Origin of the sequence: Clostridium sp. AM34-11AC (assembly GCF_003435375.1) — a bacterium.
In the GTDB taxonomy this organism is placed as follows: Bacteria; Bacillota; Clostridia; order Lachnospirales; family Lachnospiraceae; genus Pilosibacter; species Pilosibacter fragilis.
Genome location: NZ_QWGL01000001.1, coordinates 403,701 through 461,371 on the forward strand (window position 1 = coordinate 403,701; position 57,671 = coordinate 461,371).

The 57,671-nt window shown below is 49.7% G+C and carries 52 protein-coding genes and 1 riboswitch (2 of these 53 cut by a window edge); of the genes, 16 read left to right on the plus strand and 36 right to left on the minus strand.

Features of this window, described 5'->3' with window-relative positions; translation table 11 throughout:
- Positions 1 to 457, minus strand: the beginning of a protein-coding gene (gene glgD / locus DW826_RS01850; protein WP_117551849.1) for a glucose-1-phosphate adenylyltransferase subunit GlgD. Its footprint begins 665 nt before the window's first position; only the first 457 of its 1,122 coding nucleotides appear in the window; it begins with the start codon at positions 455 to 457; its stop codon lies off the left edge, out of view.
- On the minus strand, positions 454 to 1,728 hold the full coding sequence (locus tag DW826_RS01855) for a glucose-1-phosphate adenylyltransferase (RefSeq protein WP_117551850.1): 1,275 nt from the start codon (positions 1,726 to 1,728) through the stop codon (positions 454 to 456). Before DW826_RS01855 ends, glgD begins: the two co-directional genes overlap by 4 nt.
- Before the next feature lie 489 nt (positions 1,729 to 2,217).
- Here DW826_RS01855 and yfcC point away from each other — a divergent pair, with 489 nt between their 5' ends.
- From yfcC to fucO, 3 genes are all read left to right on the plus strand, one after another.
- Positions 2,218 to 3,729, plus strand: coding sequence for a putative basic amino acid antiporter YfcC (gene yfcC / locus DW826_RS01860; RefSeq protein WP_117551851.1), 1,512 nt, complete (start codon positions 2,218 to 2,220; stop codon positions 3,727 to 3,729).
- Positions 3,730 to 3,960: 231 nt separating this feature from the next.
- On the plus strand, positions 3,961 to 4,542 hold the full coding sequence (locus DW826_RS01865; protein ID WP_117551852.1) for a TetR/AcrR family transcriptional regulator C-terminal domain-containing protein: 582 nt from the start codon (positions 3,961 to 3,963) through the stop codon (positions 4,540 to 4,542).
- 177 nt (positions 4,543 to 4,719) lie between these two features.
- Entirely contained in the window at positions 4,720 to 5,868 is a 1,149-nt protein-coding gene (fucO, locus tag DW826_RS01875) for a lactaldehyde reductase (protein ID WP_117551854.1), read from the plus strand.
- 90 nt (positions 5,869 to 5,958) lie between these two features.
- Here fucO and DW826_RS01880 read toward each other — a convergent pair whose 3' ends face one another.
- Positions 5,959 to 7,269, minus strand: a complete 1,311-nt coding sequence (locus DW826_RS01880; RefSeq protein WP_117551855.1) for an amidohydrolase — start codon at positions 7,267 to 7,269, stop codon at positions 5,959 to 5,961.
- 264 nt (positions 7,270 to 7,533) lie between these two features.
- Here DW826_RS01880 and asnS point away from each other — a divergent pair, with 264 nt between their 5' ends.
- The 3 genes from asnS (at position 7,534) to DW826_RS01895 (ending at position 12,049) form a co-directional block, all read left to right on the plus strand.
- On the plus strand, positions 7,534 to 8,925 hold the full coding sequence (asnS, locus tag DW826_RS01885) for an asparagine--tRNA ligase (RefSeq protein ID WP_117514469.1): 1,392 nt from the start codon (positions 7,534 to 7,536) through the stop codon (positions 8,923 to 8,925).
- A gap of 215 nt (positions 8,926 to 9,140) precedes the next feature.
- On the plus strand, positions 9,141 to 10,217 hold the full coding sequence (locus tag DW826_RS01890) for a DNA repair exonuclease (RefSeq protein ID WP_117551856.1): 1,077 nt from the start codon (positions 9,141 to 9,143) through the stop codon (positions 10,215 to 10,217).
- Positions 10,214 to 12,049: an AAA family ATPase gene (locus DW826_RS01895; protein WP_117551857.1), complete on the plus strand. Its 1,836-nt coding sequence runs from the start codon at positions 10,214 to 10,216 to the stop codon at positions 12,047 to 12,049. The genes DW826_RS01890 and DW826_RS01895 overlap by 4 nt, the downstream gene beginning before the upstream one ends.
- Before the next feature lie 370 nt (positions 12,050 to 12,419).
- On the opposite strand, the gene DW826_RS01900 is transcribed toward DW826_RS01895, so the two are convergent.
- The 13 genes from DW826_RS01900 to DW826_RS01960 form a co-directional block, all read right to left on the minus strand.
- Entirely contained in the window at positions 12,420 to 13,958 is a 1,539-nt protein-coding gene (locus DW826_RS01900; RefSeq protein ID WP_117551858.1) for a nitrite/sulfite reductase, read from the minus strand.
- 136 nt (positions 13,959 to 14,094) lie between these two features.
- A complete protein-coding gene (gene trmL / locus DW826_RS01905) occupies positions 14,095 to 14,589 on the minus strand; it encodes a tRNA (uridine(34)/cytosine(34)/5-carboxymethylaminomethyluridine(34)-2'-O)-methyltransferase TrmL (protein WP_117514463.1) in 495 nt (164 codons plus the stop codon).
- Between the two features lie 194 nt (positions 14,590 to 14,783).
- On the minus strand, positions 14,784 to 15,956 hold the full coding sequence (locus tag DW826_RS01910; protein ID WP_117551859.1) for an aminotransferase class I/II-fold pyridoxal phosphate-dependent enzyme: 1,173 nt from the start codon (positions 15,954 to 15,956) through the stop codon (positions 14,784 to 14,786).
- Positions 15,953 to 16,435 (minus strand): Lrp/AsnC family transcriptional regulator, encoded by a 483-nt coding sequence (locus DW826_RS01915; RefSeq protein WP_015553011.1) that lies wholly within the window; start codon positions 16,433 to 16,435, stop codon positions 15,953 to 15,955. The genes DW826_RS01910 and DW826_RS01915 overlap by 4 nt, the downstream gene beginning before the upstream one ends.
- A gap of 24 nt (positions 16,436 to 16,459) precedes the next feature.
- Positions 16,460 to 17,050: an AIR synthase-related protein gene (locus DW826_RS01920; protein ID WP_117551860.1), complete on the minus strand. Its 591-nt coding sequence runs from the start codon at positions 17,048 to 17,050 to the stop codon at positions 16,460 to 16,462.
- A 25-nt stretch (positions 17,051 to 17,075) separates the two neighbouring features.
- Positions 17,076 to 18,602, minus strand: a complete 1,527-nt coding sequence (locus DW826_RS01925; protein ID WP_117551861.1) for a VanW family protein — start codon at positions 18,600 to 18,602, stop codon at positions 17,076 to 17,078.
- Positions 18,603 to 18,952: 350 nt separating this feature from the next.
- Entirely contained in the window at positions 18,953 to 19,696 is a 744-nt protein-coding gene (locus DW826_RS01930; protein WP_347472266.1) for a 3'-5' exonuclease, read from the minus strand.
- A 54-nt stretch (positions 19,697 to 19,750) separates the two neighbouring features.
- Positions 19,751 to 21,604: a B12-binding domain-containing radical SAM protein gene (locus DW826_RS01935; RefSeq protein WP_117551862.1), complete on the minus strand. Its 1,854-nt coding sequence runs from the start codon at positions 21,602 to 21,604 to the stop codon at positions 19,751 to 19,753.
- A gap of 11 nt (positions 21,605 to 21,615) precedes the next feature.
- Positions 21,616 to 22,104: a dCMP deaminase family protein gene (locus DW826_RS01940; protein WP_015553005.1), complete on the minus strand. Its 489-nt coding sequence runs from the start codon at positions 22,102 to 22,104 to the stop codon at positions 21,616 to 21,618.
- A 134-nt stretch (positions 22,105 to 22,238) separates the two neighbouring features.
- The gene (locus tag DW826_RS01945) at positions 22,239 to 23,309 is read right to left on the minus strand and encodes an L-threonylcarbamoyladenylate synthase (protein WP_015553004.1); all 1,071 of its coding nucleotides are present in this window, start codon (positions 23,307 to 23,309) and stop codon (positions 22,239 to 22,241) included.
- A 331-nt stretch (positions 23,310 to 23,640) separates the two neighbouring features.
- On the minus strand, positions 23,641 to 24,435 hold the full coding sequence (locus tag DW826_RS01950; protein ID WP_117469008.1) for a creatininase family protein: 795 nt from the start codon (positions 24,433 to 24,435) through the stop codon (positions 23,641 to 23,643).
- 199 nt (positions 24,436 to 24,634) lie between these two features.
- Complete coding sequence (locus tag DW826_RS01955; protein ID WP_117551863.1) at positions 24,635 to 25,273, minus strand: ECF transporter S component; 639 nt, start codon at positions 25,271 to 25,273, stop codon at positions 24,635 to 24,637.
- A 158-nt stretch (positions 25,274 to 25,431) separates the two neighbouring features.
- Positions 25,432 to 25,549, minus strand: a riboswitch (FMN riboswitch).
- Between the two features lie 59 nt (positions 25,550 to 25,608).
- Positions 25,609 to 26,772 (minus strand): polysaccharide deacetylase family protein, encoded by a 1,164-nt coding sequence (locus DW826_RS01960; protein WP_015553001.1) that lies wholly within the window; start codon positions 26,770 to 26,772, stop codon positions 25,609 to 25,611.
- Between the two features lie 280 nt (positions 26,773 to 27,052).
- Here DW826_RS01960 and DW826_RS01965 point away from each other — a divergent pair, with 280 nt between their 5' ends.
- Complete coding sequence (locus tag DW826_RS01965; protein ID WP_015553000.1) at positions 27,053 to 28,363, plus strand: M18 family aminopeptidase; 1,311 nt, start codon at positions 27,053 to 27,055, stop codon at positions 28,361 to 28,363.
- A gap of 47 nt (positions 28,364 to 28,410) precedes the next feature.
- Here the strand turns inward: DW826_RS01965 and DW826_RS01970 are convergent, their stop codons facing one another.
- From DW826_RS01970 to DW826_RS01975, 3 genes are read right to left on the minus strand one after another with little or no spacing between them, the layout of a single operon-like run.
- Entirely contained in the window at positions 28,411 to 28,857 is a 447-nt protein-coding gene (locus tag DW826_RS01970; RefSeq protein WP_117514451.1) for a hypothetical protein, read from the minus strand.
- Positions 28,814 to 28,990 (minus strand): hypothetical protein, encoded by a 177-nt coding sequence (locus tag DW826_RS18160; RefSeq protein WP_181967955.1) that lies wholly within the window; start codon positions 28,988 to 28,990, stop codon positions 28,814 to 28,816. Before DW826_RS18160 ends, DW826_RS01970 begins: the two co-directional genes overlap by 44 nt.
- Before the next feature lie 17 nt (positions 28,991 to 29,007).
- Positions 29,008 to 29,706, minus strand: a complete 699-nt coding sequence (locus DW826_RS01975; RefSeq protein WP_117483594.1) for an N-acetylmuramoyl-L-alanine amidase — start codon at positions 29,704 to 29,706, stop codon at positions 29,008 to 29,010.
- Between the two features lie 253 nt (positions 29,707 to 29,959).
- Here DW826_RS01975 and DW826_RS01980 point away from each other — a divergent pair, with 253 nt between their 5' ends.
- The 4 genes from DW826_RS01980 (at position 29,960) to DW826_RS01995 (ending at position 34,451) form a co-directional block, all read left to right on the plus strand.
- Entirely contained in the window at positions 29,960 to 31,012 is a 1,053-nt protein-coding gene (locus DW826_RS01980) for a beta-eliminating lyase-related protein (protein ID WP_117551864.1), read from the plus strand.
- Between the two features lie 61 nt (positions 31,013 to 31,073).
- Entirely contained in the window at positions 31,074 to 32,459 is a 1,386-nt protein-coding gene (locus DW826_RS01985) for an amidohydrolase (protein WP_181967956.1), read from the plus strand.
- 239 nt (positions 32,460 to 32,698) lie between these two features.
- The gene (locus DW826_RS01990) at positions 32,699 to 33,553 is read left to right on the plus strand and encodes a tyrosine-type recombinase/integrase (protein ID WP_117551866.1); all 855 of its coding nucleotides are present in this window, start codon (positions 32,699 to 32,701) and stop codon (positions 33,551 to 33,553) included.
- A 37-nt stretch (positions 33,554 to 33,590) separates the two neighbouring features.
- On the plus strand, positions 33,591 to 34,451 hold the full coding sequence (locus DW826_RS01995) for a tyrosine-type recombinase/integrase (protein ID WP_117551867.1): 861 nt from the start codon (positions 33,591 to 33,593) through the stop codon (positions 34,449 to 34,451).
- Positions 34,452 to 34,484: 33 nt separating this feature from the next.
- Here DW826_RS01995 and DW826_RS02000 read toward each other — a convergent pair whose 3' ends face one another.
- The 4 genes from DW826_RS02000 to DW826_RS02015 all read right to left on the minus strand — a co-directional run bounded on the left by DW826_RS02000 (position 34,485) and on the right by DW826_RS02015 (position 38,956).
- A complete protein-coding gene (locus tag DW826_RS02000; protein ID WP_117514443.1) occupies positions 34,485 to 36,128 on the minus strand; it encodes a glycosyl hydrolase family 18 protein in 1,644 nt (547 codons plus the stop codon).
- A 347-nt stretch (positions 36,129 to 36,475) separates the two neighbouring features.
- The gene (locus DW826_RS02005; RefSeq protein WP_117469290.1) at positions 36,476 to 36,775 is read right to left on the minus strand and encodes a hypothetical protein; all 300 of its coding nucleotides are present in this window, start codon (positions 36,773 to 36,775) and stop codon (positions 36,476 to 36,478) included.
- 277 nt (positions 36,776 to 37,052) lie between these two features.
- Positions 37,053 to 37,655 (minus strand): hypothetical protein, encoded by a 603-nt coding sequence (locus DW826_RS02010; RefSeq protein ID WP_147327120.1) that lies wholly within the window; start codon positions 37,653 to 37,655, stop codon positions 37,053 to 37,055.
- Complete coding sequence (locus DW826_RS02015) at positions 37,604 to 38,956, minus strand: serine/threonine-protein kinase (protein WP_181967957.1); 1,353 nt, start codon at positions 38,954 to 38,956, stop codon at positions 37,604 to 37,606. Before DW826_RS02015 ends, DW826_RS02010 begins: the two co-directional genes overlap by 52 nt.
- Before the next feature lie 274 nt (positions 38,957 to 39,230).
- On the opposite strand from DW826_RS02015, the gene DW826_RS02020 reads away from it, so the two are divergent.
- Entirely contained in the window at positions 39,231 to 39,995 is a 765-nt protein-coding gene (locus tag DW826_RS02020) for an adaptor protein MecA (protein WP_117483533.1), read from the plus strand.
- A 273-nt stretch (positions 39,996 to 40,268) separates the two neighbouring features.
- On the opposite strand, the gene DW826_RS02025 is transcribed toward DW826_RS02020, so the two are convergent.
- On the minus strand, positions 40,269 to 40,475 hold the full coding sequence (locus DW826_RS02025; RefSeq protein ID WP_015552988.1) for a DUF1858 domain-containing protein: 207 nt from the start codon (positions 40,473 to 40,475) through the stop codon (positions 40,269 to 40,271).
- 591 nt (positions 40,476 to 41,066) lie between these two features.
- Between DW826_RS02025 and DW826_RS02030 the strand changes: the two genes are divergently transcribed.
- Positions 41,067 to 41,237 (plus strand): 4Fe-4S binding protein, encoded by a 171-nt coding sequence (locus tag DW826_RS02030; protein ID WP_117483534.1) that lies wholly within the window; start codon positions 41,067 to 41,069, stop codon positions 41,235 to 41,237.
- A 120-nt stretch (positions 41,238 to 41,357) separates the two neighbouring features.
- On the opposite strand, the gene DW826_RS02035 is transcribed toward DW826_RS02030, so the two are convergent.
- The 4 genes from DW826_RS02035 to DW826_RS02050 all read right to left on the minus strand — a co-directional run bounded on the left by DW826_RS02035 (position 41,358) and on the right by DW826_RS02050 (position 46,265).
- Positions 41,358 to 42,023 carry a helix-turn-helix domain-containing protein gene (locus DW826_RS02035; RefSeq protein WP_117468996.1) on the minus strand — a complete coding sequence of 222 codons (666 nt, stop codon included), beginning with the start codon at positions 42,021 to 42,023 and terminating at the stop codon, positions 41,358 to 41,360.
- Positions 42,024 to 42,264: 241 nt separating this feature from the next.
- On the minus strand, positions 42,265 to 43,605 hold the full coding sequence (gene dnaB / locus DW826_RS02040; RefSeq protein ID WP_015552984.1) for a replicative DNA helicase: 1,341 nt from the start codon (positions 43,603 to 43,605) through the stop codon (positions 42,265 to 42,267).
- A gap of 172 nt (positions 43,606 to 43,777) precedes the next feature.
- Positions 43,778 to 44,224, minus strand: a complete 447-nt coding sequence (gene rplI / locus DW826_RS02045; protein ID WP_117551869.1) for a 50S ribosomal protein L9 — start codon at positions 44,222 to 44,224, stop codon at positions 43,778 to 43,780.
- Between the two features lies 1 nt (position 44,225).
- Complete coding sequence (locus tag DW826_RS02050) at positions 44,226 to 46,265, minus strand: DHH family phosphoesterase (RefSeq protein WP_117551870.1); 2,040 nt, start codon at positions 46,263 to 46,265, stop codon at positions 44,226 to 44,228.
- Positions 46,266 to 47,301: 1,036 nt separating this feature from the next.
- Here DW826_RS02050 and DW826_RS02055 point away from each other — a divergent pair.
- On the plus strand, positions 47,302 to 48,114 hold the full coding sequence (locus DW826_RS02055; protein ID WP_117483536.1) for an MBL fold metallo-hydrolase: 813 nt from the start codon (positions 47,302 to 47,304) through the stop codon (positions 48,112 to 48,114).
- 62 nt (positions 48,115 to 48,176) lie between these two features.
- On the opposite strand, the gene DW826_RS02060 is transcribed toward DW826_RS02055, so the two are convergent.
- The 8 genes from DW826_RS02060 to DW826_RS02095 form a co-directional block, all read right to left on the minus strand.
- Complete coding sequence (locus DW826_RS02060) at positions 48,177 to 49,352, minus strand: DUF819 family protein (protein WP_117551871.1); 1,176 nt, start codon at positions 49,350 to 49,352, stop codon at positions 48,177 to 48,179.
- A gap of 651 nt (positions 49,353 to 50,003) precedes the next feature.
- Entirely contained in the window at positions 50,004 to 50,270 is a 267-nt protein-coding gene (gene rpsR, locus DW826_RS02065; RefSeq protein WP_015552975.1) for a 30S ribosomal protein S18, read from the minus strand.
- 121 nt (positions 50,271 to 50,391) lie between these two features.
- Positions 50,392 to 50,886 carry a single-stranded DNA-binding protein gene (locus tag DW826_RS02070; RefSeq protein ID WP_021905147.1) on the minus strand — a complete coding sequence of 165 codons (495 nt, stop codon included), beginning with the start codon at positions 50,884 to 50,886 and terminating at the stop codon, positions 50,392 to 50,394.
- Positions 50,887 to 50,904: 18 nt separating this feature from the next.
- Positions 50,905 to 51,192 (minus strand): 30S ribosomal protein S6, encoded by a 288-nt coding sequence (rpsF, locus tag DW826_RS02075; protein ID WP_117551872.1) that lies wholly within the window; start codon positions 51,190 to 51,192, stop codon positions 50,905 to 50,907.
- Positions 51,193 to 51,432: 240 nt separating this feature from the next.
- Positions 51,433 to 52,935, minus strand: coding sequence for a tripartite tricarboxylate transporter permease (locus DW826_RS02080; RefSeq protein WP_117468990.1), 1,503 nt, complete (start codon positions 52,933 to 52,935; stop codon positions 51,433 to 51,435).
- 15 nt (positions 52,936 to 52,950) lie between these two features.
- Positions 52,951 to 53,478, minus strand: a complete 528-nt coding sequence (locus DW826_RS02085; RefSeq protein ID WP_021905145.1) for a tripartite tricarboxylate transporter TctB family protein — start codon at positions 53,476 to 53,478, stop codon at positions 52,951 to 52,953.
- A gap of 3 nt (positions 53,479 to 53,481) precedes the next feature.
- Positions 53,482 to 54,612: a tripartite tricarboxylate transporter substrate binding protein gene (locus DW826_RS02090; protein WP_021905144.1), complete on the minus strand. Its 1,131-nt coding sequence runs from the start codon at positions 54,610 to 54,612 to the stop codon at positions 53,482 to 53,484.
- Between the two features lie 173 nt (positions 54,613 to 54,785).
- Complete coding sequence (locus tag DW826_RS02095; protein ID WP_117515026.1) at positions 54,786 to 56,147, minus strand: sodium-dependent transporter; 1,362 nt, start codon at positions 56,145 to 56,147, stop codon at positions 54,786 to 54,788.
- 279 nt (positions 56,148 to 56,426) lie between these two features.
- On the opposite strand from DW826_RS02095, the gene DW826_RS02100 reads away from it, so the two are divergent.
- Together DW826_RS02100 and DW826_RS02105 are read left to right on the plus strand one after the other, a co-directional pair.
- Complete coding sequence (locus tag DW826_RS02100; RefSeq protein WP_117551873.1) at positions 56,427 to 57,332, plus strand: LysR family transcriptional regulator; 906 nt, start codon at positions 56,427 to 56,429, stop codon at positions 57,330 to 57,332.
- Positions 57,333 to 57,479: 147 nt separating this feature from the next.
- On the plus strand, positions 57,480 to 57,671 hold the start of the coding sequence (locus DW826_RS02105; protein ID WP_117551874.1) for a shikimate kinase. 312 nt of this gene lie beyond the right edge of the window; the window shows 192 of its 504 coding nt (coding positions 1–192); it begins with the start codon at positions 57,480 to 57,482; its stop codon lies off the right edge, out of view.

Genomic DNA, 57,671 nt, shown 5'->3' on the forward strand with positions numbered 1-57,671 from the left:
TGTCCTTGCAGACAACCGTGATATCGGCTTTCTTTTCGATATGATATTCCAGGACCTTATTGTAGTCCAGCTTATAGATACCGTCTCCGGCAGCGATCACTGCATATGGTTCGTGGCTTCTCTTTAAGAAATCCAGATTCTGGTAGAGCGCGTCTGCTGTTCCGCGGTACCAGTCGCTGTGCTCCGCCGTGATCGTCGGAGTGAATACATACATTCCGCCCTGTTTTCTTCCGAAATCCCACCATTTGGAAGAGCTTAAATGTTCATTTAAGGAGCGGGAATTATACTGTGTCAGTACGGCAACGCTCTGGATATGAGAGTTGCTCATATTGCTTAACGCAAAATCCACGCTTCGGAAACTGCCCGCGATCGGCATCGCCGCGATCGCTCTCTTATTGGAAAGTTCGCGCATCCGCTTGCTGTTTCCGCCTGCTAAAACAATACCGATTGCTCTCATACGATTCCACCTGCCTTTATAATGTAGCCGCCACTCTCAAGCTCGCCATTCGGATAATCTTCCGCAGCCGTCGCGCCTGAAATTGCTGTATTCTTGCCGATCTTTACGTTCTCCGGGATCACGGAGTGTTCGCCGATCGTCACAAGATCAAACTGGTATACTTTCTGGTCATATTTGCTCTGCGCATATTCACCGACACCAAGATGTGCCCCGGCGCCGACCTTTACGTCCTCGGCCACGATCGCCTTTTCTACCACCGCGCCTTCACCGATCACGCTGTCCTGCATGATGATGGAGTCTTTGACTACAGCGCCTTTCTCGATCGTTACGCCGGATCCGATCACAGAGTTCGTTACCTCTCCGTAGATCTCGGAACCTTCGCCGATGATACACTTTGTGATCTTCGCGTCCGCGGAAATATACTGCGGCGGGATCCGGTCACTCTTTGTATAGATCTTCCAGTATTCCTCATACAGGTTGAATTCCGGGATAATGTCGATGAGCTCCATATTTGCTTCCCAGTAGGAGCCGAGAGTTCCGACATCTTTCCAGTAACCGTTGTACTCATATGCAAAGATCCGTTTGCCCTGCTCGAAGCAATACGGGATCACATGTTTTCCGAAATCACAGCCCGGCTCCTCGGAAAGCTTGATGAGCGCTTCCTTCAGTGCCTTCCAGCTGAAGATGTAGATACCCATGGAAGCGAGGTTGCTTCTCGGGTTCGCCGGTTTTTCCTCAAATTCCGTGATCTTATTGTTGTCATCCGTGATCAGGATTCCGAAACGGCTTGCTTCCTCGATCGGTACCGGCATAGCGGCAATCGTGACATCCGCATTATTCGCTTTGTGATATTCCAGCATGACCTCATAATCCATTTTGTAGATATGGTCGCCGGAAAGGATCAGAACGTATTCCGGATTGTAGGACTCCATGTACTCCAGATTCTGGTAGATCGCATTTGCGGTTCCTGTATACCAGTCGCTGCCTTTACTTCTCTCGTAAGGCGGAAGAACCGTAACGCCGCCGACGTTGCGGTCTAAATCCCACGGAATACCAATTCCAATGTGCGCGTTTAAACGTAAGGGCTGGTACTGGGTCAATACTCCCACCGTATCAACACCAGAGTTGATGCAGTTGCTGAGCGGGAAATCAATAATTCTGTACTTTCCGCCGAAGGAGACGGCCGGTTTTGCCACTTTCTGTGTTAACACACCGAGACGGCTTCCCTGTCCTCCTGCCAACAGCATCGCTATCATCTCTTTTTTTACCATGATATCACCTCTTGCTGCTCTTTTTGTCCCATACACTAGTTTCTTAGATGGTGACTCTATTATAACATACTTTTTAGAAGATGTGAACAAACTTTTCATCCTTTCAATCCCAATTTTGTGTATATTCTGACATTTTTTTCTTTTTGTATGATACGCAATACAATACCTATGTTCCTGATTGGTTACATAAGTACCAAAAATGCTGATTCGAAATTGTATAAACCTATTAATAGTTACTGTTCACGCCTTGCGCAAACAGTAACTGATTTTGCCGATGCTTCGCATTCCGAATCGGCAAAATCCACTGCCACCACTGTATTGTACGGAATTTTCAGTTCAGAAAATTCCTACCCCTGTACAGCAACTATTAATATGTAGGATTAAAGGAAAAGAGTAATGACGTATCACAGAATTTATGTTAATATAGTAGATACACTACCTGTGCGGGAGATTTCACAGGCAGAGAATACAATTATGGGGGGATAAGCCATGGAGAAAAAAAAGGGCTTCCAGATGCCGCACACTTATATCATCATTTTTGGTGTCATTCTGTTCGCGGCTCTGCTCACCGTATTTATCCCGTTGGGTAAATACGACACAAAAGAAATCACGTATATGCAGAACGGCGTGGAAAAAACAAGAACCGTTCTGGATCCGGAAAGCTTCCAGTATATTCTGGATGAAAACGGAAACAAGGTGACCAAAGCAGCTCCGATCTTCGGAACCGAAGACTTTGGCGGCCAGGGAATTTTAAACTATGTATTCGAGGGCATGACCGTCGGCGATAAGAATGGTACCGCTGTCGGAATCATCGCCTTCATTCTGGTCGTAGGCGGTGCCTTCGGTATCGTTCTCCGGACAGGAGCGATAGAAAGCGGCATTATGCGGGTCATCGCTTTGACAAACGGACGCGAGATCCTTCTGATCCCGATCCTTGTAGTCCTGTTCTCCCTCGGAGGCGCAGTCTTCGGTATGGGTGAGGAGGCAATTCCGTTCGTTATGATCCTCGTACCGATGTTTATCGCAATGGGGTATGACGCAGTTGTCGGAATTATGTGCTCCTACGTATCTACACAGATCGGCTTCGGTTCTTCCTGGCAGAATCCGTTCGGTCTTGCTGTCGCCCAGGGTGTTGCCGGTGTTCCGGTCATGTCCGGCGCATGGTTCCGTATCCCGTTATGGATCTTCTTCACAGGACTTACGATCGTCTTCACAATGCGCTACGCAGTAAAGATCAAGAAAGATCCGAAGCTCTCCGTTGCGTATGAGTCTGATGAAGAATACAGAAAAGAATTCGCAAAGAACGGCAAAGAGATGCCGCCGTTCACTCTCGGCCACAAGCTTGTTCTTCTCACGGTCGCTGCCTGCATGGTATGGACGATCTGGGGCGTTGTAAGCGAGGGCTACTATATCCCGGAGATCGCTTCCCAGTTCTTCGTGATGGGTCTTGTTTCCGGTATCATCGGCGTTGTATTCAAGCTGAACGACATGAAAGTAAATGACATCGCAAAATCCTTCGACCACGGTGCTGCCGATCTTTTAGGCGCTGCAATGTGTGTCGGAATGGCACAGGGTATCATCATCATCCTCGGCGGTACAAGTGCAACCGATGGTACGGTCTTAAATACGATCCTTCACAGCATCAGCAACGGAATGCAGAATTTCCCGCCGGTGATCTCCGCATGGTTTATGTATATCTTCCAGTCCGTATTCAACTTCTTCGTTGTATCCGGTTCCGGACAGGCTGCCCTTACCATGCCGATCATGGCTCCTCTCGCCGATCTTGTCGGTGTCGAGAGACAGGTTGCTGTTGTTGCGTACCAGCTTGGTGACGCCTTCACAAACTTCATCGTTCCAACCTCCGGCTGCCTCTTAGGCGCGTTGGCTGCGGCAAAGCTCGACTGGGGCAAATGGGCAAAGTTCCAGATCAAATTCCAGGCTGTCCTGTTTGCATTCGGATCCATCGCTGTGATCCTTGCCGTTGTGATCGGTCTCTCATAAAAACCGGTCTGTCTTCGGTATCAGCCATCTGAAGCTCATTCAGATATAACACAAACTCCGTATCATCCGCGTGACTCGATCGCGGATAATACGGGGTTTTTTTGAACGCTTCCCGATGATATCCGAAGAAGGAGCTAACCGGCTCAAAAAGACTTTCTCCCTTGGGAAAAATATGATAGAATTTACTGAATACGATAGCACCGGTCGCGATACCGGAGAAAGGAGCTTTTAATGATCGAATCCAGCACGCCTGCCATGAAGGGGGAAAAAACAAAATACCGTCTCGCCGCAGCCATGAAGGAATGCATGAAGACAACTCCGGTCGATGCGATCACTGTCCGCCAGATCACAGAGCGCTGCGGCGTCACCCGCCAGACCTTTTACCGGAATTTTCTTGATAAATATGACCTGATCAACTGGTATTTCGACAAGCTCCTCGCCCGCTCCTTTGAACATATGGGGCGCGGGACCACGGTCCTTGACAGCCTGGAGAAAAAATTTACATATATTCAGGAGGAAAAGGCGTTTTTTGCCGCCGCATTCCGCTATGACAGGCAGAATTCCCTGCGGGAGCATGATTTTAAGCTGATCCTCGCCTTTTATGAAAATCTGATCCGGGAAAAAAGCGGCAGACCGGCCAGCCCTGAGATCCATTTTCTTCTGGAAATGTACTGTCAGGGCTCGATCACCATGACCGTAAAGTGGGTTCTCGGCGGCATGGACCTGACCCCGTCCCAGTTTGCCGGGCTTCTCGTCCGCGCGATGCCGGCAGCGCTGCGGGATCTGTTTCTTGAGTTTCATCTGCTATCCTGATCTATTGTTATTTTGCACAATTTTTCCATATCTTTCTTTTGCAATATGTCGATTTTCCTTAAAGTGTTACACTTGGCCTTTTCTGTAACTTTCTTTTTGCCCTTCGGATTTGTTAATATAATAACAAAGGCACAGAAAGCTTTTGAGATCAAGTATTCATGGAAGGAGTTTTTTATCATGGCAAATCGTATTATGTTAAATCAGACATCTTATCACGGAGCAGGCGCGATTCAGGAGATCGCGAACGAGGCGAAAGCCCACGGCTTTAAAAAGGCGTTCGTATGTTCCGACCCGGATCTCGTAAAATTCAAGGTTACCGCCAAAGTAACCGACATTCTGACCGCAAACGGTCTTGACTACGAGCTCTACTCCGATATTAAAGCAAACCCGACGATCCAGAATGTCCAGCACGGTGTTGAAGCATTTAAGGCATCCGGCGCTGACTACCTGATCGCCATCGGCGGCGGCTCCTCCATGGATACCTCCAAAGCGATCGGCATCATCATCGCAAACCCGGAATTTGAGGATGTAAGAAGTCTTGAGGGTGTTGCACCGACGAAAAAACCGTGTGTTCCGATCATCGCCGTTCCGACAACAGCCGGTACTGCTGCCGAGGTTACGATCAACTATGTTATCACCGATATCGAGAGAAAACGTAAATTTGTATGCGTTGACCCGCATGACATGCCGATCATTGCGATCGTTGACCCTGATATGATGTCCTCCATGCCGAAGGGACTTACCGCTTCTACGGGTATGGATGCCCTGACCCATGCCATCGAAGGCTATACAACAAAGGCTGCCTGGGAAATGACCGATATGTTCCATCTGAAAGCCATCGAGATCATCTCAAAATCTCTGCGCGGTGCTGTAGCAAACACAAAGGAAGGCCGCGAGGGAATGGCTCTCGGTCAGTACATTGCCGGTATGGGCTTCTCCAACGTTGGTCTTGGTATCGCCCACTCCATGGCACACACACTCGGTGCTGTCTATGATACCCCGCACGGTGTTGCCTGCGCAATGATGCTTCCGATCGTTATGGAATATAATCAGGAATGCACCGGCGAAAAATATCGTGAGATCGCGCGTGCAATGGGCGTTGCAAATGTTGATTCCATGTCTCAGGACGAATACCGGAAAGCTGCTGTTGACGCTGTCAAGAAGCTCTCCGCGGATGTCGGAATTCCGTCTGTCCTTGAGGCGATCAAAGAGGAAGACCTTCCGTTCCTTGCGGAGTCCGCACACGCAGATGCCTGCGCACCGGGCAATCCGAAGGATGCCAGCGTAGAAGACCTGAAAGACCTGTTCCGTAAGATCATGGCATAAAAATGCCTTCTCGCATTTCTGAAAAGAGCTCCGGCAAAACTGGCCGGAGCTCTTTTTATCTGGCTTTTTATCACATGCACTTCTCACCCATTAGTGCATAATGTCATAAACCACACCGCAGAAGATCTTCACCGCATTCGGAAGAACCTGCTCGTCGATATCGAAGATGCGGCTGTGACCCGGACCGGCTTCGTGGGTGAGGACGCGCATGAAGGTCGCCTGTCCGCCCTGTTCCTGGACGCGGTTCATCATATAGGAGACATCCTCGCTGCCGCCGTTTTTGCTGCTCATTTCCTTCGCAACCGGCAGATGAAGATCTTCCTCGCAGACTCTCTTCACCCGCTCCATCAGCGCCTCACTGCTCGCCAGGGAGTTTGCCGCGCCCATAAGCTTCATCTCACAGGTGCATCCGTGCATTTTTGCCGCGCTCTCGATAATGTTCACTGCGTAATTTTTCATGTACTCGTTGATCTCGGTGGTCTCACCGCGAACCTCGATCTCCATCTTCGCCTCGTCCGCGATAACATTCCGTCCGCTTCCGGCAACAACAGTTCCCACATTTACTCTGGACACGCCGCCGGAGTGACGCGGAATCGCATAAAGGTTTAAGATCGCCGTCCCGACTGCCAGCATGACATTCCGCCCAACCTCCGGTGATCCGCCCGCATGGGCAGATTTTCCGTGGAAGATCACATCATATTTTGTCGTTGCGAGAGAGCCATAGCTTCCCGGAATTACCACTGCCGGATCGTCCTCTTTCTTATTCGTCACATGAGAGCCGATCAGGTAATCCACACCGTCAAGATGTCCGTTATCAACGATGGATTTCGCGCCGCGGACACCCTCTTCCGCCGGCTGGAAGATCAGTTTCACGGTTCCATGGAGCTGATCCTTAATAGACATCAGGACTTTCGCCACACCAAGACCAATGGTAGCATGTCCATCATGTCCGCAGGCATGCATGAAGCCTTCATTTACAGAGTTAAATCTCTCTTTCGCCGGTCTGTGGCTCGGATCATGCTCCTCAAATACGCCGAGGGCATCGATATCAAACCGCATGGCAACCGTCGGACCTTCGCCGCAGCGCAGGATTCCGATCACACCGGTCATTCCTCCCTTTGTGTACTTAACAAACTCCGGATCCGCTCCCTGGGCAACGGCACGCTCATACTGTTCCTCTAACTTTTCCTCAGACGGAACGCCCATTCTGGAATCCTTTTTGCAGACCTGATCTCCGACAAGCACTTCATATCCAAGCTCTGTCAGTTTCCGTGCAATAATGGACGATGTCCTCATCTCAAACCAGCCCGGCTCCGCGTACTTATGAAAGTCACGTCTCTGCGCTGTAAGGTCACCCGCCATCTCATCGCTCATGGTCTTGATCTGATCGTAAATATTCATTCGTTTGCCCTCCCGTGTGCTATTTTATTATTATTATAGTCGATATTTCGAGATTTTTCTATAAAAACTTATTTTTCTATTTCTATTTTACTTACAAATCTTGGTGGACTCTGTAATTTCTGCTCGGGAAGCCTTTAAAAAACTCCCGAAAACCCCCGTGTTATGCCCATTTCACCTTGAATCCCCATAAAAAATACGCTATACTAATACCAGATTGCACATTTATCTAAGCTAAGAAGAGAGATATAAGGAGAAGGAAGAATCATGCAGTTGACAACAGTGAAAGAGCTCTTTAAAGAGCGTGACAAATATTTAAACCAGGAGATCCAGGTCGGCGGTTGGATCCGCAGCATCCGTGATTCCAAGGCGTTCGGCTTTATCGTATTAAATGATGGTACAAGCTTCGATACCTTACAGATCGTTTACCATGACACAATGGCAAATTTCGCAGAGGTTTCCAAATTAAATGTAGGCGCTGCCATTGTCGTAAAAGGTACTCTCGTTGCGACTCCGGAGGCAAAGCAGCCGTTTGAGATCCAGGCAACAGAAGTTACCGTTGAGGGTGCTTCCAGCGCAGACTACCCGCTCCAGAAAAAACGCCACACTTTCGAATATCTTCGTACGATTCCGCATCTCCGCGCACGTACAAATACATTCCAGGCTGTATTCCGTGTGCGTTCCCTGATCGCTTACGCGATCCATCAGTACTTCCAGGAGCAGGGCTTCGTCTATGTCCACACTCCGTTAATCACCTCCAGTGACTGTGAGGGTGCCGGTGAGATGTTCCAGGTAACGACTCTCGATCTTGACAACGTTCCGAAGACTGAGGACGGCGCAGTTGATTACAGCAAGGACTTCTTCGGAAAACATACAAGCCTTACCGTAAGCGGACAGTTAAACGCTGAGACCTACGCAATGGCATTCCGCAATGTTTATACCTTCGGACCGACCTTCCGTGCTGAGAATTCCAACACGACCCGTCATGCAGCTGAGTTCTGGATGATCGAGCCGGAGATGGCATTCGCAGATCTCGATGACAATATGGCTGTCGCTGAAGGCATGTTAAAGTACGTGATCCGCTACGTTCTCGAGAACGCTCCGTCCGAGATGAACTTCTTCAACCAGTTCGTCGACAAGGGACTTCTCGACCGCTTAAACAACGTATTAAATTCCGAATTCGGCCACGTTACCTACACAGAGGCTGTAAAGCTCCTTGAAGAGCACAACGATGAGTTCGATTACAAGGTATTCTGGGGCTGCGATCTCCAGACAGAGCATGAGCGCTATCTGACAGAAAAGATCTTCAAGAGACCGGTATTCGTTACCGACTACCCGAAGGAGATCAAGGCGTTCTACATGAAATTAAATCCGGACGGAAAGACCGTTGCCGCTGTGGACTGTCTCGTTCCGGGCATCGGCGAGATCATCGGCGGAAGCCAGCGTGAGGACGATTACGAAAAGCTCCTCGCCCGCATGAACGAACTCGGATTAAAGCCGGAAGACTACGGTTTCTATCTCGATCTGAGAAAATACGGCAGTGTCCGCCACTCCGGTTTCGGTCTCGGCTTCGAGCGCTGCGTAATGTACCTCACAGGAATGGGCAATATCCGCGACGTAGTTCCGTTCCCGCGTACCGTTAATAACTGCGAATTATAAAGAAACAGCAGCCCGCCGCGTCCTTTCGATGCATGGCAGCCGCAAGGGAGCGCACAGAGATCTGTTGCGCTCCTTTTCACATTTACGCGGCAGCAATCCCCCGGTGACCGAACTGCCGCGGTAACCTGAGAAACACGTTTTTGCGGACTTTCACAGTCCACCACTTCGATACTGGAGCGCAGTATATCTGCAATCCATACACCATGGAGGAATGTATGAAATTTATTCACACCGCCGATATCCACTGGGGCATGATCCCGGACAGCGATAAGCCCTGGGGGAAAAAGAGGGAACAGGCGATCCGTCTGACGTTCCAGGGGATCATCGAGGACGCCAGGGACTCCCGCGCGGACCTTCTTCTGATCTCTGGTGACTTATTCCACCGCCAGCCCTTAGCGAGGGATCTCAAAGAGGTCAACTACCTGTTCTCCACGATTCCGGGAACCCGCGTGGTCATCATCGCCGGAAATCATGACCGGATTCGGAAAAGTTCTGCACTTCTCAGCTTCACCTGGGCCCCGAACGTCACATTTCTGATGGGCGAGGAGCTCTCTTCCGTCTATTTCGAGGAGCTGAACACGGAAGTTTACGGTTTCAGCTACCACACAGCCGAGATCACTGAGGCGAAGGCTGACAATATTTCCCTGCCGGCGTCCAGACGCACCAGAATCCTCATGCTCCACGGCGGTGACGCGAAACATGTTCCTTTTGACCGGAATGCACTGGCCGCATCCCCGTTCTCCTACATCGCTCTCGGACATATCCACAAGCCGGAAATCCTTCTTGAAAACCGCATGGCCTATGCCGGTTCCCCGGAACCATTAGACATGACGGAGACCGGACCACACGGATATTTTATCGGTGAAATCGACACCACCAGCGGACATGTGACCTCCCTTCAGTTTAAGGAAGTCTGCCAGGCCCAGTACATCCCTCTTGTGGTCAATGTGACACCCCAGACTACGAATACCGAACTTTCCCAGATCATTGCCGACGAGATCCGCAAGCGCGGTGCCAACAATATCTACCGCTTCCGGATCCGCGGCATGCGGGACCCGGATATCAGCTTTGATCTGGATTTTCTCTCCGGTCAGTGGAATATTATCGAGATCCTGGACGAGTCGGAGCCACAGTATGATTTCCACGCCTTGTTCGCGGAACATCCAGGTGACATGATCGGCTTTTATATCCAGGCACTCATGAAGAATGATATGAGTCCGGTGGAGAAGAAAGCCCTCTACTATGGAATTCATGCCCTGCTTATGACAAAAGATGAAAGGAGCCAGCCATGAGATTACTCGAATTACATATCGACGGTTTCGGAAAATTTCATGACCGGACCATCTCCTTCAACGACGGGATCAACATTATCTACGGAAAGAACGAAGCCGGAAAATCCACGCTTCACACATTTATCCGCGGCATGCTCTTCGGCATCGAGCGGGGGCGCGGACGGGCAGCCAAGAATGATCTGTATACAAAGTACGAACCCTGGGAGAACAGCGGAACCTACGAAGGATGGCTGAGACTGGAAAAGGACGGAACCATCTACCGCATCGAGCGCCGGTTCCGGAAGGAAAATAAGTCTTTAAAGATCATCAATGAGACGAAAGGACTGGAGGAAGAGGCGACACCTGCATTTGTCTCCAGCCTGCTTGACGGTCTCACCGAGACCATGTACAACAACACCATCAGTATTGGTCAGTTAAAGAGTGCCACCGAGGACGGGATGGTGACGGAATTAAAGAATTATATTGCCAACATGAACACCACCGGCAATATTTCCTTAAATATCACAAAAGCGACTGCGTTTTTGAGAAACCAGAAACGTTCCCTCGAGGCGGGTCTGATCCCGGAGGCGAGCCGGGAGTTTACCTCTCTTCTCGCGGAGATCCGGAGTGTGGAGGCGGAGATCGCCGGTCCGGAGTACGAGAACCAGCTCGCTGCCTACCAGAATATGAGGACCCAGGTCAAGGGGCTGATCGACAACACCCAGACACAGAAAAAGGATCTGGACGAGAAACTGGCAAATGGGAAAAAGGTGCTGTCTGACAACGGCTTTACAGACCGGGCATCCGTGGATGCCATGTCTTCCGACGCGGAGAGGCTTTACAGCGAATATAATACTCTGAACGGGGAGTGTAACAAGAAGTCCAGAAAGGTTCTTTCCGGTCTCACAGCGGTTCTCGGAATCGCAGGACTGGGGGCTGCAGCGGCACTTGGATATTTCAACCTCACCGCCTATCTTCCGGTCTGCGGCGCGGCAGCCGCGGCGGCTGTGATCTTCTTTATCATCTCCCTGTTCATCCGCCAGAAAGATAAGGAGTACCACAGATTGTTCGACAATACTTCCTCTGAACTTGGCGCGCTTCTCGCGAGACATCTCGGAGATTCCGCAGTGTCTGAGGATGCCATGAACGCGTTCCAGGCGAGAATGGGCGAATTCTCAAAGCTCTGCGATATGGTTGCCCAGTCTGAGGCAGAGATCAGGAAGTTCTTAGAAGATTTAAGCAATCTCCAGACGAAACAGGCCGGCTGCAGCGAAATGATCGAGAAACAGCAGCGGACACAGTGGGAGCTTGAGAAGAAATTAGAGCATTTGAGCAACTGCAAGAATAAGGCGAAGGCGTTGAAGCGGACACTGGCGGAAAACGACAGGATCCACGATGAGATCGTCGCCATTGATCTTGCCCATGAGACTATGGCAGATCTCTCCTCCTCGATCCGTGATTCCTTCGGACTCTACCTGAATAAAGAAGCGTCCCAGTACATTACCGGAATCACCGGCGGGATCTATGACAGCATGAGCATCGACGAGAATCTGAATGTCTTCTTAAACACGAAGGCAAAGCTGGTTCCCCTCGAGAATGTCAGCAGCGGAACCATGGACCAGGTCTATCTCGCCCTGCGTCTCGCCGCCGCAAAGCTTCTCCAGGGATCCGGCTCCGGCTTCCCGCTGATCTTCGATGACAGCTTTACACAGTATGATGATGAGCGCCTGAAGACGGCACTGGAATGGCTCGCCTCCGCCTATGGCGGCCAGATCATTATTTTCACATGCCATCGCCGGGAAGCACAGATGCTGCGGGCCAGACAGGTGGAGTTTCAGTTGATTGAGATGTAAAAGATATTTTTTCAGGATGCATCTGCCCTAAAATCATTTTTGAAAATACAAAACGGCCGACAGTTTTTTCGCTGTCGACCGTTTTTATGTTCTTATTCAAATATGAAGTACTTTCGTAACTGTTCAGTAGGTCTGCGCACTTGCTGCGCTGACCGTAAGAAAACATAGGCTGGAAGGCAAAAATCCCATCAGCGAAGCTGATCTGGAATGGATTTTTGCACGTAACTATGAAGGTACTGAATAGTTACGTACTTTCTTAAAAAAGTCCTCTTTTACTTATATGGATTTGGGCTCTGAACGAAAGCTTTCGCTGCCTCTGCTGCTTACTTTCATTCCCGGATTTTCCCACTTTTCCACGTATGATTTCCTCTTAAGCGTACTTTTCCACAATCGCCTTAAATTCATCCTCATGCCCCGCGATCCATGTCTCCCAGTTCATGTTCCGGCTGGCAACGGCTTTTCCGAGTTCCACGAAAAATTTCGGCAGATCGCGCTCTAAGATCACAGCTCCGGCCTCGCCGAACTTTGCGGCACCCAGCTTATCACTTCCGCCCACAAACATCTTAAACGCGGACTCCGGCTTTCCGTCAACGGTCTTTGCCGCACCCTGGAAACCGAGGGCGGCCGCCTGGTGTCCGGAACAGCTGGACGGGCATCCGGAAATACAGATCCTCGGGAGTGCGCCGTCCGGGATTTTCGCCTCCCGTACAGCCTCCACAGCCGCTCTGAGCGCCGCCTGGCTGTCTCTTACGCCCTGCTGGCAGATCGCAGCACCGATACAGGCTACGCTGTTCTCAAAAGTGCTCTTGGCGCCGTCGTTTGTCACTTCAAGGACTTTCTCCGCCTCATCAGCAGTCAGATTGATGATATAGATCGTCTCGTGCGGAGCGATCCGGCACTCCGCGTCCGGAATCTCTCTTACAAGAGTAAGAAGCTCCGCAGGTTTTCCTGCCGGAAGACATCCGCCGATCGGATGGTAAGCTACCGCATAGAGACCCGTCTGCTTCTGCGCAACTACGCGCTTATCGACGATCTCGCCGGAACCTTTTTTCGTCACCGGTTTTGCCGTCACATGAAGATCAAGGCCGCCTTTTTCTTTCATCTTCGCCACGTTCTCAAGGAACGCTGCCTTTAAACCGTCAACGCCCAGAGTCTCCTGCATAAAGCGGGTGCGGGCTTTCGCGCGATTCTCATAGTTTCCGTGCTGGCAGAATGTCTCGATCATGGCACGGATGTAGTAAAGGATCTCCGTCGCCGGAACATGTTCGTCCACGAGAACGCCCATCTTATAACCGCCGCCAAGACCACCTGCGATGCGGAGCGTGAATGTTCCGTCTAGGTTCGCCATGAATCCCATATCGCGGAACGCGCTGTGTACGGTATCGTCAGCACCGTTGCAGAATGCGACCTTCAGCTTTCTCGGCATATGGATCTCACCGGCAATGGAGAGCAGGTACTCTGCCGCCGCCTCCGCATATGGCTTCACATCGAATGCTTCGCCCTTCTGAACACCGGAGAGCGGGCTCATCATGATATTTCTCGGATTGTCTCCGCCTCCGCCACGGCTGTAGATCTCGCTGGCGATAGCTTTCTCCATGAGGACCGGAACCTGCTCTGCTTTCAGGTTGTGGAGCTGCACGGTCTCACAGGTGGTGAGCTTCATAAGCTCCACACCGTAATCTCTCACTGCCTCGGTAAGAAACTCCAGACGTTTTTCCGTCAGGTTTCCGCCTGCCATTCTGAGACGCAGCATGTGCTTTGACGGGTCGCGCTGCGCGTAGCTTCCGAATCCACCGGAGATTCCCTTGTACGCCTTGCGGTCGATCTCTCCCTTATCGAACTTCTCGATCGTTCCAACAAATTCATGGATCTGTTCACGGAACTGTTCTTCCCATTTTTCGTTCATCATAGTTGTTTTCTCGCTTTCCCCTTTTATAAAACGCTTATCTCTTCCACAGCTGTCTCAAAAACATGCCGGAAATCCACGGCGGAACTGCTTCGTATCTTGTATACAATAAGCGCTCTATCATTTTTTAATTTTTCAATTATTCTTTCCAGTGTAGATGATGCAGATGTCCTTCCATCGTCATCTTCTCAAATCCGTTCTGCCGTAACGCCTCATACAGCACGATTGCAACAGAATTCGAGAGATTCAGCGACCGGATATCTCCCCACATCGGGATCCTGATGCAGTTTTCACGGTTTTCCACCAGGATCTCCTCCGGGATCCCACGGCTCTCCGGCCCGAACATGATGTAGGCATCCGGATCATAAGGAACGTCCGTGTATACATGCTCGCCCTTCGTGGTCGCCATATAGATCTTCGCCCCCGGATTTCTCTTTAAAAAATCCTGATAATCGCTGTACACTGTTACGTCCAGCTTATCCCAGTAATCCAGTCCCGCTCGGACTAAATGCTTCTCGCTGAGCTTAAATCCCAGCGGCTCGATCAGGTGCAGCTTCGTGTTCGTCGCCACACAGGTGCGCCCGATATTTCCTGTATTGGCCGGCATTTCCGGCTCGTATAATACGATATTCATTGTTGATCTTCTCCTGTCATGTCTGCCGCTTTCCAATTTCCACGATCACTCAGAACTAATGTCAGCAATCCGGATTTTCTCACGAAATATAAGGTGCAGACATATAAAACCCCGGCCCGACCATCTTCATGATCAAGCCGGGGAAACTATATATTTTGTGACCGGCAGATCTCTGCGCAATCACAGCATTTCATCTATTGTGCGTCGTTCAGATGTCTCTTCACGAACCGCTCCATCCTCTCAAGAGCACGTTTCAGATCATTCAGGGAATACGCGTAGGAAATTCTTAAATATCCCTCTCCGCAATCACCGAATGCGGTACCCGGAACAACGGCAACCTTCTCCTCCTCCAGAAGCTTTAACGCAAACTCATCGGAGGTCATTCCAAATTTCTTGATGCTCGGGAATACATAGAATGCGCCCTGCGGCTCATAACAATCAAAGCCCATATCACGGAGTGCCTTCACGAGATAACGTCTTCTCTGGTCGTATGCACCCCGCATCTCAGCTACATCTTTGTCTCCGTTTTTTAATGCCTCGACCGCAGCGTACTGGCTTGTCGTCGGCGCACACATAATCGCAAACTGGTGGATCTTTAACATCTGTTTCAGGATCAGCTCCGGCGCACACGCATATCCAAGACGCCATCCTGTCATCGCATAAGATTTTGAAAAGCCGTTGATCAGAACGGTGCGCTCCTTCATTCCCGGGAATGCGGCGATCGTACAGTGCTGTCCCTTATAAGTAAGCTCTGAATAGATCTCGTCGGAGATAACAAACAGGTCTTTTTCGATACAGATCTTCGCGATCTCCGCCAGATCCTCCGGCTCCATGATGGATCCGGTTGGGTTATTGGGGAACGGAAGGATCAGAACCTTCGTTTTCGGTGTGATCTTCTCGAGTAGTTTTTCCTTTGTAAGACGGAATTTATCTTTTTCTTCGAGCTGGATCGTAACCGGCACACCGTCAGCCAGAACCGTACACGGAGTGTAGGAAACATAGCTCGGCTGAGGGATCAAAACCTCATCCCCCGGATTTAACATGGCACGGAGAGCAATATCAATGGCTTCACTGCCGCCGACCGTGACCATAACTTCCTTATTATAATCATACTCTACATCAAAACGTCTCTTTAAATAATTACAGATCTCGATCTTTAATTCCTTTAAACCTGCATTTGAGGTATAAAAAGTCCGGCCCTTTTCCAGAGAGTAGATTCCCTCGTCACGGATGTGCCACGGAGTATCAAAATCCGGCTCACCGACACCAAGGGAGATCGCGTCCTTCATCTCGCTCACAATGTCGAAAAATTTACGGATTCCGGATGGCTGGATCGATACGATTTTATCTGATAATGGGTTTCTCACGGTGTAATCATCATCCTTTCATCTTCTGCCTTACCGCACATAACTGTTCCATGATCTTTATATTTCTTGAGGACAAAGTGTGTCGCTGTGCTGAGGACCGAATCCATCGGTGACAGCTTCTCCGATACGAACTGCGCGACCTCTCTCATCGTTTTGCCCTCAATGATCACGGTAAAATCAAAGGCGCCGGACATCAGATATACAGAAGTCACCTCACTGTACTGGTAGATGCGCTCCGCGATCTTATCAAAGCCCATTCCTCTCTGCGGGGTTACCTTCACCTCGATCAGAGCGATCACTTTCTCATCACCTGTGTTATCCCAGTTGATCATCGTGTGATAACCGCAGATAATGTTCTCCTTTTCCATCTCCGCGATCTCATTCGCGACGGCTGCTTCACTCTCACCCAGAAGGGCGGCCAGATCCTTTAAATCAATTCGGCTGTTCTTTTCAATGATCGCCAAAATTTTTTCACGCATAATTGTTCCTCCTCATTGCATCTATCATTCTTTTCCAGAAGCTGCATCCGTAAGCTTCCGGATCTCATCTGGTGCCGGTCGTTCCAGAAATCCGGTCGTTCCGATCCCGACCATTTTTCTGGCGATCCCTTTTTCGACTTTACCGATCACTGCGGACGGGATTCCGGCTTCACTCAGGAGCTTCACGGCATCCCCGCCGTTTTCCACTGCCATCAGGAGACATTCCCCCGATGAAAGTCTGTACGGATTCAGGTCAAAGAGTTCACAGATCTCGATCGTCTCCTGAGCCACCGGGATCTTCCTCAGTTCAAAGGAAATCCCCTGCTCGTAAGCTCCCGATATGGCCCAAAGGGCGGCCAGTACGCCGCCCTCCGAAATCTCTTCCCATTCTCCTGCACCGCAGGCGTTCAGCATCTCCGGAGTCAGCTCTGATTTTTTATCTGCCTGCTCCCGGATCCGTTTGACAAACCACTCCGGGAATCGGGCTGATATCTCTTTTTCTTTTGCCGACAGAGCCGCCTTCACACCGTTTTTTCCGACAGTTCCTGCAACTACCAGATCCTGTCCCGGTCTGAAGATCCCAGCTCCGTTGGGTTCGCGCTCAATTTTTCTCATGATTCCGGTCTCTTTTCTATGCGGCCTAAGCCGCGTTCTCTCCCGCCTGGGCACTCATTCCCGGGCCGTAGTTCTCGCCCGGCTGCGGTCCGGCTGTCTCCGGGGCCGCGGTTTCAGGTTCCTGTGTCTCCGGCGCTGCTGTCTCTGCCGGGGCCGCAGCTTCCGTTTCCGCAGGTGCTGCCGGGGCCACAGGTGTTGTCTCTGCCGGAGCCGCGACTCCTGTACCTACGCGGTAAACAGTCTTTGACGCGTTGTATGTGTCAGAATTCAATAAAGTGCGTTCCTGTAACTGTCCACCTACATAGACACACTTATACAATTTCGATTTTAATCCCGTATGTCCGGATTCCACCTTCACGCGCTGGCCTGCCGGGAGACTCGGGTCCTGGATCTCCTGGGTAGGGGACGGCGTCGTGGAAAGCGTCTCAGACTCAAATGCCAGAGTCCTGTTCGACGATCTCGTCTCTTTTCCGTAGATCGTAAAGGTCAGGGTCTTTCCCTTGGTATATCCCTCGATGTAAATCGGGGTGTCATACGGGTTCTTTACCTTAAGGTCTTTATAAGTTCCGGCGATCGCCGCGTCCATGGACGGCTTTACATAGCTGACGGACATGGAGTGGTTCTGCCTCTGGACGATCTCAAGCTCCGCGTATAAGGACGCGTTGTAGAGTGTCGTTGAGATCTGGCAGACACCGCCTCCAATGCTGTCAACGGACTTGCCATTTTCGTAAGCAGTTGCCGTCTTGTATCCATTTTCCAGTGTAAACGGGTGCATGCACTCATATCCGGAGAGCACTTCGCCCGGCATCAGCACATGTCCGTTGATCTTTCCTGCACCCACCGCAAGGTTTGTGGAACGGGACGCACCACTTGTCGCAAAGCTGGTGGAGAATGTTCCGAGAACATCCTTGATCGTCGCGAGATCTTCCTCTGTCACCTTCGGCTTTTTAACGGTCACAGACGCCTCCACCCGGATCGCATCCGTATTTTCGCTGTTTAACGCCTCGTTGAGAGCCGCTTTTGTCGCATCCATATCGACAGCCAGACCTTCTTTTGAAGGAGTGATCTCAAATTTTCCGTCTTTTCTTGTGATCGTCGCGTCAACGGCACCCGCCACCGCGGAACCGCATTTCTCGGATACAAAGGAAGATACCTTATCCTGGTCCACGGAGAGATCCAGCTCGATCTTCACCGGATTTACCTCCAGGTCTTTCTTTTTCATATACCGCTTTACAAGGTTTCCCTTGAGCTCCGTCCCCTGAATGGCCTCAGCTACCTCATCCTGGTTATCCCAGGCGACGCCAAGGGTCTGCGCGTCGGACTTCGCCTCCGTGCCGTTTACCACAAACGTGATATCCTGATTTAATTTTTCATTTACATAACTCTCAATCTGCTTTTCGGCTTCCTCTTCCGTAAGTCCGGAAAGACTGACGGCTCCAACAGAGACCCCGTCCGGGATTCGTTCATCTGCCAGTGTGAAAACCGGGGCAAGCCAAACAAGTCCGGCGCTTAAAATCGCCGTCATGCCTGCGATCCACACATTTTTCTTCATTCTTTTCTCCTCACTGATATCTTCCTGATGCCTGATAGATTTTGGGGCTTCAGCCCGTCACGATTAAAAAATAGAAAGAAGGGAGCCGAGGATCATCGGCACTACCATTGCGAGTACAACTAATACGATTACGATGGTAGAGAAAATCTTTCTTGTCTTTTTATCATTCATGTTAAACACAACATTCACCTCTTCTTGCTTTCCATTCCGGTTACAGCCCATGCCCTGAGCAAACTGCATCAGATTTTACCGATGTTCCGCATTCCAGATCAAAAAGTCCTGGCTGCCATATGCTGTAACTCATTCCGAACTATATTCACTAATATTCATTTTCTCAGGGTTCCGGAAAACTATCCCTGTTTTTTCGTATTTTCCGGGATTCTTCCATACTGGAAAATAATCTTGTCGATCATCCGGGATATTTCATTTCCGGACATGTAATCGATCTCGACAGTTATGTCTATTCTATGATATTTTAGTAAATCCTGCAAGTGTTCTTTTTGCCTTTTCGACGCCGTCCGTTCCTTTTTTGCCTTATATTGGAGCATTTTGGCAGTGAAGAGTTCCGGACGTTCTTTGCCAAACCTTTTTTTCAGTTCCTGGTATAGATTGTGGGCGGCATAGGCATCGGAAAGTGCCCGGTGTGCCGTATCCTGGGTAACCTCAAAGTACGCGCACGCGGCACTCAGATTCTTCTTTTCCTCCCCCGGCATCAGATACCGGCAGAGTTTCAGTGTATCGACCCCGTATTTCTCGAATTTCCGTTTCTGGTTCACTGCGGCCTGTACGAGGAAGCCGTAGTCAAAAATGATCTGGTGGCCGAGAAGCGGGAGGTCTTCGGTGAAGGCCAGGACCTCATTCAGGATCTCCTCGATTCCCGGTGCATCCTTCACCATATCATCAGTGATCCCCGTCAGCTCCACGATCCGCTTCGGGATCTCCCGGTGCGGATTTACCATAGTGTGGTAAGTGTCCGTCATCTCACCGTCGATCACCTTCACCATGCCGATCTCCGTGATCTTTTCGTGACGGGCACCGATGCCCGTCGTCTCAAGATCCAGGGCGACATAAGAATTTATCATTTCATCTGCCATGTCTGTTCTCCATCTTTACTTTCACTGCATCATCACATATCTGCACAATTTTCTTCATATCCGTGCTGGTTTTGCTGGCACCATCCGGCTTCCCTTCCAGTCATACCGGAAGCGGACTGCTCTGGCGTTTCCTGACAACGGATCCCGATTTTTATAATCAAACAATACAAACGTTCCATCTTCCATATGTTCCAGATGAGCCATTTTCGCCATCTGCTTCGAATCAAATCCCGCATAGTCCGTAAGCCACTGAGGACTCTCTTCCTCCGCCATGAAGAATTCCCGCACTTCTTTCTTGTATGGGGACTGGTCACTGGCAAAGGACGGGCGGCTCTTGATATTTTCGCGGACATAGAGGTCGTACATCAGGCTGTCGCGGAAGTCAGCTAGTGTCAGTTTTACTGCTGTTTCTGCAGCTTTCGCGCCGGTTTTCTGCTCCATTCCTGCCGGTTCTTCTGCCGCAGGCGTGCTCTGTTCCACTTTAACCTCTTTTTCCTCTAAAAATCTATAAAGGATCTCATACCTTGCCAGCCTGCTGTGACTGATCCCTGTCAGTCCGTTCTTCTCATAATATTCCGCCAGACTCGTAAAAATTTCCGACGGACGCGCAAATTTCTTTTCCAGCAGCTTCATGGTTGCCGGGAACTGTCCGCTGTTGTAGTAGACCTCCACCATGTCCTCCACGCCCTTCAGCCGGATCACATCGCTGTAGGGCAGCCACTTCGTGGAAAGGACTTCGTATGGCGGAATTCCCCGGTATTTCAGATCATATGCCGCGACCTGCTCTTCCATGTAAGAGCCCTTCAATACTTTTAAGAATCCCATCTGAAGCTGGTCCGGACGCATCCGGTAGACATCGTCGAAGGAGCGCATGAAAGACTCATAATTCTCATAGGGAAGTCCCGCGATCAGATCCAGGTGCTGATGGATGTTCCGGTAATCGTAGACCCGGTCCACCGCCTGTTTTAGTTTCACAAGGTCCATGTGTCTGTGGATTTCCTTGATCGTATCCGGGTTTGTGGACTGGACACCGATCTCAAGCTGAATCAGCCCCGGGCGCATCTTTCCGATAAGTTCCAGTTCCTCCTCGTCGAAGATATCCGCGGAGACCTCGAAATGGAAGTTTGTGATCCCATTGTCATGTTCCACGAGATAACGCCAGATTCCTAACGTGTGATCCCGCTTACAGTTGAAGGTTCTGTCCACAAACTTGACCTGTGGAACCTTGTGGTCCAGGAAAAACTGCAGTTCCGGGAGTACCAGGTCCAGACTCCGGAAACGCACGGTTTTATCGATGGAAGACAGACAGTAGCTGCAGGAGAACGGGCAGCCGCGGCTGCTCTCGTAGTAGACGATCCTGTTCTCGAATCCAGCCATATCGTCATAGTAGAACGGGATCTCATCCAGGCTCAGAAGGCGCTGGGGACCACGTTCCACGACCTCGCCGCTCTCAGCGCGGTAGGTAATTCCCGGAATGTGATCTAAGTCTAAGCTTGCTGCACACAGTTCTTCCCTTTTCAGATACGCCCTCACAAGCTCCGTAAACGTCAGCTCGCCTTCCCCGCGCATCACGCCGCAGACATCCGGCTCCCTGGTCAGCACTTTTTTCGCGTCATAGGACACTTCCGGTCCGCCGAGCCAGATCTCCACCTCCGGCAATACTTTCTTCACGTCACGGACGATCTCCATGATGTAGGAAATATTCCATATATAACAGGAAAAGCCGATAAAATCCGGCTTTCTCCTGTAGATATCCTGTAAAATTAAGTCCATCTGGTGATTGATGGTGTATTCTCCGATCTCGATATCCACCCCCGGGATCTTCGTCCTAGCAAAGGCGCGCAGACTGTAGACACCCGGATTCGAGTGGATATATTTGGCGTTGATCGCCGCCAGCAAAAATTTCATTCGTTCCTCCGTTATACCCGGTACTCGATCTTACGGCCTGTCGGGTTGTACTGGTAATAGCGCACACCCGCCGCATTCAGCATTCTCTTGGATGCCCGTGTGGACGCGTCGTTCGCGTACTTATCGCTCTCGTAGACGATGGTCTGGATGCCCGCCTGGATGATCGCCTTCGCGCACTCGTTGCACGGGAACAGTGTTACATAGAGCTTGCTGCCTTCCAGGCTGCCGCCGCGGTAGTTTAAGATCGCGTTCAACTCACTGTGTGTCACATAGAAATATTTTCTATTATACGGGTCCTCGTCCATCTTATCCCACGGGAACTCGTCGTCGGAACAGCCCTTTGGGAATCCGTTATAGCCCATGGACAGGATCTTGTTGTCCTCGCTCACGATGCACGCGCCGACCTGTGTGTTCGGATCCTTGGAGCGCATGGCAGAAAGCTTTGCAACTCCCATGAAATACTCGTCCCAGGTAATGTATCCGTTTCTCTTTTCTGACATAGATCGTCCTCCATTTCATATATGTAACTGCCCAACGCTCTCACAGTTACGGGTAAAATCCATTTCTCATTTTAATTGATCGTACTTTTGCCTTTACTGCAGCCACCGCAGCAAGCGCAGGCCTTCCTGCAATTTTATATGTTCACAATATGATATCCGGCTGCCTTGCACAGGCGGTTCATGATCGCCTGGCCGAGCTGGTCTTTGGAAAAGCTCTCGGAGAAAATGCAGTCAACCTTTCTGGCATCGAAATCACGCAGAACTGCAAACAAGTTGTGGGCCACCGTCTCCTCGTGTTCCCGGCTTCCGATCACCTCGAGGTTTCCGCCCTGGTACATGTCCTGACTCTCCTCGGTGCAGATGATGCCGACTTTCTTTCCCTCTGCTTCCGCTTTCTTTGTCTGCTCATTGATGTAGGCAACGACCTTGTCCATGTCGCCTTCCACCAGTGTCATGTCCGCCTTCGGGGCATAATGGCGGTACTTCATTCCCGGCGCCTTCGGCTTGATATCGCCGCTGACCGGTCCTAAGATCACTGGATCGATATCCACCTGGCCCAACGTCTCACGCAGCATCTCAATGGTGATCGCGCCCGGGCGGAGAAGTGTCGGGATCTCGCCGGATACATCCACGATAGTGGATTCCACGCCGATTCCCACAGCGCCGCCGTCGATGATCATCTCGATCTTTCCGTCCATGTCCTCGATGACATGTTCCGCCTTTGTCGGGCTCGGTCTTCCGGAAGTGTTGGCACTCGGTGCCGCGATCGGAACACCTGCGAGATGGATCAAGCAATTTGCCACCGGATCCACCGGCATACGGACCGCAACGGTATCAAGACCGCCGGTGGTTCCGTAAGGTACGATGTCCTTTTTCGGGAAGATCATGGTCAGCGGACCCGGCCAGTACTTTTCAGCCAGTTTCCGGCCCGCCTCCGGGATCTCCTTCACGATCGCCGGAAGTTCTTCCATACAGGAAATATGGGCGATCAGCGGGTTGTCGGACGGACGTCCTTTTGCCGCGTAGATCTTCTTTGCCGCTTCCTCATTCAACGCGTTGGCACCAAGGCCGTAAACGGTCTCCGTCGGGAACGCCACGAGACCGCCGTTTTTCAAGATCTCAGCCGCCTCTAAAAGCCCCGGATTCTTTTCCAGCGTCTCTCTTGTCTTCTCTTCCTCTTTGATACGAACTACTTTTGTATTCATGTTCTTCACTCTCGATTCTATTACTCAATTGTCCAGAAAACCTGTGTTTCTTCTATACGGTTTCCCATTTTTACGCTCATGCGGCGGTATTGCTGTGGCCTGCCGCGTAATGATAAAGGTGCTGCATAAAACCGCAGCACCTTACTTTGTTCAATTGCGTATTCAGTTTAGCACATGAAAGTTATGGTTGCAACAGATTTCCGGCGGATTTACAGGCTTTTCCGGCATCGTTTCCATTCATTTCAATTTTTCTGTTCTTCTTAATATTGCTGTAATAATGATCTGTCCACCGGTTTCTCAGCACTTTTTCACTATTTTCTGAAACAGTGCCTTAGTCTTTCCACTTTCTGATCTCTTTCAGCCCTGAAAGGATCGACTCCACAAAGCTGTCGTAGATCTGGTTGCCCTTCTCCGCCGTCGCCCCGCTTGGATCGCCGCCGATTCCGATGGGCTTTCCGTCCTCGGTCTCCCACTCTTCTGAAACCCAGCCAAGAGTGATCGGACCATATACGGTGAATGTCTTGTTTCCCATGAACTTTCTCGGGATTCCCGCCTCGGAGGTCTCCAGCTTTACTGTCTCCGGGCGCTCCGCGAGAACCATGGATGTCTCCATCTCACCGCCGTGGAAATCCCAGATATTTCCAGGTGTCACAGTGTCTTTTACCGCCTGGTTTCCGAAGAATGCGCCACAGTTGATGATAAATACGGCGATTCCGAGCTCACTTCTTACCTCCCTGCTTAAGACCTGGATGATCGGGGAGTTTCCGCCGTGGCAGTTCAAGATTGCGATCTTCCTGAATCCGTGATGCGCCAGGCCTTTGCAGATGTCGTAGAGAACATGATAAAAGGTATCCGGCTTTAAGGTGACAGAACCGCAGAAGTTCACATGTTCCGTGCTGAGTCCCACCGGGATCAGCGGAAAGATCAGCATCGGATAGTCCGGGATCTCCCGGTCTAAGGCCTCTTTGATCCGTCTCGCCGTTCCCTCCGCGATGATCTCGTCTGTACCCAGCGGACACTGGTTTCCGTGCTGTTCCAACGCTCCCACTGGGATCATGACCACCGTCTCGTCCTTGTCGACCTGTTCCATTTCCAGTCTTGTCAGTTCATTATAATATCTTACCATTTTATTTTCTCCGTTTCTTAAGTCATTGCCGCTTCACTATCTCATTTCGGTCGTTATCCGTCAAGTACTGCTGCCACCTGCCAGCGCTCACTTTTGTGCCTGCGCAGGCTTTTGCTCACTTCTCACATAAATTGTAAGTCCCCCGAGGCAGACACGGCTTTCGCCGTCTCTATCCCGGGGGAATCTCCCATTTCAGGTGTTATGCCGCCGTATTTTCAGTTTTCTTTTCTCTGTGAACCCCTGCATGGATGATCACGCTGACATGCTTATATACAAGTGCTGTTACGATCGCGTTCAGTCCGCATTTTACAAGGTTGAACGGAACGATCATGAAGATCGCGAATGTATACAGGTTTGTAACTGCCGGGTTGATCTTTGTTCCCATTGCGATGATGTTCTCGATTCCGCCGAAAGCAACTTTTGCGTAGAACGGAAGTGTGATCGCGCAGTTTACGAATACAGCGCCGACGATAGCACAGATGACACCGGCAGCGAGAGCGACCATAGCGGTCTTTTTCGTTTTATGTCTGCGGTAGATCAGGGCAGCCGGTACGGAGAACATGCAGCTTCCAATGATGTTTCCGAGCTCGCCGACATAGTAAGTGCTTGTTCCGTTTAAGAGCAGCTTTAAGAGGTTCTTAACGATCGCGATCAGAGCTGCCTGGGCCGGTCCCATGGCAAAGCCGCCGATCAGTACCGGGAGCTCCGCGAAGTCCAGCTTGTAAAACGGCGGTGCAAACGGAACCGCCACCTGGATCGTCTCCAATACGGCTGCGAGTGCGCTGAACATGGCGATCAGCACGAGATTTCTGACATTTAATACTTTGTTCTGGTTCATAATGTTCCTCCTTGTACTTGTTGTTCTTCTGTTACAAGGAATTGCTGTGCAGGATTGCCGGCTCACACGGACTCGGGGGATGATTCCCTGTCCATGTAAATAAAAAGACCCCGGACCATTGAAAAAGTCCGGGGCTTGAATGAACTACTCCTGTCATACAATTTCTTCTCTCATCCAGACTATACTGTCGGTTTTGGAATCTCACCAAATCAGCTGCTTTCGCAGGTCGCGGACTATACCGCCGGTGGGGAATCGCACCCCGCCCCGAAGAACGATATTTATTTGTTCGTTAACAGAATATCACATTTTGCTTCATACTGCAATATTTTTTATTCTTAGCGGAAATGTCCATAAGACTGTCCTGCCGCCATACCACCGCGGAGCTCTGCCATCTCGCTGACTGTCACGAGCTGGTAACCTCTTCTCGTGAGTTCAGGAATCAGCGTCTCTGCCGCAATGACGCTCTGCTCATAGAGGTCATGCATCAGGATGATATCTCCATCCTGCACCTGTCTGAGAACTGTGTCGATGGTGTGCTGCGCGTTTCTCGTCTTCCAGTCCAGTGTATCCACGGACCAGATGATGGACGGCATTCCAGCCTTTGCGAGGACCGCCTTACTGGCATCATTGATCTTTCCTCCCGGCGGGCGGACACCTTTCGGCGCGTTTCCGCCTGCTGCCACAATGGCATCGCGTGTCTGATTTAAGCTCTGTAATATCTCTCCCTCAGACATTCCTGTCAGATATGTATGTGCCCAGGTATGGCTGTCTGTCTCGCATCCGAGATCTGCCATGCGCTTTACGGTAGACGCATAGGACGCAACTCGGTTGCCCACCATGAAGAATGTGGCTCTTCCGCCGTTCGCTTCCAGGGAATCCAGGATCCGGGGCGTATACTTCGACGGGCCGTCATCAAAGGTCAGGGCAACCATCGGTCTTGTCGGGTCAACGCTCTTTCCATTCGGGCCTTCCGGTACCTCCGCACCTTTTCCCGTCACCGTTACCCAGAGACCATCCACACGGAGTCCCTGTCCTTCGGTTCCCGCAGTCTCCCCGTTCTTCACCGGAGTTGTCCAGGAGCCATTCTGATATACAGAGTAATAAACATCATAATTCTCCGCAAGCTGTCCGGTAAATGCCATGCGGACCGCTTCTAACGGCATATCTGTCTCGGTGCTTCCATTCGGAGTCATGTTTTCCTGCCAGGAAAGCCATCCGCTTCCGCTTAAGTTCACCTGGTAAGAAAGCGTGCCGCTCATTCCCTCAGGTTGTCCCTGAAGGCTGGCGCGGATCGCCGTCACATAGCTTCCGGTTCCAGCACGCGCTGTTTTGCTGTCACCATGATACCCACTCCAACCGGTTCCATGCTCATAAATTCCGTAAACTGCGCCCATATCCGCCGCATATGCCGGATCACCGGTGATTCCCACCGATGCAGCGCAGATCAATACAGCCGCCAGCACCGTGCGGACTGCCTGTCTGATCTTCTTCCAATCCATAAGTTCCCCTCTTTTCCCAGTGATCTTCTCACCATATTGATCGTATTTGTAACTGTTCCATACCTTCGCAGCTACTCATGCCCATATTTTAACATGAAACCGAGAATAAAGGTACCTCTTCCAGACCTTTTTCGTAAATTTCAGAAAAACGTCAGAATTATAACAGAAATCATATTTTAACACTTGCGCACATCATAGCGCGAGCTTGCCTGATCTGCATTTTTTTTATATAATGTAGTATGACTTACAGGGGTTATTTATCGAAAGGAGTAACAAAAACATGATTCAGAATCTGAATGAGGAATTATTTTCTTTTATCAAAAAGAGTCCGACCGGTTTCCATGCTGTTCATGAACTGGCAAACTACCTGACCGAGGCAGGCTTCGAGCGTCTCGCTGAGGGCAATACCTGGAATCTCGCTGAGGGCGGAAAGTATTTCGTAACCCGCAACCAGTCCGCGATCATCGCATTCAAGGTATCCCGCAAGGATTATTCCGGCTTCCATATCGCGGCAAGCCACAGCGACTCCCCGACCTTAAAGATCAAAGAGTCTTCTGAGATGAACATCGAGAACCAGTATGTAAAATTAAATGTTGAGAAGTACGGCGGAATGCTCTGCGCACCGTGGTTCGACAGACCTCTCTCCGTTGCAGGACGCATCATCGTAAAAGACGGCAACCGTCTCACAACAAAACTGATCAACGTTGACCGTGATCTTCTCATGATCCCGAACCTCGCAATCCACATGAACCGTGAAGTAAACGACGGTTACAAGTACAACATCCAGAAAGATATGCTTCCGTTATACCGCATGAGCAATTCCGGAAAGGCATTCAAAGAGATGATCGCTGAGGAGGCAGGCGTTTCCGTTGACCAGATCAAAGGAATGGACCTCTTCCTTTACAACCGTATGGAAGGTACTGTATGGGGCTGCGACGGCGAGTTTATCTCCGCTCCGCGTCTTGATGATCTCCAGTGCGCATTCACGTCCACAATGGCTCTCTTAAACAGTGAGAGCGACCGCTGCATCCCGGTCGTTGCCGTATTTGACAACGAGGAAGTAGGAAGCGGCACAAAACAGGGCGCCGGCTCCACATTCCTTTACGACATTCTCCGCCGCATCAACCGCAGCCTTGGAAGAACAGAGGAAGAGTACCTCACGTCCCTCGCTTCCAGCTTCATGGTATCCGCGGATAACGGACATGCCGTACATCCGAACTACGCTGACAAGACCGACCCGACAAACCGCACCTACTTAAACGGCGGTCTCGTAATCAAGCACAGCGCAAACCAGAAGTACACAACAGACGCTGTTTCCGCAGCTGTTATGCGCTGCCTCTGCGAGCGCGCAGGTGTTCCGTACCAGGAATTCTTAAACCGTTCCGATATCCTCGGCGGCTCCACTCTCGGAAATATCTCCAACGCGCAGGTTTCCTTAAACACGGTAGACGTCGGACTTCCGCAGTTAGCTATGCATTCCCCGTATGAGACTGCAGGCTCCAAGGATATGGCCTACCTGGAGAAAGCATTTGAGGAGTTCTTCAAATCCGCGATCCGTGCTGAGGGCGACGGTACGCTTGTACTTGAGTAATTCTGATAGTAAGATCCGCCGGAATATTCGTGTCTCCGGCGGATCTTTTATCCTTCCAGCCCAGATGAACGTACAGAACGTTTCTTTTTGCCTTCTGCCACCTGGAAAAACAGTTTTTCCGTATATCTCCGGGTAACTGCCTCCGATTCTGAAATTTTTCTGCCCAGATTTGTCTCTACCGCGTCGAATCGCTTAGGCACTGCGTCCATTTCTGCCCGCATCGCGCTCATATTCTTATCCATTCCATCCATCCTTGCAAGCATACGATCCAGTTTTTCATTTGTTTCAACCCATTTGGCATTCAGCTCCTGCATATGCCTTGTCATGCTGATACGATTCTTCTTTATTTCTGCACTCAGATTATTTTCCACCCTATCGATCTTTTCTCCTGTCCGCGCCTCCGATGCTACAATCTCCGCTCGCATCCGGCCTTCCGATGCAATAAATTTTTCATCCATAAGGTCTGAAATCTGTTTCATATCTTCTTTCGTCAAAGTATCCCTCCTTCATTTTTTTCGTCCCCATTGGTAAAAGAATCATAGCATATTGACCTTTTAAATGCCATATCGGATAGTTAAAAACAGGTGGACCTTTTTTGTATAATATGACGATTTTATTTCTCTTCATTTGTACATTTTCCTATCTCATTGCTTCTTATTCAGGTACTCTATGATCCCCATATGAATCGTATATGCCAGCTTATCCTGGTACTCCCCGCTGTTTAAAAGCGCTGCTTCCTTCCGGTTGCTTAAGAATCCGCACTCCACGATCACGATGGGGCATTTCACATGCAGAAGGAGGTAGTAATTGGCATTCGCCTTCGGAAGTCTCCGGTTCTGGTCCCCTAAAACATAGTCAAACCGGTCCTGCAGGATCTCCGCCAGCGCCTTTCCCTTTGACGAATCCCGGTAATAGAATACCTGTCCGCCAGAGACGGATTCCTCGTGATAGCTGTTCTGGTGGATGCTGACCACAAGGTCCGCGCCGCTCTCCTCAATGATCTCACACCGTTTCTTCATGTCCGCCATCTTTTTCCGGCTGTCCGTTTCGGAATAAAGTCCCGTGTCCGTCTCCCGCGTCATAATGACCTTCACATCATCCTGTTCCAGGTACGTTTTCAACCGCTCCGCCACAGCCAGGTTGATATCTTTCTCCAGGCTCCCGTCGACTCCAACCTTGCCGGGATCTGTTCCGCCGTGTCCGGCATCGACCACCACCACCGGTGTCTCTTTTATGTAGGCGTCACCGCTCCCCGTCACACGAATACTCCCATATTTCACCGCCATGACCACCATGGCGAGCAGGCATATGCCGAGAACCGGCTCTATCACTTTCTGCTTCATGCTCTGTTTCCCCGAAAATCCGCTCTTCATAATACTCTATTTCATGGGGAACCTGTTTATGTGCGGATTTTCCTATCTCCGTTCAATCCAAAAAAAGTTCTGGATTCTGGCTTCCGCTCTTATCGCCATCATCAGCTGAATCCCCATATTTCCCTCAGTGTTTTCAGATTTTTTCATATACTTTCCTGCATTGACACATCAATATGTCATCTGTATAATAGAGTCAGACAACACGAAAGGTCAGGTTTCTAACATGGCAAATGAAAAACTGAAATTCGTCTGCGATTACATGGAAGGCGCCCATCCGGCTATCATGAATGAGCTGCTCTCCACAAATATGATGCAGACCTCCGGGTACGGTCTCGATGAGTTCTCCGAATCTGCCCGGGATAAGATCCGCAAAGCCTGCGGCGCTCCAAACGCGGAAGTCTATCTCCTCGTGGGCGGCACCCAGACAAACGCTACCGTGATCGACGCGCTTCTCCGCTCCTATCAGGGCGTTCTCTGTGCGGAGACCGGGCACATCGCAGTCCATGAGGCCGGTGCCATCGAATTCGGCGGACATAAAGTGCTCCCGCTGCCCCATACATATGGAAAGATCACAGCCGCCCAGGTCACCTCTTATATGGATACTTTTTTATCTGATGATAATCATGAGCACATGGTTATGCCGGGTATGGTCTATATCTCCCAGCCTACGGAATACGGAACCCTGTATTCCCTGGAAGAACTGACCGACCTCAGCGAGGCATGCCGTAAGTACCATCTCCCTCTCTATGTGGATGGTGCGAGACTTGCCTACGCTCTCGCTTCCCCGGAAAATGACGTGACATTAAGGGATCTTGCGAGACTTTGCGATGTCTTCTATATCGGCGGAACAAAGTGCGGAGCGTTCTTCGGCGAGGCGGTTGTAATCCCGGATCCAGCGCTGATTTCTCACTTTTTTACAATCGTAAAGCAGCATGGTGCACTTTTCGCGAAGGGCCGCATTCTTGGGATCCAGTTCGATACTTTGTTCACGGATGATCTATACCTTCATATCGGGGAGTCTGCCCTCACCTGCGCAGCCGCGATAAAATTGGCGTTAAAGGAAAACGGTTACCAGTTCTTCCTCGAGACTCCGACAAACCAGATCTTTATTATTCTGGAGAACGAAGTTCTGCACCGCCTGGAGGAGCAGGCGGAATTCAGCTTCTGGGAGAAATATGATGACTCCCATACCGTGATCCGGATCGCCACAAGCTGGGCGACAACGAAGGAACACACTGACGCGCTGATCGAGCTTTTAAAGATGAACCGGACTTGACCTGATGCTCCCGTACAGCGTCTGGTTCCGTCCAATATTACATACTTCAGGAGGTATTTCCATGACTGACAGGCAACAGCTGATCGTAAACAACGTAGATACCGCAAAACAGCTCATCCTCGACGCGGAGCGCTGGATCTGGGCTCATCCGCAGACCGGCTACACCGAGTGGCAGGCTCACGACTATCTCGTAGAGAAATACGAGGCACTTGGATACACTCTCGTCAAAGCCGGAAACATTCCGGGCTTTTACACCGATGTTGAGACAGGAAAACCAGGCCCGAAGGTAGCGATCTTCGGTGAGCTGGATGCCCTCGACATCGCGAACCATCCGGAATCCGTAAACGGAATGACCCACTGCTGCGGACATAACGCCCAGTCCGCTGCACTTTTAGGAATCGCAGCCGTATTGAAACAGCCCTACGCCCTCGACGGTCTCTGCGGATCCATCCGCCTCGTTGTCGTTCCGGCTGAGGAAATGATCCAGCTGGCATTCCGTGAAGAACTCCGCCAGAAAGGCATCATCAAGTACAACGGCGGTAAGACCGAGTTCATGTACCGTGGTCTCTTAGATGGTGTCGACATGGCTATGATGGTTCACGGCATGACAAAAGGCTCTGGTGTCAATGAGGACGGCGATACCGATCTTGACTTTCAGGCACTGCTCGGAATGAACGGATGTATAGCGAAAAATATCCGCTACAAAGGAAAATCTGCCCATGCAGGCGGAGCTCCCCATATGGGAGTCAACGCGGAGTATGCCGCTATGCTGGGTCTCCAGGCATGCAACGACCTCCGTGAGACATTCCAGGAGAAAGATACGATCCGCTTCCATCCGATCCTCATGGGCGCAAACTGCGCCGTAAACATTATCCCGGATGAGATGAAGATCGAGAGTTATGTCCGTGGAAAATCCTTAGAGGCGATCAAACGCGAGAATATCAAGGTAAACCGTGCACTGACCGGTGCCGCACTGTCTATGGGCGCAGGCGTTGAGCTGAGCGACCGCCCTGGTTACGCTCCGGAGTATCATGATCCGACATTCATGAAGCTGGCTGAGGACTGCTGCGTGGCACTTTGCGGAAGAAAGAAAGTTGTCTTCGACTATAACGGCTGGAGCACCGGTTCCTCCGATTTCGGCGATGTCACCTGCGTAATGCCGGGCGTGCAGATCAACGCGGGCGGCGCTGTCGGCACACTCCACGGCATCGACTTCCAGATCACCGATCCGAACCGCATGTGCGTGAACGCCGCAAAGGTTCAGCTCTTCCTCGTAGATGCCCTGCTCTCCAACAATGCTGTGGCAGCAAAAGAGATCATCGCAAACTACAAGCCGCAGTACCCGTCTATCAAGGCATACCTTGATGCCATCGACGCACTGACACTTGATAAGGATGCTGTTCGATATGATGAAAAGGGAAACGCGATTGTAGATTTCCAGAACTAAGCAACCCAATTTCCTTCCGGGCAGCGCAATGCCACCGAACATTTCCCAAAAGCATTGTCTGTTCATTTCCAATCATATACAGCTTATATAAACGTCCGTCGGAGATGTCCCATGTCTCCGACGGATTTTTTGCTTTTCCTCCTTCCTTTCCCCATCAACAACGTATTCTCCAGTTTTCTCTTGCTCTTTTTGTTTCCTGCGATAAAATACTTTCAAAAACAGAAAGGTATGATAATACTATGAGAAAAACTGCTCTTCCCACAGACCGTCTTTCTGAAACGGCCCGTCAAAAACTCTCCAGGTTCGAAGCGTGGCTGCTCCGGAATGGAAAATCTTACCAGACGATCCGTTCCTATCTCTATACTGCCAGGCATTTTCTTTCCCTGTACCCCGAAGTCACACATGACAATCTGATGCTCTATAAATGCTATCTCATCGACAGGTACAAGCCCAACACCGTAAATTTGAGGATCCGCGCAATGAACTGTTTTATGGAATTTCTCGAGCTTCCTGACTCCAGGGTCCTTATGGTCCGCCTTCAACAGAAACCATTTCTGGAAAATGTGATCAGCCAGGCCGACTATGAGTACCTGAAAAAATGTCTTCTGCGTGACGGAAAGCCTACCTACTACTTTGCCGTGCGGATCATGACCGCCACTGGCGTGCGGATCAGCGAACTTCTCCAGATCCGTGTGGAAGATATGATCCGCGGTCAGATGGACCTGTACTCAAAAGGTGATAAGATCCGGCGGATCTACTTCCCGCAAAATGTCCAGGAGACCTGCCTGCTGTGGCTTCAAAACGAAAAGCGCACCAGCGGCAGCTTATTTTTAAACCGTTTCGGAAATCCGATCACCACAAACGGGATCCGGGATCAGCTTAAGGTTTTTGCACTTCGATACAATCTGGATCCATCTGTCGTACATCCCCATGCATTCCGGCATCTGTTTGCCAAAAATTTTATAGAAAAATGTGATGATATTGCGCTCCTGTCCGACATTCTCGGACATGAGAGTATTGAGACTACCCGCATTTATCTGCATAAAAGCAGTACCGAACAACAGAACCTTTTCAATCAGATCGTAAACTGGTAAAATTCCTGCTGCCCTGTTATTATTCAAAGGATACACTATGAAAGAACTTCCAAAAGACCAGGAAAACCTGGCAGAATCATTTAGATTATATTTAAGAAAAAAGAATATGTCTGGAAATACCGGAGATGCATATGGGAGGGCTATCAGACAGCTTCTGTCCCTCTACCCCGTTCCAACTGAATCTCTTCTCCGAAAATACCGGAGTCTTTTAATTGCCAATTACCGCCCTGCAACGATCAATCAGCGTATCTACGCCGTAAATCATTTTCTACTTTTTCTGGAAGAAGAACAGCCGGAGCTCTCCCCGGATCTCTCCGGCTTCCGTCTTCGCTCGGTAAAGATTTCCCGGGACACCTTCCAGGATTCCATCATCACAAACGAGGACTGTGAGACGCTCCAACGGAACCTGAAAGCAGAACACCACGACTTCTGGTATTTCATCGTCCGTTTTCTGGTGACCACCGGTGCCAGGGTCAGTGAGCTGGTGCAGATCAAGGCGGAACATTTAGCCTGCGGGTATCTTGATCTCTACTCCAAAGGTGGGAAGATCCGCCGCATCTACATCCCGGATTCCCTCTGTCAGGAGGCAAAAGCCTGGTGTGACCGCCGCGGTATCACCTCCGGCTTTCTTTTTGTGGGAAAAAATGGACGCCCCGTGACGACCAGAGGCATCCATTCCCAATTAAAACACTATGCAGTCCGGTATGGCATCGATCCTGATACCATGTACCCTCATTCTTTCCGCCACCGATTCGCGAAGAATTTTCTGGCTCGCAGCAGCGATATCTCTCTATTGGCGGATCTTCTCGGGCATGAGAGCATCGAGACCACCCGCATCTATCTCACACGTTCCAGCAAGGAACAGAAACTCCTGCTGGACAAGATGGTGACCTGGTAGGTCCGGCGTAAAAGCGCCATTATGATCTTAGTTTCACTGGATGGAATCCCACGCGGCAGAATCCTCAAACCCCAGTTTCCAGCACGCGACTCCCGCCAGATCGTTCTGACGGACCACGTTCATCTTTTCTTTCAAGGACCGCTCCTCCTCCATCCAGAGGAACCAGGCACCGTCATTTGTCTGTTTCTCACCGTAATATTGGGCGGTATCCGCCTGCCAGGTGAGTTCCACCTGGTTATTGTCTACCCACTTCTTCGCATCCGCGATTCCCATCGCCTTGGAGGTGATGGATCCGTCCCCGGCTTCGATCCAGAGTCTCGTGTAGAACGGAACGGCATTGATCAGCTTCTCCTTCGGGACATCCTCGAGCATTCCGGAGATTCCATTCTTCACGTAGCTGATAGAGGACACAGAGCCCGGCTCGCCGCCCGCAAAGTGCTCATCATATCCCATCATAATCACATAATCCACAACGGTTCCCTGTTCTTTCAGGTTGTAGAAGCTGTTGTATCTCGCCGGAACATAGTTGTCCACGGACAGGACAATGCCTTTCTGGCGGCACGGGATCGATAATTCCCGGATAAATTCGATATAATGGACGCCCGCCTCTGTTTTCAGGCTCTCAAAATCAAGGTTCAGGCCATCCAGGTCATATTTTTCCGCATCCGCGATCAGGCTGTCGATCAGCTTGCGGCGGGTAGAGGTGGATGCTAACAGCGTCTCCGTCTGGACATCGGCACTGAAGTTGTCGATCAGCGCCCACACCTGGAGCCCCTTTGCATGGGCCTTCGCCACATAATCTTTGCTCGCCAGTGACTTATAGCTTCCGTTGTTGTCTGTCAGGGAAAACCATGTCGGGGAGATCACGTTCATCCCTTTTGTCTTTGCCACAATACTGTCAAAGGTATTGTTTCCGTCCTGGCTTGTTACCTGGTGCCAGCCGAGAACGATCTTTCCGCTCATGCTGGTATTCTTGTATACAGGAGCTGTGAAATTTCCGGAAAATTTCTGGCTCTCCGCGGCTGCCAGGCGCTTATTTTCCACATATCCGATATTTCCGTTGGAAGATGCGACCTTGGACCATTTCTCCATCGTATCGAGAACGGTCACCGTATCGTCCTTTGCGAGGTCTGTGAGGATCTTACTCTTTACGCCGCCTTTTACTCTCAGACTTCCAGCCTTTTTCACCCGCGCGATATTTCTTGTTCCCCAGTCATTGATCAGGACACGTCTTCCATCCCCGGAGTCAAAGGTCTGGATCTGCACATCCGTATAGTTTGCGATCAACCCCAGCGTCAGATAGACCTCCTCATCTTTTACAAGAAGCAGCGGAGCGCCGTTGGACCCCTTTGTTTCCGCGTCCGCATAGACGATCTGGTCCGGGAGCGCGTACACGAGAAGGTCTTCCGTGCTGTCCCAGTAGAACCGCTCATTAATGTGGTCATTCACCCAGGAGACCGGCAGATACGTCTGTCCATTTTCATAGATTCCTGTCTGCTCCTGCCGCTCATAGTTATAGAGGATCGCGGTCTCATCCCCGGACACATCATAGACTTCCGCGAGATCCGCCCGCTCTTTCGTCGGCATATACCGGTCCAGTACCTGGAAACCGACAAATCCCACGGCGATCAGGATGATCAGACCGACAGCAACCAATACAGGAACTACTTTTCTCATTCGTTATCACTCTTTCCGCACGCCGGTTCCCAGAACTCTGCGTTCATTTCCGTCTCTCACCGGCGGCATGCTGAATCGTTATTTATTACGGATGATCCGGCAAGGTATACACAGATCGTATACTTTGCCGGATCTTCAAGATAGCTTAAGTATACCACAACGCAGAATGTCTGTCTGTTAACTTTTTGTAACGAATTGTTGTCAGCAGTCTTACGAATCATCTGGCAGAACGATCCCCCAGCTGTTGAATCTATATTACTTCGTACATATAACCTGGTTCATTTCCGTGTGATTTACTGCTATCCAGTACCGCCAGATCCATTCTATTCGGTATCTTCCGTCTTTCCTTATTTTCTCGTTCTTCTCCTCCGACCTTTCGTCTCCATGATATCCGCTTCGCTCAGATAGACCTTATCAAACCGTATCTCCTTCAGACCGCCGCCTTCCGCCTGGACATAATCTCCCATATAGAACATTCCATCCTCACGAACTTCAAACAGTTTCTCCCATTCTCTCTGCCCGGAAAGTTTTCCGTCCATGTAGATCGGGATCCCTTTTTCCGTGTACCGCTTAAGTCCATTCAGATAGCGCGTCATCTCCTCGACACTTCGATTTTCCGAGTCATACGTTCCACTTGCTGTTTCCATACCCATATACACCTTTCTTTTCTTCGTGCCGCATATCTATGGCATGCACGGTCTTATCGATGCTCTTCATTGAACGTTCTCCCTCTGCGCTGTCGATTTTAAGTTACTAAATGCCTCTGTTCCCGGCTTTTCCGCGATGACTGAAGAAGGTTATACTGTGACATGTTTTTCCCCGCTGCTGTATTCTTAGCCGGTCAGATCTCATTTATTGTGACATTTCTGAGTATCAGGCTTTTCCCTTTATAACGGTTAGGGAAATCGTCCTTTTATGTCATTTTTACAGGATACGCTGAAAAAATTCCCCGCACTCCTTCGTGACCGAGAAGGCATCCGCTGAAAACGGAATCCGTTCTGCATTGATCCGAAATCTTCTCGAGAATTCTCTTCTGGTCTCCTCGCTTCCAAATACCGCGAGACTCTGCCAGCTTTTTTTCTGTTTCGCTCTCTGTTCCATCTCGAATTCCCGGAAACTCTCCTGCTGCCACTCCGTAAAGGAACCCACCAGGAACTTTTTATCGCATCTCCAATATAATTCGTTTGCGCCATCTTTGACCGATCCGAAATCGATCAGGATATCGTCATATCCCCTCTGAAGCACCTCCTTCACAGCCTCCGGCCCTGCATACTTATAATAATCCGCATCCAGTACCCTGTATGGATTTTTCTGTCCCATCTGCCCCGTGCAGACGTATTCAAGCTTTTCTAAGTCCCCCGACTCATTAAATTCCAGCAGTATGGCTTTCCTTCTGAGGTATCCCGCGAGATAGTTTGTCAGCATGATCGAAAAATGGGTGCACCCCACCCCGGTATTGCTCCCAGCGATTCCGATCATTCTGCATCGCTTCTCCTGATTCTCTGTGATAATTTTTTTCTTTTCCATCTGGTTTCCCCTGTACCATCGTTCCATAGATCCCGGTAACAGGTGTTGGCAGCTTTATCTTCTCTGAATGGATTTGAAAAGAACGGAAGAAAGAAATAATGAATATCAGATAAAACTTTTGGAAGTTTCAGACGTGCTTTTTTCTCCATATGATTGAAGAGCAGGATCACATTCCCACGGCTTTTTAAGATCTTCGCCGCATTCACAGTCCTGTCGATCTCCCACCATTTTCCCCCGCATACAAGAACATAAAAATCTGCTTCCGGAAGTTTCTCTTCCGGGCGGATCACTCCCACATCCTTTATGATTACTGGAAAATAAAGATATGGCAGCTTCACAGCCTCGCCATAATAAGGCCGGATGCTTCCGCATCCGATTCGATATACGCCGGTCCGGTCCGTTTTGATTCCCATATTTTTCGCAAGTGTGCGAACCGCAGACGTATCATAAGCTTCCTGATATAAAGCCGGACACCCATTCCGGGTCAGAAAATGAGACATTCCGAGAGCCGCATGGGTTGTTCCGATCCCTGCTGCCGCCCCGGCAAAAACAACGATTCGAGATTCTGCTGCCTGTTCCTTCAGTTGATTTTGCAGCTCCTGCAGCGTTTCCTGCAGTTCATCCGCACTCTGGTAACGCGCTTCTTTCTCCTTTTCCATACACCCGCGGATGATCCGGTCAAACATCCTGTATTCCGGTTCATTCCTGTATTCCGGAACACTTCCCGGCGCATCCCCACGGCTCATAAAGTAGAGCAGCGCACCGATCGCGTACACGTCCGTCCGGCAGTCCAGTGGTTCCCCCGTGTACTGTTCCGGTGCCGCAAAACCGATCGTTCCGTACCGCTCACCAAACGCAGCGGCATCTGACGCGTATTGTGCATGATCAAAATCCGTCAGACGAAGGACTCCATTGCACACCAGCAGATTTTTGGGCTGCAAGTCTAAATATAAAATAGGATTTTCTGCTGAATTCATAAACTGAATGATACGGCAGATCTGTATTCCAAGATCAGCTGCCGCCTTAACCGACAAGCTGCCCAGGCGTTTTACCAGGGCATATAAAGATTCGCCTTCCAGATATTCTTCGATCAGATAACTGTATCCGGTATCTTCCTCCACATCGTAGACGATGGGGATTCCCGGATGTCTCAGTGTTTTCAGAAAAAGTGCTTCTTTTCTAAAAGTATCATAATCCGCCAGGGATTTCGGGACTACTTTTACCGCCCTGTATTCTTCCAGCTCAACGTGATACGCCAGATATACAGTACCGGATCGCCCGTTTCCCAGCTCTCTGCACAACCGATACTTGCCAAACAGAACGCGCTCGATAAACCGTCACACCTCCTTCCGGCAACACAACCTCTTGCGACTATTCTAATATACACACTCCCGCTTCAGACCATCTTGTAGATGTCAAACTGATTAAATTTTAATAAATTTCCCTCATACGATTGCAAAAACTGAATAGGATATAGTATATTATAAATATAAAAATGCGGTTTTCTGCCCTCTTATAATGGGAATTACAGCATACCGCGAATATTTTGATTTTAACCAGACAGGAAGTGATCCTATGAAAATAGAACGTATCAATGAAAATCAGATCCGCTGCACCCTCAGCAACTTTGACCTGAGTGTCCGGAATATGAATCTCGGCGAGCTGGCTTATGGAAGCGAGAAAGCCCGTAATCTTTTCCGCGAGATGATCCAGCGCGCCGCAAATGAGGTCGGTTTCGAGGCCGAGGATATCCCGCTTATGGTCGAGGCGATCCCGATGGCGAACGAGAGTGTTATGCTGATCATTACGAAGATGGAAGATCCAGAGGAACTGGATACCCGGTTCTCCAAGTTCTCACCGGAAGAGGACGAGAATGATAACGGATGGGGAAATCTCACCGCGGAAGTGCTGGAAGGCGCTGACGGCCTGATCAATATCCTGACCCAGAGCGGAATTTTAAAGCCGGAGGGAGAAAAAGCTCCTGCGGCACCAGCTGCAACGGCAAATGGACCGCAGGGAAAGGAAGAGACGAAGAATCCGGCTCAGTTTACAAGGATCTACCAGTTTTCTTCCCTCGACCTCGTCTGTGAAGCCGCACGGCAGACCGGTGCTGTTTTTAAGGGAAACAGTATTCTCTACAAGAATCCGGAAAATGGGGTCTTCTACCTGATCCTCAAGAAGGAAAATGACAGTGAGAGTTCCTTCAACAGAGTCTGCAATACTCTCTCCGAATACGGAACAAGGTTAAAAGGCGATGCCGCTGCGTCCGGCGCTTACTATGCGGAACATTATGATGTGATCGTAAAGAAGGACGCGCTTAAGGTGCTGCAGAACTTATAATCTGACTTCCCAATTGATCAATATTTAAATAGAGCATCTGTAAAAAGCTGCATTCCACAGATTTATACAGATGCTTTTTTATGTGCAAAGTCTGTTTCCAAAATGTCCCCTTGTTTTTTCAACATATAGAATTTTTATGGCACATTGCTCCATATATGTCAAAATGGAAAAAGGACTGCAGCCGGGAAAATTCTCCCTGACCGCAGTCCTTCTTACATTCTCCGACCTTTCGCACAGTCAGCAAACCAAAACTCTCTCGAGCGGTCACATACATTACTGCTGCTTCTGAGCCAGATACTCGTTAATTACACTTACAAGTTTTTCTACCGGAATTCCGTGAACCATGCAAGCCTCTTCCAGAGACTCCATCTGAGAAGACGGGCATCCGATGCAGTGCATTCCAGCGCCCATTAAAATCTGAGCCATATTCTCATCAACCTGAAGAAGCTCACCAATGAGCATTTCTTTTGAAATCTGCATGATAAATCCTCCTTTCACCTTCGAAATCTGCCGAGGGCAATTTTCTACGATTGTTTCCGGCATAACGGACATATCGCCGCATTTGCCAGCATATCGAGAGTATAATACTTTTTTCGTTTCTTGGCAAGGTGGTTTTGCAAAATCTGCTGGTACAGCCGCATCATGCAGTTACAGTACACGGGCACTCCATGCCCGCGCACTGTAACTGGATTTTGCCGATGCTTCGCATTCCGAATCGGCAAAATCCGCGGTCATAACGGTATCATACGGAATTTTCAGTTCAGAAAATTCCTACCCGCGTACAGTAACCATCATGCATTCCTGTATGATATGGTATTTCCAGTTTAGAAAATGCCTGTCCGCCTATGTTGACCATCATGAAATGCTTTCAGCTGAATGACAGCGGGTTGATTTTTGTCTGCAAAGTTTTGTCTGCAAAGGTAAGAATAGACTAACTCGAGTTGTGACTGTCTAACCGCATGTTTACTGGATTTTTGTTCCTCATTAGGTACATTTTTTCACAATTTTCCCCTTGAATAATTTAACCGTTTATTATAGAATGAAAGAAATAAACAAAGGAGGTATTTTGTTATGGCATATGTAATTAACGATAGCTGCGTTAGCTGCGGTACTTGTGCTGGTGAATGTCCGGTAAACGCTATTTCTCAGGGAGATGGACAGTACGTAATCGACGCTGATACTTGCATCAGCTGCGGTACTTGTGCTGGTGTCTGTCCGACAGGCGCAATCAACGAGGGTTGATCACAAACGCAAACCAATACATAAAAGCCGTTGTTCTATTCGAACAGCGGCTTTTTGATTTCTGTGGATTCTGATCCAGAATCCGGATCTTCGCGAAAGGAGTTCTCATTGTTACTCTCATCAAAGCTTATTCCCATTTCTCCCAAACTTTCTCTTTCTGAAGATCGACGGCAAAAACGGCGCTTTCGCCGCCGCAGCTTCCGCCCTCCCTTTATTCTCCTTCTGATAAAGCCGGATCGTCTCATCCAGCTGCCGGAACCGCTCTTCGTCCCGCTCATCTGCCACCCGCATCAGGTAATCGATCTCCTTTAACACTTTATCGTTCACCATCCGGCTGATATCCTGGCTCAGCTTCTCGTTGTTCTCCTCGATGGCCTGTCCGATCATCTGGGTAAGAAACTCCCTGAACTGCTCCGCTTTTTCCCGGTTCATGAGTTCCGCGGCTTCCCCCGGATCCAGCTTTTCCAGATCTCTCTTCTCCTGCTCCGTACATTCCTTCAATGCCGTCATAACATCCTCCTCAAGAACATCCGTGGGCGCCACCGATTCCCCCTCCGCGTCCAGCGTTTTCGCCAGCGCTGTCTTGATCGCCTTTAACTGATACCCCTTTTCCTTCAATTCCTTGATCTGTTTAAAAAGACGGATATGAAAATCCGTATAATACCGATGTCCCATCTCGTTGCGAGGGATGTTCATCTCCAGTTCCTCCTCCCAGTACCGAAGTACATGAGATTCCACATCAACCTTTTTCGAGGCATCGGAGATCAGATAATGTGTTTCTGACATGGTCGTCCTCTTCCTTTCACATGATTTTCGTCACAGTTCGAAATTTCTGCCATGAACCGCAACGATTGTTCGACTCTGTTTGATCCAGTTTCTCAGCATGTCCACAGACTGCCGCATGCCTGCAAAACCGTTATCAGATTGCTAATAATATATGTGAAGCCATGTCCCAATATGACAAAAACGCCCGCTTCCGATGAAATTCCTTCAAATTCCATTCGAAAGCAGGCGCTTGACCATGCATTTACTGCTGCTCCTTCGCAATATTCACAAACCGGGTCAGTTCCGGTTTCCAGCCAAGATATACGGTTCCGATCGGGCCGTTACGCTGTTTCGCGATAATAACCTCCGCCGTGTTCGGGTTATCCGTATCCTTATTATAATAATCGTCACGGTACAGGAACATCACAACGTCGGCATCCTGCTCGATGGCTCCGGACTCTCGAAGATCCGAAAGCATCGGTCTGTGATCCGTTCTTGTCTCACAGGCACGGGAAAGCTGGGACAGGGCGATCACCGGGACGCTCAACTCCCTCGCGATGGCCTTTAAAGATCTTGAGATCTCAGAGATCTCCTGCTGACGGTTGTCTCCGTTCTTTCCGCTGCCCGACATTAACTGCAGGTAGTCGATCATAACGAGGTCGAGACCATGTTCCAGCTTAACCTTCCGGCATTTGGAACGAAGTTCCATGATGGAAATACCCGGCGTATCATCAATTACAAGCTTGGAGCTTCCGATCGTACCGATTCCTTCCACGACAGCGTCCCAGTCCGCATCCGTCAGGGTACCGGTACGGAGCTTCTGGGAATCCACGTTGGACTCCATGGACAGCATACGGTTTACCAGCTGCTCCTTCGACATCTCCAGACTGAAGATCAGGCAGGTCTTCTGTCTCCGGACCGCGATATAGTCCGTAATATTCAGTACGAACGCCGTCTTACCCATAGACGGGCGGGCAGCGATCAGGATCAGATCCGAAGGCTGGAGGCCGGACATCCGGTAATCGAGATCGATAAATCCGGTAGGAAGACCCGTTACCGTGGATTTTGAGCGGGTCGCCTGCTCGATCTTATCAAGGACGTTCAGCGCGACCTGACGGATCGGCACGAAATCGCCGGAAGCGCGGCTTTCCAACAGGTTGAAGATCTGCTTTTCCGTGTCAGCCAGGATCACTTCAAGGCTGTCCTTTCCGGAATAACAGTTGTTGGCGATCTCCTCGTTGATTTTGATCAGGCGGCGGAGAACCGCCTTTTCATGGACGATCGTGGCATAGGAGCGCACATTCGCGGAAGTCGGAACCGTCGCCAGGATATCGCGGACAAAATCCAGACTGCACACCTCCGGCGGGACATCCTTTTCCTTCAGTCTGTCCTGAAGCGTGACCAGATCCACCGGTTTTCCCTCATTGAACAGCTCCACCATCGTATCAAACATGATCCCGTACTGACGCTGATAAAAGTCGTCCGCGACCACGATCTCCGATGCCGCGATGATCGCATCCCTGTCCATCAGCATGGAACCGATCACCGACTGCTCCGCCTCAACGCTGTGCGGCAAAACCCTTTTTACTAACGCTTCTTCCATCTGTCCGATTTCCTCTCTGTACGTCTGTGTCTATAACTTCGCACGGCTTCTGCATATATTTCTGCAGAAGCCGTTTTCTTTCTTATTTGCAAGCCGGAACCTCTACCTGGTTTCCTGCCCTGAATTTCAACTATGCTGTCCGCGTATTGCACACGCGGCAGACATTCAGTCTTTACGCCTCAACGACCTTCACGCTGAGTCTTGCTGTTACTTCCTTGTGGAGCTTGATCGGAACCTCAAAGCTTCCGATGCTCTTGATCGGCTCCGGCAGAACCATCTTCTTCTTGTCGATATCAAGCTTTAACTGGTCCTTCGCCGCCTTCGCGATCTCCTTTGTGGAGACGGAACCGAACGCGCGTCCGCCCTCGCCGGCTTTGATCGAAACGGTTACGGACATCTTATCGATCTCTTCCGCAAGCTTCTTAGCCTCCGCAAGCTGCTCTGCCGCAACCTTCTCCGCGTTTGCTTTCTGGAGCTTTAAATCGTTTAAGTTCTTGGATGTCGCCTCAACACCAAGCTTTCTCGGAAGGATAAAGTTTCTCGCATATCCGTCATTTACCTTTACGACCTGACCCTTTTTTCCAAGTGCCTTCACATCCTCTAATAATACAACTTCCATCTTAAATTTCTCCTTTCTCCAGCATCATATCGATGACGCCTTTCACCTTCTCCTTGGCCTCCTCAACGGTAGCACCCGGGAGCTGCGCACCTGCGATCGTTCTGTGTCCGCCTCCGCCCAGCTTTTCCATCATGACTTGGACATTGACCTCGTCGATCGATCTCGCGCTGATATAGATCTTGCCTTCATATGGGGTAAGAACGACAGATGCCTTCATTCCCACAATGTCAAGAAGCTCGTTTGCAGCCTGTGCGCCTACTACTGTCGGGCTCTCCACGCCCTCTGCCGGGCACACGCTGATGGCAAAGCATTTCTTATAGACCTCTGCCTGACGGACTGCCTCGGCTCTCGCCTTGTAGTCCTCCATACTGTCACGGAACAGCTTCCGTACTCTCGTCACGTCCGCTCCGTTTCTTCTAAGGAACGCCGCCGCCTCAAAGGTGCGGACGCCCGCCTGATTTGTAAAGTTGTTCGTATCGATCACGATTCCCGCGTACATAGCGTCCGCCTCCGGAGATTTGATCCGGATACTGTCAGCAACATACTGTAAAATCTCCGCAACCAGCTCACAGGCAGATGACGCGTAAGGCTCTACATAGGACAGAGTCGCGTTTGTGATGATCTCGCTGGACTGACGGTGGTGATCGATGACAACGATCGTCTTCACGAGTTTTAAAAGGTCCGGTTCTTCTGTGATACTCGGGCGGTTGACGTCAACAACGACAAGCGCCGTATTGTTATCCACGATATCCGCGGCCTCACTTCCCGTGAGGAACAGGTCCTTCGGATAATCGCCGGTCTCAAAGCGTTCCATCATCGGACGCACCGAGGAGGTCACTTCATTGATCACGATATGTGCTTTTTTGTTCAGGGCAGACGCGATCCGGTACATTCCGATCGCCGCGCCGAAGCAGTCGATATCTCCGATCTTATGTCCCATGATCAGAAGGCAGTCCTTTGTCTCAAGAAGCTCCCTGAGGGCATGGGCTTTGACGCGGGCCTTGACACGGGTCGTTTTCTCTAACTGCTGGGCCTTTCCGCCGTAATACTGGATCTTCTGGCCGCATTTTACTACCGCCTGATCACCGCCGCGGCCGAGGGCCATATCGATTGCTGTACGGGCATAATCATAGTTCTGGCTGTAGGTATCGCCGTTCATTCCGATACCGATACTTAAGGTCACCGCCATCTCGTTTCCGATATTGACGGTCTTTACCTCCTCAAGCAGTCCAAACCGCTCTTTTTCCAGACGCGGCATATAGCACTGCTTGATCGCAAAGAAATATTTGTCCTTCTCCAGCTTCTTTACGATACCGTTGACCGCAGAAATGTACTTGTTGATCTTTCGATCGATCAGGGCCGTTAAGAGCGATCTGCGGACTTCCTCGACGCTCTCCAACGCCTCATCATAGTTGTCCAGATAGATCAGGCCCGCGACCATCTTCTGGTCTGTGATCGCCTGCTTGTAGTTGTAGAGCTCTGTCTCATCATAGAGATATACCGCAAGGATCTGCTTCTCCGTCTGCTTCTCCGGGATTCCGGAGGCAAGCTCATCCGGGCGGATCGTCACGCATTTCATACTCACGCGGTATTTCGATTCCCCATAGATCACATGGACTTCCATCGCATTTTCCATCTTCTCGAGGGATTCCACTGTGATCTCCTTGAAGAGCATTGTCAGGCTTTTCCCTGCGCTCTTCTCTTCTTTGGTCACCGCCTCAAAGGCGCGGTTCATCCAAAGGATCTTACCCTCCGTGTCCGCGATCGCGTAGGGCAGCTCCAGAGACGCCAGAAGCTGTTTCTGGCTCCAGCTGTATGCCGACGCAAAGGACACCAGACTGCCGAGAGCCCGCTTCTTTCCGTACATATACAGGGTTCCGGCACACGCCGCGTAGATCACCGTAAATGCAAGCATCACGAATCCCGCCTTGCGTGAGATCAGGTTGACCGCAGCTCCCGCAAGAATTACCAGTGCCGTTAAAAATACCGGCCATTGAAGGTAAAGCTGCAGAATATGGCTGACCTTTTTATCATCTTTCATTCTTATCTCCTATCCGCCGCCCTTTAAAAATGGGCATAGCAAGACCATAAAAAGAATGTGCCTTGACACATTCTCGCGCCGAGCGCAGTCGCTTGCGATAGACTCTTCTTGCGCGAGTGTGCATTTGACACGTTAGTGCCTTTTTATGCATGGAGAAATTCAGGCAGAATTTCTCCATGTATCAGAACCGACTTTGGGGATAGTATACCATAGATACAGGCATTTGTCCATGATCCGCTTGGGGCGGACATTGCACTACGGTCTATGAAATTCCTGACGTGTATAGCAGTGGCACGGCTTCTAAAACCACCAGTAGCGTAAAATAGACTTTATAGCTCAAAGAAATTGTGATAGAATAATATAGGTGCCACCATAACGGTAGGCGGTTTGGCCCTCTTCGCAGAGGGCATGCGTGACCCTCTGATACATCGAAAAAAACGCAAAAAAATAACCGCCCAGTCCTCGCAAAACTAGCGGTTATTTTTTAATCCATATTTTCGAGGGCCAAGCCGTCTATCGGTGGCACTTCTCTTATCTATAATATAACATCTCTTCTTTAAATATTCAAGAGGTCTTTCTGCGATTTTCCTGTAACACCTTCCATGCCATTTCCGTTAAAATCTTGGATATTTTCAAAATCAGTTGATAAGAGGACGGGATTTAAGTATAATATAAATGAGCCAGAAAGGTTTCCGTGTGGCGACACATGAAAGCTGTACTCCGGCTGGGGAGGGTAATTACCAGCACTTTATGATACTCGGCAAGGCATCGAGGCTGACAGCCAGCATAAAACTCGCAATCATAAAAAATGCGTCGGATAACTTTGGTTGTCCGGCGTTTCTGTTACCCAAATACCGTTGATAGGAAAAATCTAATGAGGAAAAAGATCGATAAGAAAGAGATTGCAAAAGAAATTTGTAAAGCCGCGAAGTTATACAAAACCTCTTTCCTGCAGGAAGTTCGCATTTGTGTTTAATGAAGAAAATAAAGTTATAAGGCAACTATCAATCAATACTTTACGAAAGGATTTTCATTTATGAAAGCAACCGTACTCAGCGACAACATCCCCGCCGAAAATCTCGGCTGTGAATGGGGATTATCCATTTTTATTGAATATCATGGGAAACATATCCTTCTCGATGCCGGGGCATCCGGGCTTTTTCTGAAGAATGCTGATGTGCTTGGACTGAACATGAAAGACGTGGATTTCGGAGTTCTCTCCCACGCGCACTACGACCATGCAGACGGAATCCCGGAATTTTTCAGGGTAAATTCATCCGCACCGTTCTACTTTAGGGAAACCACCGGAGAAAACTGCTGCAAAGGTGTCTGGAACTATAAGAAATACATCGGTATTCCAAAGGGTATCCTAAAAAAGTATCCGGACCGGATCAAGCTCGTCTCCGGGGACTTTTCACCGTGTGACGGGGTTTATCTGATCCCGCATAAAACTCCGGGACTGGAGAAAAAAGGAATCCGGGAGCACATGTACCTGAAGGAAAAACGGCGCTGGAGACCGGATTCCTTCTCCCATGAGCAAAGTCTTGTCTTCGACACACCGGACGGTCTTGTGATCTTCAACAGCTGTTCCCACGGCGGCGCCGATACCATTATCCGTGAGGTCACCGCGACTTTCCCGGATAAAAAAGTAAAAGCCCTGATCGGCGGCTTCCACCTCTACAATAAGACCGACGCAGAGATCCTTGCCCTCGCCGAAGGGATCCGCTCCACCGGTATTTCTGAAATCTACACCGGCCACTGCACCGGAGATCATGCCTTTGATCTCCTGAAAGAGACGTTAGGAGAATCCGTTCTCAAGCTGCATGCGGGGCTAGTGATGGAATTTTAAAAACAAACTCCGCACAGTTTCCCGTGCGGAGTTCTTGTACTACCCGTTTCAATTGTTGTTCTCTACCCGATCAGGCTCATTAAGTATCCTACAAATGCGCCGCCCGGTGTTCCAATAATATTGCCAAGAAGAGCCATCAGGATACCGATCGGAACCAGTGCGCTGCTGTATGCACCTGCAAGTACCGGTGCTGTCGCAGTTCCTCCGACATTCGCCAGAGAAGCAACCGCACAGGTAAAGATATCCAGTCGGATCAGCTTTGCAAGGATTACCATAACCGCTATATGGATCAGCAGGATCAGGAATCCGGCAGCCAGCCATACCGGTGCATTTCCCATAGCAGAAATATCTGCTCTGGAAGCGATCATCGCGATGACAATGTAAAGCATGATATTGGAAACTTCTTCCGTTCCCTTAATCTTTCCAAAAGGAGTCATTGCTGCGATCAGACCTACAGCTGTTACAAGAAGAACTGTCCAGGTTGCCTTATCAAAAACAGGCAGAACAGACGCAACCATAACACCGGCATCCTTGGACAGAGAGGATATAAAGAAGGATACGCCGATTAAAAGAAGCATGTTTTTCCAGGTAAGAGGTCTCTTGTCCTCCCTTGCCTCTTTTTCCAGAGATGCTCCTACTTCATCGATCAGACGTACATCTGCCTTTGTCCAGGAGTTGAATTCCTTAGAGAAGTTGATCACCCACAGAAGGAACATAACATAGATTACTGCACAAACCGAATCCATTACCAGAGAATATGCCAGACTTTCTTCACTTACATCCAGAATTGCCTGAATCGCCAGCATATTACTGCCGCCGCCTAACCAGCTTCCGCACAGTGCTGCAAGTGCTTTCCAGCTTTCCGGACCCAGTAATTTATGGAAAATGCCATAGCTTACTACAAAACCAACACCGATTGAAATACTCGCTGAGAAGAAACCGATCAGCATTTTCGGTCCTAATTTAATGATCTTTTTCAGATCACAACGCAGCAGCATTAAAAACAGCATTGCGTAGAGTAACGGATTTTTGATCGATACGTAAATGGCTGACGTATCCTGCAGATCCCATACTTTCATAGTACATAAAAGCATCATGCCTAAATAGATCAGAACAATCGGCGGTGCAAATTTAAAAAAGGTCTGTGCGCCTTTTCCCCGCAGGTACACGGGAAGATTGACCAGAATTGCTGCTAACAGCATTAAAGTGGCCAGATAGATAAATCCATCATGAATCATTTGAAATGCTCCATTCTGCCACCGAATATCGGTGGGCTTTATTTTCTTATTCAGAACAAGCCATAACGAGCGGTTGAAATTTTTAGCTCCCCCTTCCTTCTCCCTTTCGATACCTTTTCACAAACCGCAGAGCAATGTGAGACTGGCATAGCAGTGTACTGTTTCTCCATAGAATTTCCTCAGAAGGCTAAAAAAAGGGTCCAGAATAATGTTCTGGACCTTTCAATGACCTCTCGAATAGTGTACTGCCCTTCCACATTGCTGTTTCTTTTTTTGACTTTTCCTCTACGTAGTATAAAGGGTGTCAGCAAAAAAGTCAATTTTCAGACATAAATATCCTTAAATATCTTTTAATGCAATTTTCATGCAGTTCCTTATTGCAGCTTCTTATATTTTTCCAGCTTTCAGGAAAAACAAATTTCTTTTTCTTATTTCGATTTAATGTCAATACCTGTCATAACTCCATCTGTTCAGCGCGATCATCGCGCGGGTGCACATCATCGACATGTAGTGCCTTTTTGTGTAACAGGAAATTCTCTGCTACGCCAAAAAAAGGATCCCACATGATCTCTCATATGGAATCCTCGAATGATGCTTCAAATTAATTAGATAAAACCTTACTTTATCCGTGAAAATCCTTATTCTAAGGAATTATTCACATGTGTACGGCATAAGAGCGATATGACGTGCTCTCTTGATAGCTACTGTTAAAGCTCTCTGGTGCTTTGCGCAGTTGCCTGTGATTCTTCTCGGGAGGATTTTTCCTCTCTCGGATACGTATCTCTTTAACTTGTTTACGTCCTTGTAATCGATCTCGCCGTTCTTATCGCCGCAGAATACGCAAACTTTTTTTCTTCTATGCATGCCGCCTCTTCTTACTCTGGAAGAATCGGACTTGTCACCTTTATTGAATGCCATTTTAAATTACCTCCTGTTAGTTTCGTTGTCTGTAACCGTCCAACGCTTGTCCGGCCACGTGCAAACTCAGTCTACTCACAGCGAATTAGGAGTAACGCACTGTATTGTCTCAGACTGATATTTAGTTGAATGGAAGTCCTTCGTCCTCGACTCCATCCGGAATATTCATAAATCCATCGCCGATGGCACTGGACGGAGCAGGTCTTGTCCCCTGCTGATAGCCGCCGCGGTTTCCGCCGCCGTAGCTGTTGCCGCCGCCAAAGCCGCTGTTATCGCCGCCCTGACCCTTGCTGTCAGCGAATTCCTGGTCATCTACAATAATATCTGTTGTATAGACCTTCTGGCCATCCTTATTTACATAGCTTCCGGTCTGGATTCTTCCGGAAACCAGTACACGCATGCCCTGACGGAAATATTTCTCCGCAAATTCACCGGCACGATCAAAAGCTACGATGTTGATAAAATCGGCCGTCTGACCCTGATCGCCGTCCTGGCTTCTTCTGCCTCTTCTGTCAACTGCAAGCGTATATCTTGCGATTGCCATAGAGCGCTCGCCCTGGGAATAGCGCACTTCCGGATCTCTGGTTAATCTACCCATAAGGATAACTCTATTCATATTCTCACTCTTTCTTTATTAAGCGTCCTGTCTTACGCAAAGATAGCGAACAACCGGCTCCATAATACGGATGTGAGCCTCAACCTCGTTCGGGCAGTTTGCCTCGCCCTCGAAGTGGATGAAGTAGTAGAATCCCTCTTTGCTCTTCTGGATCTCGTATGCAAGTCTCTTCTTGCCCCATTCGTCCACATCAACGACATTGCCGCCGAAACGTGTGATATAGCCTTTCACTTTCTCAAGTGCGGCTGCTCTCTCGTCATCTTCAAGTTTTGCGCTAAGAACAACTGCTAACTCGTATTTGTTCATAGTTTCATAAACCTCCTTCTGGTCTTCCGGCCCCCGATTTTCAGTATCAGGAGCAAGGATTTTTTACATGTCACAGGTAATAATCTTAGCAAAAAAGAGCAGGAAATGCAAGCACTTTTTGCCTGATTTCCTGCTCTTTTTATACTTTTTTCATTTCTTACCAGCTTTCACTCCGGTGAGAAATCCTGCGCCGGTCGAAATTTGGTGATCCGGCCTGTTTTTCAGAAGTTTTATCTGAAATTACGCCGTTTTTCTCGAAAAGATCCCTTTTACTTTATCGATATACGGCTTCGTCCACGGAATATTTCCAAGCAGGACGAATAATGTACAAATCGAAAGAACGATCGTGATCGGATGTCCGAACATCGCCATAAACGGGTTGTCGGAGGACGATGCCAGAGACACAGCCTGACGGAAGTTGGAATCCATCATCTTTCCGAGTACCATCGCAAGGATCAGCGGGGCAACCGGATAATCGAACCGGCGCATCATGAATCCCATCAGTCCGAAGAAGAACATGAGTCCCACATCAAACAGACGGTTGTTGCACGCGAAGGAACCGATCACACAGAGGCTCGTTACCACCGGGATCATGATGTTCTTCGGAATCGTAATGACCTTACAGATCCTCGGGGCAACAATCAGTCCTAACAGTAAAAGCGCAAAGCACGCGATGATTCCCGCTACTACGATCGAGTAGAAGGATTCTTTGTTCTGGGTGATAAATAACGGACCCGGCTGTAAGCCATGGACATAGAATACGGAAAGGATGATCGCGGTAACTGCGTCGCCCGGAACCGCCAACGTCAGCATCGGGATCAGTGCACCGCCGATACATGCGTTGTTGGAGGACTCACTGGCAACGATTCCTTCCACCGCGCCCTCGCCGAAGGGAACCTCCGGCTTCTTTACGAGACGCTTCGCCTCATTATATGCGATAAAGGATGCCACCGGTCCGCCTGCTCCCGGAAGAGCGCCGACTAAAAGACCGATCGTGGATGTATATAAGGAAAGCTTCCAGCTTTTTAAGATCTCTTTCAGGCTGACCTTCGCCTTTTCCATCGCAAGGACATTCTGCTCCTGCTTCATGTTGTATACAACAGAGAGCACTTCTGCGAAACCGAAGAAGCCGACAAGTGCCGGGACTGTGCTGACACCGCCCGCGAGGTTCTGGATTCCGAAGGTCAGGCGCTTTGTTCCCATCAGCGGATCCAGTCCGATCATGCTGATCACAAGACCGATCATAACGCTGATAAGACCCTTCGCGTAGTTCTTCGTGCTGACGGAGCCGACTGTCGCAAGTCCGAAGAGAGCCAGAAGGAAATAGTCCATCTTTGTAAATTTGATCGCAACTCTGGATACCGGCTCCGCTAAGAGTCCCAGAGCCAGAAGACCAAATAAGCTTCCGATAAACGAGTAGATCGTTGCGGTAAAGAGTGCCTTGTAGGACTGACCCTTTTTCGACATCGGGTAGCCGTCCAGTGTCGTTACGACCGATGAAGGCGCGCCGGGGATATTGATCAGGATCGCCGATACCGCACCGGAGAAGACTCCGACTACATAGACACCCATGATCATCGCCAGGGCGTCTGAATGTTCCCAGGTATAAGTAATGGATACGAGAAGCGCGGTCGCCATGGACACGGAAAGTCCCGGGATCGCTCCTACGAACAGACCAGCCACAGAACCAAGGAGAACCATAAGGATAAACCGCGGATCGACCACGGATAACATCTGCATCATTTTCCTTTCTCCTTTCTATGGCAGAAGCACATGTAAGAATGTGCGGAATGCGAGGCTTAAGAACAAGGTGGTTCCGATCGGCACGAAGACAAGGACCGGAATTTTTCTGACACCCATGAAAACCATCATGGCGATCAGGAATACCACCGTCACAACCTCAAATGTCGAAAATGTATACGCAAAAGATAAAATTCCGATGGTGATATACGGAATTTTAATGAAGGCGAGAGCCGCATAGTAGATCGCACAGAGGATCAGGGCGATCACGACCCAGCGCCTCTTTTCTGTTTTTCCTGCCTTTTCCGGCTTCTTGTCATCCGGATTTGCGGCAGCTTTTTTCATCGCCGTAACTCCCTCTCCGACGATCCATAAGGACAGACCGATCATGGCGATCGCCACGATCAGCGGAAACAGGTACGGGGACTGTGCCCAGCTTTTGTTAAACCCTTTCGCGTAGGATGAAAGAGAATACGAGAGCAGCACAAGGCCGCTCCCGCAAAATACAATTCCTTCGACGATCAGCGAATGAATCTTATTCTTCATTGATTATTCTCCAATTCTCTTGATGCCGAACTCTTCCGGACTCTTCTCGGCAACACCGTTGTCATACTGTAACCAGCAGATTACGGATTTCCAGTTGTCATAGAATGCCTGGATCGATGCGTCATCTTTGTACTCGTCATATACCGGATCCGCTGCGTTCTGTTTTACAAAGTCGGTCCACTCCGGATCTGCGAATACCTTCTCAGATGCTGCCTTTAATACATCAACGACCTCCTGCGGTGTATCGTTATTTACAACGAAGGAAAGGAGTGTGTACGGGATATTTAAGTACTTTTCAGCTTCCGGAACTGTCTCTGTAAACGCCGGGATATCCGGGTAAGCGTCCATTCTCTTATCGGAGAATACTGCTAACGGTTTTACATCGCCGCTCTCAATATAGCCGCCGAGGGTGGAGATATTCGGGTTTGTGAAGTCAACCTGTCCGCCGATAACACCGAGAAGTGCGTCGTTACCGGAGTCAAAGCTTGTCATAGCAACTTCATAGCCGAGCTCTTTTAATACAAGGCCCTGATTGTGTCCGCTTCCTCCAGGACCGGAGTGGGACATTGTGATCTTTCCCGGATTTTCCTTGATCGCATCAAGAAGCTCCTGAAGAGTGTTGTACTTGGAGTCTTTTCCGACTACAAGTACCTTCGGATCACCAACTAACGGAGAGATAACGGTGAAATCATCGTATCCGAGGTCGCAGATATTCATGGTTCTGTAGGTTCCCATCGTCTCTGCACACACAAGAAGTGTGTAACCATCAGACGGCTGCTCTTTTACGAACTGGCTTCCGATGGATCCGGACGCGCCGCCCTGGTTTGTAACGGTGATCGGCTGTCCTAAATATTTTTCAAGCAGAACTGCAAGCTTTCTGCCCCAGGTATCGGTTGTTCCGCCTGCACCGTAAGGAATGATCATTGTGATCGGTTTTGTCGGATAATCTGCGGTCGCAACAAGATCGCCGGCAGCCTCTGCGGTTGTCTCGCTGTCTTTTGCTGCTTCTGCAGTTGTCTCAGCTGCTTCTGTTGCTGCTGCAGTCGTCTCGGTCTTGGAAGATGTGGAGACACTGCATGCAGTCATGGACAGGCACATCATAGCGGCCATGCCCAGTGCAATCATCTTTTTCATTGTGGCACTCTCCTCTTTTTTGTATTTGCGATGCTTATTATAACACAGGTTATTTCGATATTCAATACAAAAGCTTTTACACTTTAAAGTTTTTATGTGTATATCGCGTTAAACCGATAAGTTTTTCATGAATTCCTGTCTTTTGATGAATTTCGTGCATACTGGTCAGTCTGTTATCCGATCAGTCCCTGGATCAGGATCACCAAAATCAGCACCGGAAGAACATACCGAAAATAGATCTTCGCCCAGTTCGCCCCCGGCATCTTAAGTCCCGCTCCATTGTTTGCCTCCGCGAGATACTTATCATATCCCCATCCCCACTTGCTCACGCAGAATAAGAGATAAACAAGGGATCCAAGCGGTAAAAGCAGGTTGCTGACTAAGAAGTCCTCAGAATCCAGAACATCTCTCGCGCCGATGATGTGGAGGTTACTCCATACATTGTAGCCCAGAACACAGGGCAGGCTGGCGATCAGGACGAAAATGCAGTTGATCACGGAAGCCTTTCTTCTGCTCCATCCAAAGTTATCCATGCAGCTGGAAAGCAGATTTTCAAACACGGCGATAACGGTTGAGAAGCTTGCCGCCGACATAAATAAGAAGAACAGCATGCCCCAGATCCGTCCGCCTGCCATGTTTGCAAACACGTTCGGAAGTGTGATGAAGATCAGCTGTGGACCGGCATCCGGCTGTACGCCGAAGGAAAAGCATGCCGGGAAGATAATCAGTCCGGCGGAAAGGGCTACCAGCGTATCAAGGCCGCAGATCCGTACCGCCTCACCTGCAAGCGTATGTTCCTCGGACATGTAGCTCCCGAAGATCTCCATTGCCGCAATGCCAAGGCTTAATGTAAAGAAGGACTGGTTCATGGCCGCCATGATCACCGATCCGAGCCCGACCTCCGACGCGCGTTTGAAATCCGGGAGAAGATAAAAGCTCAGTCCCTCTTTCGCGCCCGGAAGGATCAGGCTGTGTCCCGCAAGCACCAGGATCAGCAATAACAGCGCCGCCATCATCCATTTTGTGATCTTCTCAAGGCCATTCTGAAGACCTCTGCTGCAGATAAAAAATCCGACAACAACAGTCACAGCCATCCAGAATCCCATCTCTCCGGGATTGCCAAGCATATCCCCAAATACTCCCGCGACCTGATCCGTATTCATTCCGGTGAATGTTCCCGTCGCGAACTTCACAAAATAGCTGAGCATCCAGCCGGATACGGTTGTGTAATACATCATTAACAGGTAACAGCCAAGGATACAGAACCATCCGTGTACATGCCATTTACTGCCCGGCTTTTCCAGTGCCCGATACGCGCCGACCGCGCTCTTTCGTCCTGCACGTCCCACCGCAAGCTCCATCGTGAGAACCGGGACGCCCATACACAACAGGAACAGCAGATAGAACAGGACGAACACACCGCCGCCGTTCTGTCCCGCTACATACGGGAAACGCCACACATTTCCAATTCCGATCGCACAGCCCGCGCTTACCAGTAAAAAGCCTAAACGTGAGCCAAAATTTTCTCGTTTCATAAGCATAACTCCCCTCTTACGGCTGCGGCCCGCGCCTGTCTTATCCGCAGCTCTTATCCTGCTGCCTTCACTGTATTCGGTATGGTACAGCATGTTCCGTTTGGAACATATCTGCCCTTGTACCGCAGTCCAGCATCAGTAGTCTTATGATACCGCCCGGTAAAAGGATTTGCAACCGCGCATTTTGTATGATATCATAAGAAAAACTTATGTTTTACGAAGAGTAACGATCCTTCCCACAGAGTGGGGCGATTTATTCCTATTTTTTAGGAGGAGCTTATGAACACAAACCAGCTGCGCTACTTCGTAACCGCCGCTGAATGCCGCAGCTTCACAAAAGCCGCAGATCAGTTTTATATTACCCAGACTGCCATCACCCAGCAGATTCACGCGTTAGAAGACAGCCTCGGCGTCCCGCTCTTTGACCGGTCGAGTCGCCCGATCTCCCTGACTCCGGCCGGAAGCGCATTTTTAAGTGATGCAAGGTCGATCCTCGGCCGCATTGATCAGGCGGTAAACCGGATTCAGGAGGTTTCAACCGGTATGGTAGGAACCCTGCGGATCGGATATACAAAAGGTTTTGAGCGAAGCAATTTTTCCAACTCCCTGCGTTTCTTCCATAATAAATATCCAAATATTCTTGTCTCCTGTTACAGACGGAACACCGATCTTCTCGCCGCAGGGCTATTGAAGGACGAATATGATATTATTTTTACCTGGGACAGCACGGAGCTTGTGAAAAACGAGTCCATTGAATACCGGCTCATTGAACGCAGTCCTCTGATGGTCGCTGTTTACAGCAATCATCCACTTTCCAGACGGGAATCCCTTCAGCGGTCAGAGCTCCACGGCGAACGCCTGCTGTTCATGACCCCGTCCAGCACCGGGGATTCCGTCAGTGACCTCCGCTTCTACGAGATGTATGAACAGGCCGGATATCATCCGGACATCTTCTTCCGTTCCAACGATGTGGAGAGTATTCTCATGATGGTATCCATCGAGGAAGGGATCTCCATTATTCCCTCCTATGTAACGCATAAGCTGACAAATGCGGAAAACCTTGTGTTTATCCCGCTGATCGGCGAAGAGGAGGTCGTTGAGATCATTGCGGCGTGGAAAAGATCCTCCGGGAATCTGGCGCTGCAGCAGTTTTTGGGGCATTATCCATTGTTGAAGTCGGAGTAATATTGCGTTTCTACTATATTTATGATATTTTAAATATGTTTTTATTTACGAACCGGTACATCCAGCTCATTTTCCATCAACCGATGCAAGATAGAAAACGCAGAATATTTTCGCCTGAATACGCAGGCCTTTCGAGAGGAACCAGACATGACACCAGAACATCCAATTATTTTATGCGGCTTCACAAGCAGCGGAAAGACCACTATCGGAAAACTTCTCTCCGAACAGCTCGGTCTCCCGTTTTACGATACGGATCAGATGCTGATCGAACATTACAAGATGACGATCCCGGAGATCTTCGCAGAAGGCGGGGAGTCTTTGTTCCGGGACTATGAACAT

Excerpts from the sequence above, each read along its gene's own strand:
- DW826_RS01855 (WP_117551850.1), bottom strand. The coding sequence starts at position 1,728 with ATGGTAAAAAAAGAGATGATAGCGATGCTGTTGGCAGGAGGACAGGGA.
- yfcC (WP_117551851.1), top strand. The coding sequence starts at position 2,218 with ATGGAGAAAAAAAAGGGCTTCCAGATGCCGCACACTTATATCATCATT.
- DW826_RS01865 (WP_117551852.1), top strand. The coding sequence starts at position 3,961 with ATGATCGAATCCAGCACGCCTGCCATGAAGGGGGAAAAAACAAAATAC.
- fucO (WP_117551854.1), top strand. The coding sequence starts at position 4,720 with ATGGCAAATCGTATTATGTTAAATCAGACATCTTATCACGGAGCAGGC.
- DW826_RS01880 (WP_117551855.1), bottom strand. The coding sequence starts at position 7,269 with ATGAATATTTACGATCAGATCAAGACCATGAGCGATGAGATGGCGGGT.
- asnS (WP_117514469.1), top strand. The coding sequence starts at position 7,534 with ATGCAGTTGACAACAGTGAAAGAGCTCTTTAAAGAGCGTGACAAATAT.
- DW826_RS01890 (WP_117551856.1), top strand. The coding sequence starts at position 9,141 with ATGAAATTTATTCACACCGCCGATATCCACTGGGGCATGATCCCGGAC.
- DW826_RS01895 (WP_117551857.1), top strand. The coding sequence starts at position 10,214 with ATGAGATTACTCGAATTACATATCGACGGTTTCGGAAAATTTCATGAC.
- DW826_RS01900 (WP_117551858.1), bottom strand. The coding sequence starts at position 13,958 with ATGATGAACGAAAAATGGGAAGAACAGTTCCGTGAACAGATCCATGAA.
- trmL (WP_117514463.1), bottom strand. The coding sequence starts at position 14,589 with ATGAATATCGTATTATACGAGCCGGAAATGCCGGCCAATACAGGAAAT.
- DW826_RS01915 (WP_015553011.1), bottom strand. The coding sequence starts at position 16,435 with ATGCGTGAAAAAATTTTGGCGATCATTGAAAAGAACAGCCGAATTGAT.
- DW826_RS01920 (WP_117551860.1), bottom strand. The coding sequence starts at position 17,050 with ATGAGAAAAATTGAGCGCGAACCCAACGGAGCTGGGATCTTCAGACCG.
- DW826_RS01925 (WP_117551861.1), bottom strand. The coding sequence starts at position 18,602 with ATGAAGAAAAATGTGTGGATCGCAGGCATGACGGCGATTTTAAGCGCC.
- DW826_RS01930 (WP_347472266.1), bottom strand. The coding sequence starts at position 19,696 with ATGGCAGATGAAATGATAAATTCTTATGTCGCCCTGGATCTTGAGACG.
- DW826_RS01935 (WP_117551862.1), bottom strand. The coding sequence starts at position 21,604 with ATGAAATTTTTGCTGGCGGCGATCAACGCCAAATATATCCACTCGAAT.
- DW826_RS01940 (WP_015553005.1), bottom strand. The coding sequence starts at position 22,104 with ATGTCAGAAAAGAGAAACGGATACATTACCTGGGACGAGTATTTCATG.
- DW826_RS01945 (WP_015553004.1), bottom strand. The coding sequence starts at position 23,309 with ATGAATACAAAAGTAGTTCGTATCAAAGAGGAAGAGAAGACAAGAGAG.
- DW826_RS01950 (WP_117469008.1), bottom strand. The coding sequence starts at position 24,435 with ATGGTAAGATATTATAATGAACTGACAAGACTGGAAATGGAACAGGTC.
- DW826_RS01955 (WP_117551863.1), bottom strand. The coding sequence starts at position 25,273 with ATGAACCAGAACAAAGTATTAAATGTCAGAAATCTCGTGCTGATCGCC.
- DW826_RS01960 (WP_015553001.1), bottom strand. The coding sequence starts at position 26,772 with ATGGATTGGAAGAAGATCAGACAGGCAGTCCGCACGGTGCTGGCGGCT.
- DW826_RS01965 (WP_015553000.1), top strand. The coding sequence starts at position 27,053 with ATGATTCAGAATCTGAATGAGGAATTATTTTCTTTTATCAAAAAGAGT.
- DW826_RS18160 (WP_181967955.1), bottom strand. The coding sequence starts at position 28,990 with ATGAAGAGAAATAAAATCGTCATATTATACAAAAAAGGTCCACCTGTT.
- DW826_RS01975 (WP_117483594.1), bottom strand. The coding sequence starts at position 29,706 with ATGAAGCAGAAAGTGATAGAGCCGGTTCTCGGCATATGCCTGCTCGCC.
- DW826_RS01980 (WP_117551864.1), top strand. The coding sequence starts at position 29,960 with ATGGCAAATGAAAAACTGAAATTCGTCTGCGATTACATGGAAGGCGCC.
- DW826_RS01985 (WP_181967956.1), top strand. The coding sequence starts at position 31,074 with ATGACTGACAGGCAACAGCTGATCGTAAACAACGTAGATACCGCAAAA.
- DW826_RS01990 (WP_117551866.1), top strand. The coding sequence starts at position 32,699 with ATGAGAAAAACTGCTCTTCCCACAGACCGTCTTTCTGAAACGGCCCGT.
- DW826_RS01995 (WP_117551867.1), top strand. The coding sequence starts at position 33,591 with ATGAAAGAACTTCCAAAAGACCAGGAAAACCTGGCAGAATCATTTAGA.
- DW826_RS02000 (WP_117514443.1), bottom strand. The coding sequence starts at position 36,128 with ATGAGAAAAGTAGTTCCTGTATTGGTTGCTGTCGGTCTGATCATCCTG.
- DW826_RS02005 (WP_117469290.1), bottom strand. The coding sequence starts at position 36,775 with ATGGAAACAGCAAGTGGAACGTATGACTCGGAAAATCGAAGTGTCGAG.
- DW826_RS02010 (WP_147327120.1), bottom strand. The coding sequence starts at position 37,655 with ATGGAAAAGAAAAAAATTATCACAGAGAATCAGGAGAAGCGATGCAGA.
- DW826_RS02020 (WP_117483533.1), top strand. The coding sequence starts at position 39,231 with ATGAAAATAGAACGTATCAATGAAAATCAGATCCGCTGCACCCTCAGC.
- DW826_RS02025 (WP_015552988.1), bottom strand. The coding sequence starts at position 40,475 with ATGCAGATTTCAAAAGAAATGCTCATTGGTGAGCTTCTTCAGGTTGAT.
- DW826_RS02030 (WP_117483534.1), top strand. The coding sequence starts at position 41,067 with ATGGCATATGTAATTAACGATAGCTGCGTTAGCTGCGGTACTTGTGCT.
- DW826_RS02035 (WP_117468996.1), bottom strand. The coding sequence starts at position 42,023 with ATGTCAGAAACACATTATCTGATCTCCGATGCCTCGAAAAAGGTTGAT.
- dnaB (WP_015552984.1), bottom strand. The coding sequence starts at position 43,605 with ATGGAAGAAGCGTTAGTAAAAAGGGTTTTGCCGCACAGCGTTGAGGCG.
- rplI (WP_117551869.1), bottom strand. The coding sequence starts at position 44,224 with ATGGAAGTTGTATTATTAGAGGATGTGAAGGCACTTGGAAAAAAGGGT.
- DW826_RS02050 (WP_117551870.1), bottom strand. The coding sequence starts at position 46,265 with ATGAAAGATGATAAAAAGGTCAGCCATATTCTGCAGCTTTACCTTCAA.
- DW826_RS02055 (WP_117483536.1), top strand. The coding sequence starts at position 47,302 with ATGAAAGCAACCGTACTCAGCGACAACATCCCCGCCGAAAATCTCGGC.
- DW826_RS02060 (WP_117551871.1), bottom strand. The coding sequence starts at position 49,352 with ATGATTCATGATGGATTTATCTATCTGGCCACTTTAATGCTGTTAGCA.
- rpsR (WP_015552975.1), bottom strand. The coding sequence starts at position 50,270 with ATGGCATTCAATAAAGGTGACAAGTCCGATTCTTCCAGAGTAAGAAGA.
- DW826_RS02070 (WP_021905147.1), bottom strand. The coding sequence starts at position 50,886 with ATGAATAGAGTTATCCTTATGGGTAGATTAACCAGAGATCCGGAAGTG.
- rpsF (WP_117551872.1), bottom strand. The coding sequence starts at position 51,192 with ATGAACAAATACGAGTTAGCAGTTGTTCTTAGCGCAAAACTTGAAGAT.
- DW826_RS02080 (WP_117468990.1), bottom strand. The coding sequence starts at position 52,935 with ATGATGCAGATGTTATCCGTGGTCGATCCGCGGTTTATCCTTATGGTT.
- DW826_RS02085 (WP_021905145.1), bottom strand. The coding sequence starts at position 53,478 with ATGAAGAATAAGATTCATTCGCTGATCGTCGAAGGAATTGTATTTTGC.
- DW826_RS02090 (WP_021905144.1), bottom strand. The coding sequence starts at position 54,612 with ATGAAAAAGATGATTGCACTGGGCATGGCCGCTATGATGTGCCTGTCC.
- DW826_RS02095 (WP_117515026.1), bottom strand. The coding sequence starts at position 56,147 with ATGAAACGAGAAAATTTTGGCTCACGTTTAGGCTTTTTACTGGTAAGC.
- DW826_RS02100 (WP_117551873.1), top strand. The coding sequence starts at position 56,427 with ATGAACACAAACCAGCTGCGCTACTTCGTAACCGCCGCTGAATGCCGC.